Source organism: Intrasporangium sp. (assembly GCF_051961875.1).
GTDB lineage: Bacteria > Actinomycetota > Actinomycetes > Actinomycetales > Dermatophilaceae > Intrasporangium_A.
The window spans coordinates 57,672-112,492 of the sequence record NZ_JBQCCV010000125.1; the positions used below are offsets into that span (position 1 = coordinate 57,672).

Consider the following 54,821-nt stretch of genomic DNA (forward strand, 5'->3'; position numbering starts at 1 on the left):
CACCTTCGTCCGGGCCTCGCTCGGTCGGCACGGGGAGGAGGCGACGCTGCAGCGACCCGACGCCGAGCTGGCGCGCCTGGCGCTCGCCGACCTCGGCCACGTCCTCGGCGTCGCCCTGCCCGCCCCCGTCGACGTGCACGTCCAGCGCTGGGGCGGCGGCCTGCCGCAGTACGGCGTCGGGCACCGCGGGCTCGTCGGCGAGGTACGAGCGGGCCTGCCACCCACGCTGGAAGCAAGCGGGGCGGCATACGACGGGGTCGGGATCCCTGCGTGCATCGGGTCCGGGCGAGCGGCAGCCCGCCGGCTGCTCACCGGATGACCCGATTGGGAGCCGACCGACGTCGGGGGTGATGATGGGGGACATGAGTGACCGGTTGACCCCTTCCCAGATGCGCGAGATCAACGACACCATCCGCTACTCGATGTGGTCGGTGTTCGGCTCCGTTGCCCCCCTCGGCGAGGACCGCGAGACGATCGTGGCAGAGTTCCAGGCCTTCCTCGAGAAGGTCGAGGGGGAGGGCGTCACCGTCCGGGGTCTCTACGACGTCGCGGGCCTGCGTGGTGACGCCGACTTCATGGTGTGGTGGCACGCGGAGACGATCGAGCAGCTGCAGGCGGCCTACCGTGGGCTGCTGCGCACCGGCCTCGGCGAGACGCTCGAGCCGGTCTGGTCCTCGGCGGCCCTGCACCGGCCGGCCGAGTTCAACAAGAGCCACATCCCGGCGTTCATGGCCGACGAGAGGGTCCGCAAGTACGTCTGCGTCTACCCGTTCGTCCGGTCCTACGACTGGTACCTCCTGGACGACGCCGAGCGGCGTGACCTGCTCGTCGAGCACGGCCGGATGGCGCGCGAGTACCCCGACGTGCGGGCCAACACGATCGCGGCCTTCGCACTCGGCGACTACGAGTGGCTCCTCGCCTTCGAGGCGGACGAGCTGCACCGCATCGTCGACCTCATGCGTGAGCTGCGCGCGGCCCGCGCCCGCCTCCACGTCCGCGAGGAGATCCCCTTCTTCACCGGGCCCCGCGTCACGCCCGACGAGCTCGTCGCCACGCTCCGCTGAGTCCCCGGATGGCCTCTTCGCCGGCCCGCTACTTGTCGCGGCCGGTGAAGAGCGTCCAGACCATTGCGGCCAGGGGGATGAGCAGGAACCACTGCCACTGGTGGGTCACGAAGAAGAGGGCGACCGCGCCGAACGAGATCAGGCCCATGAGGGCGCCACGACGGGCCGCCCACGGGTCCTTGACCTCCTCCGAGGTCGCGGCTGGCGTCGCCGACCGGTTCTCGACGGGTAGTCGGTCGGCCGGGTGGGGCAGGTCGGTGAAGAGCCCGTCGAGGTCGGCCCTCGTGACGGCGTCACCGGCGCGGCCGCGGCGGTCCTCGTACTCGTCTGCGTCGAGCCGCCCTGCGTCGAAGTGCTCCTTGAGCAGGCGCTTGGCGGCCTCGCGCTCCTCGTGGCCGATGCGGATCTCCCCGTCACTCATGCGCGCACCCTATCCGCCCGTGCGGCGTGCCTACACGGTGTCGGGGGCGAGCCGTAGGCTGATCGAGTTGATGCAGTAGCGCTGGTCGGTCGGGGTGTCGTACCCCTCGCCCTCGAAGACGTGGCCCAGGTGGGAGCCACAGTTCGCGCATCGCACCTCGACGCGGCGCATCCCGTGCGAGATGTCCTCGAGGTACTCGACGCGGTCACCTGCCAGCGGGGAGTAGAAGGACGGCCAGCCGCAGTGCGACTCGAACTTCGTGTCGCTCCGGAACAGCTCCGACCCGCAGGCACGGCAGGAGTAGACCCCGGCCGTCTTCGTGTCCGTGTACTCGCCCCGGAACGGGGCCTCGGTCCCGGCCTGCCGGAGCACGTGGAACTCCTGCGGGGTGAGGCGCTGCCGCCACTGGTCCTCGGTGAGGTTCAGCCCATAGGTCTTCTGCGATTCGTCGCCCATGTCATGGGCAACGCCGAGCCGCTCCGATTTGTGCCCCGGCCGCGGTGGGGCGCCGGGCGGCCCGAGTCAGCCTGAGAGGCCCTGAGACGCGCTGAGACGTCCTCAGACGACCGAGAGGTCCGCGGGCCTCGTGGTCCGCGGACCTCCCACCAGTGGCGTGGTCCCTCAGGGTCCGTCGGAGGGTCCCTGCCTCCTAGCGGTCACTTCTGCTTCGGCGGCACCGTGCACGTCGTGGTGGCGGTGTTGCCGGCAGGGTCCGTGGCCGTCAGCGTGGCATCGCCCCGGAAGGTGAAGTGCCAGTCGACCGCGCCGCTGAACGGGGTCGTCGTCGAGGTCGAGGCACCGGGTGCCTGCGTCAGCTTGAAGTAGGTCCCGGCGGCGTACGGGCCGAAGGTCGTGCCCGTCCCGTTGTCGCGGATGCTGACCGTGACCTCGCCCAGGTTGTCGTCCGCGACCAGCTGGAAGAAGCCGGCCTGCTGCCAGCCCGCGGGCGTCTTGCCGGCCGGGTTGACACCGGGGCCGCAGGCCACCGTCGGCGGGGTCACGTCGTTGACTCCGATCGAGACGGTCTGCACGAAGTCGTCACCCGCGTCGGCACCGTTGATCTTGAAGCGGGTGGTGCAGGTGAGGGTGCTGCCCTGGGGAGCGTCCGCTGCCACCGAGATCGTCTCGCCGAGCACGACGTCGGCGCCGCTCGTGACCGTCTGGGGCAGAGCCGGGCTGAAGCCCAGGGTCAGTCCGGGCGAGCAGACGGTCTCGGCCGTGACCGTCGCGGGCAGGTTCGTGAGGCCCTCGAGGATGGCCGTGGAGAGACCAGTCGCAGAGACGGAGGAGAAGAACCGCCCTCCCGTGGCAGACGTGATGGCGGTCGCCTGACCGGTCCCGTTGAGACCGTCGCCGCTTCCCGAGTTGACGCTGATCGCGACGACCCTGGCGCTCACTCCCTGCAGCGACGCGATGGCGTCAGCCAGCGTGTGCCCGAGGCTCGGGTCGTGGCCGCTCGCGTCACCGAACCAGACGACGACCCGAGACGAGCCGGGCCGGAAGGTGATCGCGCCTCCGCCGCTGCCGATCTGCCACAGCGCGTTCAGCTGCGCCTCGGGCAGGTCGCCGCCGCCACCGGCGGAGATCCCGTTGACCGCCGCCTGCGCGGTGGTCGGGTTGTCCGTGAGGTCCGTCCGGACGCGGAAGACGCCCGCCCCGTCGACCACGTCCTTGTAGTCGACCACGGCGAACTGGGCGTCTGCCTGCTCTGCCTTGACCGTCGAGACGATCGTCTTCATCTCGGACTGGACGTTCGCGATGGCCGGACCCATGCTGCCCGTCGAGTCGACGACGAGGACGACGTCGGGACGGGGCGGGATCGCCGGTGTGGAGATGGTCTTCGTGACGTGGATGCTGGTGCCGGGGTCGAGGTGTTCGTCGACGGTCGACGGGCGCACACCCGCCGTGGCGATCGACGGAGCAGTCCCCAGCAGTGCTGTCGCGATGACGGCGAGGAGACTGCGGCGCAGCGTGGTTGGCATGATGCGGAACCTCCGAGTGGAGTGACGATGGACGACCGCACGCCCATGCAGGCCCACAATGGCCCGCGAGCGCGGACGGCAGGCCCGGGCCGGGTGGCCCGGAGAAGGTGCCTTCGGTGGCGGCTTCTGTCCATGAGAGCCGGCTGGGAGCGTCCTGATACGTCCGGAATGTCCCCTCGACGCGGCACGCCCTCCTGAGAGGATGAGGCGTGCCGCTGCCGAAGCTCGTCTCACGGCCCCTCCTCGTGGCGGGGGTCGCCGGCGGTAGTGCACTCGTCGGGGCCGCGGGCGGCTCGCTCGCGGCAGGTGCCTACTTCGCGCGGAAGGTCCTGACTCCGGACGAGGAGCAGCCCGACGACGTGGTCGTCCTCGCCTGTCGCGGCCGTGAGGTGACGCTCGGGTTGACCCCGGAGACGATCGTGCCCGGTCGCTACGGGCTCTGGCTCGACGGAGGTGCGGGGCATGCCCGCCTCGGGCAGATCCTCCGTCTCGACGGGGGGTCGGTGACGAGGGAGCTGCTCGGCGTCGACCGCGGACGGGTGCGCCCAGGGCCGGCCCGTTGGGACCAGTACTGGTACTGGGACCGTCCTCGCATGAGCATGGGCATCCCGGACGAGGATGCGATGATCCTCACCGAGCTCGGACCGGTGCCCGCCTGGATCGTCCGACCCGAGTCCGGGCGGGCGACCGGCACGTGGGCGGTCCTGGTGCACGGGCGCGGGGCCCGCAAGGAGGAGACGCTGCGGGCCGTCCCAGTGCTGCGCCGGCAGGGCGTGACCTCCCTCGTCGTCGGCTACCGCAACGACCGGGACGCCCCGCGGGGGCCCGACGGCCGCTATACCCTCGGGCTGTCCGAGTGGCGCGACGTCGACGCCGCGCTGCGCCACGCGGTGCGCCGGGGGGCTCGGCGTGTCGTCCTCTTCGGCTGGTCGATGGGCGGGGCGATCGCGCTGCAGGTACTCGACAACTCGGCCCTGGCGGACCGCATCGCCGGCGTCGTCCTCGACTCGGCGGTCGTGGACTGGGCCGCGGTCATGCGGCACCACGCGCACCTCCAGCGGGTGCCCGGGTGGCTCGTGGGGGTGACGACGGCCCTGATGGGGATGTCGCGGGCCGGCGGCCTCGTCGGGATCCGAGAGCCGATCGACGTGGGTAGAACGGACTGGGTGCGCCGCTCGGCGGAGCTCGACCGGCCCATGCTCGTCATGCACTCGGACGGGGACGACTTCGTGCCGATCGGACCGGCGGCGGAGCTCGCCCGGAGGCGGCCGGATATCGTCCGCTTCGAGCGCTGGGAGATCGCCCGGCACTGTCGGGAGTGGAACTACGACCCCGAACGATGGGAGCGCGTCGTGGGGGAGTTCCTCTCCGAGCTCTGAGCCGCAGCGCATCGGGGAGCCGCCGTGCCGCGTCCGCAGGACACGACGTCGACCGCACGGCAGGATGGCGAGACATGGGGAAGACCAAGGGCAAGGACCGGGCCAGGACGGGCGATCGACACGGGTCGGTTCCGGCGGATGGGCCGGGCCGGCTGGGCGGCTTCAGGGAGGCCCTCCGGGTCGGCGACGGCTTCGCGCTGGACGAGGTGGACGCCGGAGCCACGCCCAACTACGACGGTGGGAAGCGGGACGGCAAGCAGGACCTGGCCCGGGCCGAGGAAGAGCTGTCCGAGCTGCTCGAGCGGCTCTATGCGGAGTCGACGGGCGGCTCGAAGCGGGCGATCCTGCTCGTCGTGCAGGGGATGGACACGTCGGGCAAGGGGGGCGTGATGCGGCATGTCGTCGCAGTCAACCCCGAGGGCGTCGAGGCGACCGCGTTCAAGGCGCCCACCCAGGAGGAGCGCGCGCACGACTTCCTCTGGCGGATCCGCAACGCCCTGCCGGCCGCCGGCCAGCTCGGTGTCTTCGACCGCTCCCACTACGAGGACGTCCTCATCGTCCGGGTGCACGACCTCGTCCCCGAGGAGGAGTGGTCGACCCGCTACGACACCATCAACCGGTTCGAGCGCGAGGTCGTCGACGCGGGCACGACGATCGTCAAGGTCATGCTGCATCTGTCGAACGCCGAGCAGAAGGCGCGGCTCATGGAGCGGCTCGACCGCCCGGACAAGTATTACAAGTACAACCCCGGTGACGTCGACGAGCGGAAGCACTGGGACGAGTACATGGACGCATACCAGGCCGCGCTGGCGCGGTGCTCGACGGACACCGCTCCCTGGTATGTCGTCCCGGCCGACCACAAGTGGTACGCGCGGCTCGCGGTCCAGCAGCTGCTCCTCGAGACCCTCCGAGAGATGGACCCGACCTGGCCGCCCGCGGACTTCGACGTCGCCGCGGAGAAGGCGCGTCTCGCCGCCACCTGAGCGGCTGCGGTCGGGCGCGTCGGCCGGGTCGGCTCAAGCGGGTTCAGGTCGGTTCAGGCGGGGTCAGCCGGCCCGGTCGATAATCGGGCCGACGGCGCCTGCCAGGTCGACCGGCAGGGAACCGAAGGTGCCGCCGCGTCGCCCGGAGACCCGGCTCGCGAGGAACGCGTCGGCGACCGGACCGGGGGAGTGCTCGACGAGGAGGGCCGCCTGAAACGCGAGCGCCAGTCCTTCGACGACCGAACGTGCCACGAAGGCGGCCGACGGCGAGTCCGCGTCGAGCGAACGAGCCTGCAGCAGAACGGAGTCGGTGAACTCGTCGAGCTCCGCGCTGCGGCCCCGCACGACGTGCAGCTCCTTCGTCAGCGCCTCGAGGCTGGCCGGTTCGCGAGTGACGGCGCGGATGACGTCGAGGGCGTTGACGTTGCCGGACCCCTCCCAGATGGAGTTGAGCGGCGCCTCACGGTAGAGCCGGGCCAGGCCGTTCTCCTCGACGTAGCCGTTGCCGCCGAGGCACTCGAGGGCCTCGGCGACCATGGGGGCGGTCCGTTTGCAGACCCAGAACTTGCCGACCGCGACCCCGAGCCGGACCAGGTCGCTCTCGCCGTTGTCGACGGCGTGGGCGAGCCGGAGTGCGAGGACGGTCGCCGCCTCGGCCTCGAGGGCAAGGTCGGCGAGCACGTTGCGCATGAGCGGCTGGTCGACGAGGGCCCGGCCGAACGCCTGTCGGTGGCGGGCGTGGTGGAGGGCTCGGGCCAGGGCGTCGCGCATCGTGGATGTGGACCCGAGGATGCAGTCGAGCCGCGTGGCACCGACCATGTCGATGATGGTGCGCACGCCGCGCCCCTCTGGGCCCAGGCGGCTGCCCCACGTGCCGTCGAGCTCGACCTCGCTCGAGGCGTTCGAGTGGTTGCCCAGCTTGTCCTTGAGGCGTTGGATCGCGAAGGGGTTGCGCGTGCCGTCGTCGAGCGCGCGCGGCACGACGAAACAGGTGAGCCCACCGGGCGCCTGGGCGAGGACGAGGAAGACGTCACTCATCGGGGCCGAGCAGAACCACTTGTGACCGCGCAGCCGGTAGGTGTCGCCGGCGAGGGGGCCGCCCTCGATCGGCACGGCCTGCGTCGTATTGGCCCGCACGTCGCTGCCGCCCTGCTTCTCGGTCATCCCCATCCCGGAGATCGCGCCCTCCTTGTCCGCGACGGGCCGGATCCCGAAGTCGTACTCACGGCTCGCGAGCTTGGGGAGCCAGACCGAGGCGAGGCGTGCGTCATGCCGGAGGGCCGACCCAGCGGCATACGTCATCGAGATGGGGCAGCCGTGGCCCGCCTCGACGCGTGACCAGATGAGGAAGCCGGCGGAGCGCCGCGCGTGAGCCGCGGTGCCCGGGGACGCCGTCCACGGCTCTGCCGTCAGACCGGCGCCGACCGCCTGGCCCATGAGCCAGTGCCACGAGGGGTGGAACTCCACCTCGTCGATCCGGTTGCCCCTGGCGTCGTGCGTCCGCAGGATCGGCGGGTTGGCCTCCGCGAGCCGACCGTGCTCCAGCGCCTCCGCGGTGCCGCCCAGCCGGCCGAGCTTGCGCAGGCCGTCGATGTCAGAAGGTTCGACCCACCGCTCCACCGCCTCGGCGAGGGGCCGGTCCTGCTCGAGCAGGTGGTGCCCGACGAAGGGCGGGACCTGGTTGGAGACGAGATGCGTGCGCACGACCCGAGCCTAGGTCGTCGGTGTCACGTCCTGACCCGGATAGCCTCAGCGGTGATGGAGGTCAAGAGGCGGGTCCGCAGGGCCCTCGTCCACGTGCCCGGGGCGATGACCACGGCGCGCCTCACCCTGGAGACGGTCCGCGCCTGCCTGCGCTACCGCGTCACCGGCCTCGCCTCGGAAGCGGCCTTCTTCATGCTTCTGTCGCTGCCGCCCCTCGTCCTCGGGCTCTTCGGCGGGGTCGGCTACATCGGTTCCCTCCTCGGCCCGGACACCGTCGAGCGCGTCGTGGAGGCCGTCAGCACGTATGCCGCCCAGTTCCTCTCGCAGGAGACCATCGACCAGCTGCTCCTGCCGACCGTCGACGACGTGCTCCACACGGGACGGGCCGACCTCATCTCGGTCGGCTTCCTGCTCTCGCTGTGGTCAGGCTCCCGGGCGCTCAACGTCTTCGTCGACACCATCTCGATCATGTACGGCCAGAGCGGGGTCCGCGGGATCATCCGCACCAGGGCGCTGTCGCTCTCGCTCTACTCGGTCGGGGTCGTCGTGGCGGTCATCATCATGCCGCTCGCGCTCCTGGGCCCGGAGATCATCGGCGGCTGGCTACCGGAGAAGGTCCGCCTCGTCACCGTCGCCTACTGGCCGCTCGTCCTGGTCCTCACCATCGCGACCCTGACGACGATCTACCACATCGCCACACCGCGGCGGGCGCCATGGTGGCGCAACATCCCGGGAGCGGTGCTGGCCTTCGCGATCTGGATCGTCGCGTCGGTGGTGGTGCGGATCTCGATCGAGGCATCTCTCGGCGGGGCGTCGATCTATGGCCCGCTGAGCACGCCGATCGTCCTGCTCATCTGGCTCTATGTCCTCGCCATCGCCATCCTCATCGGCGCCGGCCTCAACGCCGCCACTCGGGTGCTCTGGCCGGTGACGCTGCGCGACGGGGCGGGGCGCCGGATCATGGCTTGGGCGCGGGACGGGGCGGAGAACCTCCTCGCCCGGGGCGACGAGGCCGCCGAGGGCGTCACCGAGGCTCCGGTCGAGGATGCGCGGGGCTCGACGATGGGCGAAACCGCCGCCGAGAGAGGCGAGGAGGAGGCGGATACCGAGGACGTGCAACGGGCCCGGGAGCAGCAGTTCGAGCACCGTGAGCGCTCGGCCCTGGCGGAGGCGATCGAGCGCGAACTGCGGCACGGGCTCGGCTCTGACAGGGACTGATTCGACCGTCCGAGCCGCCGTCCGAGGCCGGTTTTGTGGATCATGGAGTGATCCGCTAATGTCTACCAAGCACCGAGCGGGAAGTTACACGGTTGGTGTTCGTGCGGACGTAGCTCAGTTGGTAGAGCGCAACCTTGCCAAGGTTGAGGTCGCCGGTTCGAGCCCGGTCGTCCGCTCGGAGGGCAACTTGCCTTCAACGGTGGAGTGGCCGAGAGGCGAGGCAGCGGCCTGCAAAGCCGCGTACACGGGTTCAAATCCCGTCTCCACCTCTCGGTCACAACCCCGGGCGATTGGCGCAGTGGTAGCGCGCTTCCTTGACACGGAAGAGGTCACTGGTTCAAACCCAGTATCGCCCACGTTACGAATTGAACCGCCCCTGATCTGCGACAACGCGGCTCAGGGGCGGTTCATTTTTTTGGTCGTCTCGATTGATCCGGGCTCGTGTCGCCGCTGGCGCTGCGGTGGTTTCCGCCCGAGTGCACGGCGCGAGCGGACAACTGGATCAACCGAGTCGGCAAGAAATGAACCGATTCAAGGAAACTATGAACAAGCAGCACCACATGATCAAGCGGATCGGAGCGGCAGGCGGGGCGACGTTGCTAGCCGCCCTGGTTCTGTCTGGATGCCAGGGCGCGCCGAGAGCCGACGCCCCGTCGGCGACGTCAGTCGGCGCCGCCCTGATGGCGCAGAAGACGTGCCATCCGGCGAAGAAGTGCCCGGCGCCGACGACGACCACGACGGCGCCCGCGCCCGCGCCCACGACGACCACGACGGCGCCGGCACCCACCACGACCACGACGGCGCCCGCACCCACGACCACGACGACCACGACGGCGCCGGCACCCACGACGACCACGACGGCGCCGGTACCCACGACGAGCTCAGTCCCGGGACAGGTCTGCACCAACCCGTACTACAAGACGAGCGATGCCAACGGCGGGGTCTCCGACGGTGGCTACTACGTGCACAACAACTTGTGGAACGCCGCGAAGTACCCGGGGACCACGGGCTCCACGGAGGTCTGCTCCTACCACTCCTGGAACCACACCGCGTACGCGAGCAACGCCAGCGGCACCGGCGAGGTCAAGACCTACCCGAACGTCCACAAGGACTACTCCGGCCGGACGATCAACAGCTTCACGCAGCTCACGTCGACGTTCGCCCAGGTCTCCCCGAACAGCGGTATCTACAACGTCGCGTATGACATGTGGCTCAACGGCGTCCCCAACGACGAGGTGATGGTCTGGACCGAGAACCACAAGCAGTACCCCGCCGGCTCGAAGTTCACCACAGTGACCATCTCCGGGGTGAGCTGGGACGTCTACGCCACCTCCGGGAACGGCTACATCGCCTTCGTCCCCAGCGGAGGCAAGGTCCTCACGTCCGGAACCGTCGACCTCAAGGCGATGCTCCAGTGGCTCGTCGCACAGGGTCGCCTGCCCGCGACCTCGACGGTGGACCAGGTCGGTTACGGGGTCGAGGTCGTCGACACCGGCGGCAGCAAGGCAACCTGGAACTTCACCGACTTCTCAATCACCGATCGCTGACCCGGTCCTGACCACCCTTCCTGGGAACAGCCCCTGACCCGCGGAACTGCCGGTCAGGGGCTGTTTCCTGAAGTGCTCGCGCCGCCCGTGTCCCGAAAACGCCCCGGCTTCGACTAGGCTTCAGCCAGCGGCCCGCCAGTTCTGCCTCGGGTCGCCTCTTCGTGGCGGGACCCATCGCTCCCGTTCCAGTCGATTCGCTCTTGCGCCGCGACCCTCACAGACGAGGCCTTCGCGCCGGGCAGAACGACCCTTTTCCCTTGGAGTTCACCACCTGTGTCCACTGACACCACCTTCCCCGCCCTCGGGGTGCCCGCCGCACTCGTCACCATCCTTGCCGACAAGGGCATCACCGCCCCCACCCCCATCCAGGCGGCGACGCTGCCCGACTCGCTCGCCGGGCGCGACGTCCTGGGCCGCGGCCGGACCGGCTCCGGCAAGACCTACGCCTTCCTGCTGCCCCTGGTGACCCGGCTCTCGCAGTCGGCCCAGAAGCGTCGGCCGCAGCGGCCCCGGGCCCTCATCCTCGCGCCCACCCGTGAGCTCGTCACCCAGATCGAGACCGCGCTCGCCCCCCTTGCGAAGCCCTTCGGCCTGAAGTCGCAGACCGTCTTCGGCGGAGTCGGCCAGAACCCTCAGATCCAGGGCCTGCGCGCGGGCGTCGACATCGTCGTCGCCTGCCCCGGCCGCCTCGAGGACCTCATGGGCCAGGGGCACGTCTCGCTCGACGCCGTCGAGATCACGATCCTCGACGAGGCCGACCACATGGCCGACCTCGGCTTCCTGCCCGGGGTACGCCGGATCATGGACAAGACCCCCCGTTCCGGGCAGCGGCTCCTCTTCTCGGCCACGCTCGACGGCGCCATCAACGTCCTCGTCAAGCGTTTCCTCACGAATCCCGTGACGCATGAGGCCGATTCCGCGCAGTCACCCGTCTCCACCATGGAGCACCACGTGCTCCATGTGTCGCCCGACTCGCACCTGCCCGTCATCGTCGACCTCGCCGCCGCACCCGGCCGCAAGGTGGTCTTCACCCGGACAAAGCACCGCGCCAAGAAGCTCGCCCGGCAGCTGAACGCTTCCGGAGTGCCGGCGGTCGAGCTGCACGGCAACCTCAGCCAGGGCGCCCGAACCCGCAACATGGACGACTTCCATTCGGGCCGCGCGCAGACTCTCGTCGCGACCGACATCGCGGCTCGGGGCATCCACGTCGACGACGTCTCCCTCGTCATCCACGCCGACCCGCCGGTCGAGCACAAGGCGTACCTGCACCGGTCCGGCCGGACGGCCCGGGCCGGCGCCGAGGGAACGGTCGTCACGATGATGCTCGACGACCAGGTCCGGGACGTGCGTGACCTGACCCGCAAGGCGGGCATCAAGCCGACGACGACCCGTGTGCAGCCGGGCCACCCCATTCTGTCCGAGCTGGCACCGGGGGAGCGCAGCTATGCCGGTGGCCTCGTTCGCGAGCCGGTTCAGTCCGACGGCGGCCCCAGGCAGGGAGCCGTCGGTCGGCGGGGCACTGGACGGGGCGCCGGCGGCCGGGGTGGTGCTGGCGGCGGGCGCGGACGAGCTGCTGGCGCGGGCACGCAGTCCGACCAAGCAGCCAGGCAACGGTAACCTCGCCGCGGGCGGAGCGGCGGCGGCGACAGTCCCCGGACAGGGTCCTCGACCGTCTACTCGACCAGCTCCGGCGGGTCAGGCCGCTCCGTTGGTGCCACTGTCTCGCCGCAGGGCAACCGAGCCGGCCGCCGCGGCCGACGCTGACGTCAGGAGCACAGGTCCATCGCAGGTCTGAATGACCTCCGGCCCGAGGGGGTAAGGGGCCCGCCAAAGGAAACTGGGCACCGGAGGTGAATGATGGCGAACGACGGGCAGACGGACTCTCGGGCGCGACTCTTGGACATGCTGCTGGAGAAGGTTGCCGAGGATCTCTACCCCTCGGGCATGATGATGGACCTCATCGAGGAGCTGCTTCAGCCCGATGAGGTTGCGGCGTACGTAGCAGTGCTCATGGAGAAGATGCAGGACGACGCCTACCCGAGCGTCGGAATGATGCGGCGTGTCACAGCGCTGCTGGGACCTGCCTGAGGCGCGGCTCATGAAGACGTTGCGCTGGGCCGCGGCGAGCCTGCTCGGGCTGCTCTCCGGCCTGCTCGCACTGGTGGGGCTCCTTCTTTGCGTCACCGTCATCCTGCTGCCCTTGGGCATCCCCGTCCTCGCCCTGGCCAGACGACTGATGCAGCTTGCCGGGCGCCTTGTCGTGCCCCGTGCCGCACGGCACCCCGTGGAGGGTCTGGAGGATTCAGCCCGCCGCATCACCCGCTCGGCCCGCCGCTCGGCGGGACGGAGTGTCGACGCCACGGCGGACGCGGCGAGCGGCGCGAGCACAGCCATCTCGGAGACGCTCCGGCCCAGATGGACGACCAGGGTCCGGCGGCGGCTGCATCTGGGCTGAACCACACCCGTCCGTCGGCCGTCGCTTCGCTCGCTGACGGACGTCCGTACCCATGCCGATCCGTGCTCCGTACGGGTCCACAAGCACGTCCTGGATGACCGGGCTTTACCAACCCTTCAGGGTTTCATGACCTTGGAGAGGGGGTACCCGGGATCGCGAAGGAGGTGGCCGCGACGTGCCGCCCAGAACGGACGCATCGCGGCTTGGGCACATGGCTGCACAAACTAAGATCGTCGTCGGAGTGTTGGGTGGATACCTGCTCGGACGCACCAAGAAGTTCCGCCTCGCCCTGACCCTGGGGAGCATGCTCGCCGGCCAGCGGCTCGTGAACAACCGAGAGGACCTGCTGGCACAGGGCTCGAAGCTCCTCGAAGGCAATCCACAGCTCAAGGCGTTGCAGAGCCAGCTCACGGGCCGGCTCGTCGACGTCGCCCGCGAGGCTGCGCTCGTCGCTGTGGCGACGAGGGTCGAGGCGCTGACGAAGTCGATCCAGCCCCGGCAGAAGTCGGGGGCCGGCGAGGGCGAGGAGCAGGGTGGCGAATCGGGTTCACCGATCGACACTCTGACGAAGTCGCTCCCGGGGCGCGGGCGGGGTCCGGAAGCGGAGTCGCAGAAAGGGCAGGCCGAAGGCGACGAGGCGGAGGAGCAGCCCGAGCAACAGGCCGACGAACGGATGGGGGACGAGGAGGAGTCTGACGAGGCGGACGACCGGATGGGCGGCCGGGACGAGACCGACCAGATGGGGGACCAGGACGAGTCCGAGGAGACGGACGAAGCCGCCGGCGGTCGCGCGGACAGCGACGAGGGTGACCGTGCCGGGCAGAGCGGCTCGTCGGGATCGGGCTTCGGCGGCTCCCCTTCACAGTCGACCCCCTCGACCAAGAAGACTGCGGCGAAGGCCGCAAAGGCCGCCAAGGGCATGCCCGGCAGGTCCGGCAAGCGGTCGCCGGCACCCCGTACACGAGCAGGGAGGTCAGGGTCATGACTCCGAACCCGGGCAGTGCCCGACTGAAGTCGGCAACCGGTGACCTGATGAAGACCCTCGGCCAGCGAGCAGTGGGCTCCGTCGGTGACCGGGTCACCAGTCTGACCGACCGGCTCGAGGACGTGGCGACCGGCAACACCAGCGCGAAGTCCGCCCTCGGCGCAGGCAAGGCGGTGGCCGAGGGGAAGAGCCCGATCGGGGGCGCACTGAAGGGTGCGGCCTCGGCGATCAAGGACAAGATCTCCGGGCTGGGCGGAGGCTCCGAGTCAGGAGGCGGCTCCAGGAAGTCGCCCAAGGCCACCAAGGCGACCAACATCGTCGAGGTGATCGACGTCGGTGTGCCGGTCCGCGTCGCCTACGACCAGTGGACCGAGTTCGGCGCATTCCCCTCCTTCATGAAGAAGGTGGAGAACGTCGACGCCAAGGAGGACACCAAGCTCGACTGGAAGGCGCAGATCTTCTGGTCGCACCGGGAGTGGGAGGCCACGATCCTCGAGCAGGTGCCGGATGAGCGCATCGTCTGGCGCTCCAAGGGGCCGAAGGGCCATCCGGACGGGGCGGTGACGTTCCACGAGCTCACCCCCGACCTGACTCGGATCATCGTGGTCCTCGAGTACTACCCCCAGGGTCTCTTCGAACGGACCGGGAACCTGTGGCGGGCCCAGGGTCGGCGTACACGCGTCGAGCTGAAGCACTTCCAGAGGCACGTCATGACCCGGACCATCCTCGATCCGGAGGAGCTCGAGGGCTGGCGCGGCACCATCGAGGACGGCGAGGTCGTCACGTCCCACGAGGATGCCGTGGCCGAGGAAGAACAGCAGGAGCAGGAGCAAGAGCAGGGGGACGGCGGCGACGAGGAGTACGACGAGGAGTCGGCCGCGCCCGAGGACGAGTACGAGGACGAGGACGCCGACCAGGGCGAGGAGTACGACGAGGACTCGGGCGAGGAAGACTCGGGCGCCCCGGAGGACGAGTACGAGGACGAGGGCTCCGACCAGGATGAGGAGTACGACGAGGAGTCGGCTGCGCCCGAGGACGAGTACGAGGACGAGGACTCCGACCAGGGCGAGGCCGCCGGCGACGAGGAACCGGCCGGTTCGGAGGGGGCAAACGGACAGAACGCGGGTGGAAGCCGTCAGGAAGGCTCCACCACCCAGGACGAGGGCTCGCAGCAGCGGCGCCCACGGCGGCGACAGCCTGCCAGATGAGAAAGGTCGTGATCATGACGCGCGCAGGCAACGGGGAGGCTGAGCTATGACGGTCCAGGCACAACGACGCGGCGGCGGATATCTGACTCGCCCGGCTCCAAGCGGGCTCGCGGACGTCATCGACATCATCCTCGACAAGGGCATCGTCATCGACGCCTACGTCCGGGTCTCGTTGGTCGGCATCGAACTGCTCACCATTGACGCTCGGATCGTCATCGCAAGCGTCGACACCTACCTTCGGTTCGCCGAGGCGACCAACCGGCTCGACCTGTATGAGAAGGGTGGCAAGGACCTCGGCGAGATGGTCCAGGACCTGCAGCGCGGCGGGGCTTCGGGCAAGACACAAGGTGCCGTGGAAGGGGTCAAGCGGGCCCTTCGCGGGCACGGCGACGATGAGGGTAGGCGGACGTCCAAGAAGCAAGCAGAGGAATCACACTGAGGCCGCACATGTCGAGCGAACCGGTTGTCCTCGGGGGATCACCTCTTCGCGCGGACCAAGACGGAGAGCTGTTCGTCTATGCGGTCCTGTGCGCTGCAGACGCCTCTGGGACCAGCGGCCCCCCTGCTCCCGACCTCATCGGAGTCGCCGACCAGCCGGTGCAGTTCGTGCTGTTCGGTGACCTGGCAACGGCGGTCTCGGTGGTCGATCCAGATCGACCGCCGAGCCGCCGCGCCGACCTTCTGGCCTACGAGTCCGTCCTCCGTGACCTGGCCGAGGAGTGGCCGGTTGTGCCCGTGCGTTTCGGCACGGTCATGCCTGACCTGGAGCGACTGGTGGCGGAGTTGGTGCTGCCGCGGCGCGAGCAGTTCACCGCGCTGCTCGCCAGCCTGCGTGGACATCAGCAGTTCAACCTGCGGGCCGTCCCCGTCGAAGACGCAGTGCTGGCCGACGTCGTCGCCGGCAGCCCTGAGATCCGCGAGCTCAGGGAGCGGACCAAGGACGTGCCCGAAGAGGTGTCGTACCGGGAACGGGTCCGTCTCGGTGAGCTGGTCTCCCGCGCTCTGGAGGAGCGCAGCACCCATGACGCGAACCTGTTGATGGACGTCGTGGTCCCGCTCGCCGCTGCCCACCGAGTACGGGCCCTCCCGTCCGCGACCCAGGTCCTGGATGTGGCACTGCTCGTGGACAGGGACCGGTCCGATGAGTTCGTGGGCGGCCTCGAGGAGCTTGCGGAGGCAGTGCACGAGACGATCGAGATGACACTGCTCGGGCCACTCGCGCCGTTCGACTTCGTGGGAGACGCCTCATGGGACTGATCACCGGGATCCTGACACTGCCGCTCGCCCCACTGCGGGGAGTCGTCGCTGTGGCCGAGCAGATCCGTAGGCAGGCAGAGGACGTCTACTACGACCCTGCCGCGATCAGGCGCGAGCTCGAGGACGTGAACCACTTGCGACAGACGGGCGAGCTGGACGACGCGACCGCAACCGCGATGGAGGAGCACCTCATCGAGCGGCTGATGGCGGCACAGGAGAGGACGGGCCATGGCTGAGGCTGACCCGAGCGGCGCCCACGACGAGGCGGCCCCGAGCGAGGAAGACCACGAGCGGTCCCGCACGTCATCGGCACCACGCGCCAAGAAGGCAGTTCGCCCGAAGTCAGGCAGCAAGGCCGCGGGCAGGCCCGGCAGGCACGGCGTGGCAGACCACGACAGAGGGTCGGAGCGGGATGCAGAGGCGAGCCGGAACGCGGACGGTCGAAGCGCCCGACCTTCCCATGACCACGAGAGACGTGCTCTGACCGGCGCGCAGGCCGCACGGCGAGCAGCGCAGGAGTTGGTGGAGCTGACCAGCAAGGACCTCGAGGGCGTCATCGGCATCCGCAGGGACGGCGACTCGTGGAAGGTCGAGATCGAGGCCCTCGAGATGCGGCGGATACCCAGCACGACAGACGTGCTCGCCGTCTACGAGGTGTCCCTCGACGCGGAGGGTGAGCTGGTCGGCTACCAGCGCGTCGCGCGGTACGTGCGCGGGAACGCCGGAGAGGAACGCAGTTGACGGACGCCCCGACGGAGAGCACGCAGCGGGTTCCGCAAGGGACAGACCCGGCACGGGGCTACTTCCCCACGGCTCCGAGCCGGTTGGAAGGACCGCAGCCTGCGACGCTCGCCGACATCCTCGAGCGCGTGCTCGACAAGGGCATCATCATCGCCGGAGACATCCGTGTGAACCTGCTCGACATCGAGCTGCTCACCATCAAGCTGCGCCTCCTGGTCGTCTCGGTCGACAAGGCAGAGGAGATGGGTATCGACTGGTGGCGGCACGACCCGATGTTGACCGTTCGCGAGCGTGGTCTCGACGAGGAGAACCGTCAGCTGCGCGAGCGCATAGCGGAGCTGGAGGGGCGTGCGGACGACGGTGAGGACTCGGGGGAGGACGAGGAGGGCCAGACCGTCCCGCAGCCCGAGAGTTCCGGAGAATCCGAGGACGCCGAATGACTGGGCCGACGGCACTTCCCGACGCCCCGGGTCCCGTTGGTGAGTCCGACGACCTGCCGGCCACGGCCACCTACATGTACGCCGTCTCACGAGGTCTGCGCGCCGCTGACCTCGAGGAGGTGCGTGGCTTCGACGACCAGCCGCTCCGGCTGGTGCCGCACGAGGGCCTCGTCGCCGTCGTCAGCACAGTGCCGTTGAGCTCGTTCGGGGAGGACGCGCTGCGTCGGAACCTCGAGGATTTCGACTGGCTCGCCAGGACCGCGCGGTTGCACGACTCGGGGGTCCAGGCGGCATCGGTCAGCGCGCCCACCGCACCGATGCGGCTGGCCACCGTCTTCCACAGCGATGACGCGATCCGGCGCCGCCTCGGGGAGTGGTCCACCGATCTCGGTCGCGTGCTGGACCGGGTGGCCGGATGTGGGGAATGGAGCGTCAAGGTCCTCGCGCGCCCGAGCAGCGACGAGCGGCTTGCTGGGTCGCCCGATCGGCCCGCGAGCGGTGCCGAGTACCTCCGGCGCAAGAAGGCCCAGAATCTCCAGCGGCTTGAGGTCGACGCGCGGGCGACGGAGGTCGCGCACCTCGTGCACGAGCAGCTCAAGGGTGGATCCAGGGCAAGTCGGCAGCTGCCTGCGCAGGACCCCCGGCTGTCGGGCCACCAAGGTGCCATGGTCCTCAACGCCGCATACCTGGTCCCCGACGACGCCGCCGCTGACTTCGCAGCCCTGGTCGCGAGCCTCGCCGAGCAGCACCCCGAGGTGTCCATCGACTCGCGGGGCCCATGGCCTCCCTACTCCTTCGCCACGTTGGAGGAGCAATGACGCTCCACGCCGGCACGTCAGCGAGCGCAGAGCTGGGCGGCGGCCACGACCGCCCCAGGCCGGCCCGAGACCTGGCCCCCATCGGCCTCGTCGATCTCCTGGACCGGTTGCTCGGGGCGGGAGTCGTGGTGGCCGGCGATGTGGTGGTCTCGCTCGCGGGTGTGGACCTCGTGGAGATCCGGCTGCAGCTCCTGATCAGCTCGGTGCGCCCCGAGATGGCAGAGAGCAGGAAGGGGTCAGGGGGATGAACAAGTGGCCATGGGACGAGCCACCCACCAGCGACAGCGACACGGGCTCAGGTGCCCTCGGCGCCGGAGCACTGGGACGGATGATCCTGCCGCAGCGCCTGGACACCGATGCTGCAGGAGTCGAACGCGACTTGCTCAAGCTCGTCCTGACCATCATCGAGCTCATCCGGCAGCTGATGGAGAAGCAGGCGCTGCGCCGGATCGATGAGGACGACCTGACCGAGGAGCAGATCGAGGGCCTGGGCAACGGCCTGATGCATCTGGAGGAGGCCATGGAGGCCCTCAAGGCCCAGTACGGGCTCACTACAGAGGATCTGAACATCGACCTCGGCCCGCTGGGCACGCTGCTCTGACCGGCCCCGTCCCGGCCCGTGGTCCACGTGCGGCAGACACCGGAGCCTCCTGTCGAGGTCCTTCGACCGGCGCCAGGTGCCGTCCAACACTTACATCGTGTTGATGATCAGGCCGATGTGGGTGAAGTAGTTGAGCGCCCCGAAGATCGCGAAGACGACACCCGCGATGCCCCAGCACCAACCGATGACGGTGAACAGCGAGGTCGGCGTGCCCTTGCGGAGCAGCGCGGTGAGGGCGAACGGGAAGAGGAGGGCGCCGACGCCGACGAGAGCCAGCAGGGCGGAGATGAAGATCGCCTCGATGAGGGGATAGGAGGCGAAGAGGCCAGAGATCGGCTCCTGTGGTGGGGCGGCGAACAGTTGGTACTTGATGCCGGCGATCGCGATCGCGATGAGTGCCAGGCCCATGAAGCCGACGAAGGCGCTGACGGGCCGCGCCACCCGCGCCCAGCCCAGGACGAGCTGACGCGGTTCCGAGAGCAGCGCCGCGCGCCACCAGAGATAGACAGCCGCGGCGAGCAGCAGCACGCCGAAGGCCAGGCTCGTCTCACCGAAGATGATGTTGTCGAACGGGAAGCCGCCGGCCGCAAGCGGCCACGTCAAGGTCATGTGCAGCCCGGTCATCGTCAGGATGAGCCCGAGCACACCGAAATTGAGCGCCCACCCGTCGGTGCTGACCCTGTCCGGGGCCCCCACCAGCTCCCGGCCGAACTGGACGAGGCTGAAGAGCCCGACGCCGGCCGCGACCGCCATGACGGTGTTGTAGGTGGGCATCTTCGCCCAGTCGATCTTGAGTGCCGGCAGGGCTGTCACGGCTGCGAGGGCCACCACATTGATCGCCTCTTTCCGTCGAGTGCTCCCAGGGATGCATCTGCCCACTGGTGGCCGGTCCTCACGGGCCGCCACGTTCCGTCCCTCGACATGTGGCGCACCGGCACGCGAGGCTGAACACATGTCACCGGCGGGTCTGCCCGAGTCGATGAGCGCCTGGGAGGCGGTGGGCGGCGAGGACCACGGCCGCGTCCGTGGTGTCCAGCGGCCCGTCCCGTCGCCCGCCCCGGGAGAAGTGCTCGTCGCGGTCGAGGCCTGCGGGGTCTGTCGCACCGACCTCCATGTGACCGACGGCGACCTGCCGGAACACCGGCCGCACGTGGTGCCAGGTCACGAGGTCGTCGGCAGGGTGGCGGCGCTGGGGCCGAGCACATCACGCTTCACGCCCGGCGACCGGGTCGGCGTCCCCTGGCTGCGCAGCACGTGCGGTGCCTGCCGATGGTGCCGCTCGGGCCGCGAGAACCTCTGTCCCCGAGCACGATTCACCGGCTGGGACGAGGACGGCGGCTACGCCGACTACACCACCGTGCCGGAGGCCTACGCCTACCGGATCCCGGACGACCTTCCGGCCGAGCAGGCGGCCCCGCTGCTCTGCGCCGGCATCATCGGCTACCGCGCGCTTCGCCGCGCCAGTCTGCCGCCCGGTGGCCGCCTGGGGCTCTACGGGTTCGGGGCGAGCGCCCACCTCACCGCCCAGCTCGCCCTCGCGCAGGGCGCCGAGGTGCACGTCCTGACCCGCGGCGAGGAGGCCCAGCGGCTCGCGCTCGAGCTCGGAGCCACATCCGCCGGCCCCGCCGACGGCATGCCGCCGGTCCCACTCGACGCGTCCATCCTCTTCGCGCCCGCGGGGGACCTCGTGCCCACCGCCCTCGCCGGCCTCGAGCAGGGCGGCACGCTGGCGCTTGCCGGCATCCACGTGAGCGACATCCCGACCCTCGACTACCAGGCGCACCTGTTCCGGGAGCGGACCGTGACGTCGGTGACGGCGAACACGAGGCGCGACGGCGAGGAGTTCCTCGCCCTCGCCGCGCGGCTGGGCCTCCGCTGCACCGTCACGACCTACCCCTTCGCGGCGGCCCCCGCCGCGCTCGACGACCTGTCGAACGGACGGTTCGCCGGGGTCGCCGTCCTCAGCCACGCGACCTCCGACTGATCGCGGAGCGGCTCCGCGGCATACCCCCCGATCAGGGGTATGCCGCCCAGCCCCCGAGCCCTGGCCCGCGCTATCGCTTGTGCGCCGTGACGAGCAGGTACTCCCACCGCATCGTGCCGTCCGGTGCCAGCCCGCGGTCGCCGAGGTCGGCCAGCTCGGCATCGAGCGAGGCCGCGCGGTCGGGGGAGTCGACGAGGCCGCGGTAGGCCGCGATGGTCGGCCCGTAGTTCGCCTTGAAGTAGTCCCGGAACTCCGCGCCGCTCGCGAACTGGTCGACGATGCACTCCCTGCGCTCGAGGCTGAGGTCGCCGACCCTGTCGCGGAACAGCTCTCGCACGTGCTCCTCGCTGCCCCAGAGCGGTGGCGGCTGTGCACCGGGGGGTGGGGGAGCGACATACGGCTTCATCGTCGCGAACATCTGGCCGATGAACCCCTGCGGGGTCCAGCTGGCGATCGCGATCGTGCCGCCGGGACGGCACACGCGCAGGACCTCCTCTGCGGCCCGCTGATGGTGCGGGGCGAACATGATGCCGACGCAGGAGACCACCGCGTCGAACCGGCCGTCCTCGAAGGGCAGCGCCTCGACGTCGGCCTCCTGCCAGGTGAGCGAGGCGCCCTGCTCGTCGGCGACGCGGCGCCCGGCGTCGAACAGCTCTGGCGTCAGGTCGCTTGCGGTGACGGTGGCCCCTGTGAGCGCCGCGGGGATCGCGACGTTGCCGGAGCCGGCGGCGACATCGAGGACCTGCTGGCCGGGCCCGATCCCGGCCGCCCCGACGACGACTGGCCCGAGGCTCGGAATGAGCTCGCTCGCGACCGCCGGATAGTCGCCGAGCGCCCACATGCTGCGGTGCCGGGACTTGAGCTCCCGGTCCGCTCGCGCGAGCTCCTCGGGGTCTGTGCTGGTCTGCTGGGTCATGGTGGTCCTCCTCCGACCGGTTCATGCGTGCTGACGGCTCCATGGTCGAGGCGGCCCGCGCGGCCCATCCAGTGCCGGTTCTGAAGCACCGGCGGTATCAGTTCTGTACCACCGGCGCACTTTCTGAGGCAGCATCGACAGCGGGAGCCCGATCAGGGGAGGTGGGAGACATGACCTTCTACGGCCAGTTCTGCCCCGTCGCGAAGGCGATGGAGGTTCTCGACGAGCGGTGGACGCTGCTCATCGTGCGCGAGCTCCTGCTCGGCAGCACCCACTTCAACGAGCTGCGGCGCGGGGTGCCGAAGATGTCGCCCGCGTTGCTGTCCAAGCGACTCCGCTCCCTCGAGCGTGCCGGCATCGTGAACCGGACGGTCGACGAGTCGCGCACGGCCTACACGCTGACCCAGTCCGGCAAGGAGCTGTTCGACGTCGTCAACGCCCTCGGCGTGTGGGGTCTGCGCTGGATCCCGGAGCTGGGCGACGAGGACCTCGACCCGCACCTGCTGCTGTGGGACATCCGCCGGACGATTCCGGTCGACCGGTGGCCCCGCGGTCGGACCGTCGTCGCGTTCGAGTTCGGCGACGTGCCGGTCGGCCGCTCCCGCTGGTGGCTCGTCGTGACCGGCGACGACGTGGACGTGTGTGACGCGGACCCCGGCTACGAGGTCACCGCCACGGCGCGGCTGCCGCTGCGCGTGCTCACCCGGATCTGGCGCGGTGAGGAGCGCTGGACCCGGGCGGAGCGGCAGGGCGAGCTTGTGGTCCACGGCTCGGCTCCCGCGCGCCGTGAGCTGGGGAGCTGGATAGGGCAGTCGAGTCTCGCCACGCTGGCCGCGAGTCGCTGAGTCGCGGGCCGGCGGTGCGCTCTGTGGTCCAATCGACCCATGGCTGCCACGAGCAGGACCCCCGCGATCGAGCTCGACGTCGACGGTTATGACGTACGGCTGACGAACCCGGACCGTGTCTACTTCTCAGAGCGCGGGGAGACGAAGCTCGACCTGGCCAACTACTACCTGTCCGTCGGCCCGGGCATCGTGGGCGCCCTGCGCGACCGGCCGTGCATGCTGCACCGCTTCCCCAAGGGCGTCGACGGGGACAAGGTCCATCAGAAGCGCCTGCCGGCCGGGGCGCCGCCGTGGGTCGAGACGGTCCGGCTCCACTTCCCGCGGTACGGGCTGCACGCCGACGAGCTTTGTGTCACCAAGCTCGCCGATGTCGCCTGGGCGGTGCAGATGTCGACGGTCGAGTTCCACCCCTGGAACTCTCGGCGCCCGGAGACCGAGGAGCCCGATGAGTGGCGCATCGACCTCGACCCGATGCCGAAGTGCCCCTTCACGACGGTGCAGCGGGCGGCCCACGCGGCCCACGAGGTGCTCGAGGAGCTGGGCGCGGTCGGCTGGCCCAAGACGTCCGGCGGCCGGGGAATGCACATCTACGTCCGGATCAAGCAGGAGCACGGGTTCAAGACGGTGCGGCGGGCCGCGCTGGCGTTCGCCCGAGAGGTGGAGCGGCGCCTACCGGACGACGTCACGACCGCGTGGTGGCGCAAGGACCGGGCTCCGACCGACCTCTTCGTCGACTACAACCAGAACGCCCGCGACCACACGATGGCCGCGGCCTACAGTGTGCGCGGCAACCGTCGCGGCACGGTGTCCGCTCCGGTCTCGTGGGACGAGGTCGACGACATCGAGCCGGACGACTTCACGATCGCGACGATGCCCGACCGCTTCGCGCGCCTCGGCGACCTCCACGCCGGCATCGACGAGGCCGTCTTCGACATCGCGCCGCTCCTCGAGTGGGCCGACCGCGACGAGCGCGAGGGCCAGCCCGTGCCCGACGACGAATGACGGGTATGCCGCTCACCCACCTCCCGGAGACCCGCGGCCTCCCGCACCATGGCCCCCACGAGGTGGTCGACCATGCCCGGTTCCGGGACCGCTCGGCGCGGGACGTGCTCGAGGTCCGCCGGGGAGCGGACGCGCTCGAGTCCATGGGCCGCGAGGGTTTCTGGGCGGTTGTCGCGACCTTCGAAGGGCAGCTTTCTGCCGTGCGGTTCGCGACGGTCGAGCCCAGCGGGCCGAATGACGGCGCACCCAGCGGCGTCGGCAACCGGTCGCCGCAGTGGACTGCGCTGAGAGGGCGGTGGCGGACGAGCCTGGGGCGAGCGGCATACCGCGAGGCGGTGCGGGAGGTCCGTGAACGGATCGCGGCGGGCACGGTCTACCAGGTCAACATCTGCCGGGTCCTGTCTCACGAGATCGCCCGCGACGCAGACCTCGACGGACTCGATCTGCTCGTGCGCCGGGGCAACCCGTCACCCTACGGATCGCGGATTCGCTGCGCCGAGGCCGGGCTCGATGTCGTCAGCGCCTCGCCGGAGCTGTTCCTCTCGCGACGCGGCGAGCGCGTCGAGACGAGACCGATCAAAGGGACAGCGCCGAGCGCCGCCGAGATGCTCGACAAGGACCACGCCGAGAACGTGATGATCGTCGACCTCATGCGCAACGACCTCTCCCATGTCTGCCGGCCCGGCAGCGTGACGGTCGATGCCCTCTGCGCGCTCGAACCGCACCCGGGCCTGGTCCACCTCGTCTCGACGGTAAGCGGGAGGCTGCGGCCCGACGCTACGTGGCCGGACGTCATGGCGGCGGCCTTCCCGCCCGGCTCGGTCTCCGGCGCGCCGAAGTCCAGCGCACTCCGGACCATCCACGAGCTCGAGACGGCACCGCGCGGACCGTACTGCGGCGCCATCGGGTGGGTCGACGCCGACCGGGGCGAGGCGGAACTGGCGGTCGGCATCCGGACGTTCTGGGCAGAGGACGACCGCGATGGTCGACGCTGGCTCCGCTTCGGCACCGGCGCCGGCATCACCTGGCACTCCGAGCCCGAGCGGGAGTGGCGCGAGACGGAGCTGAAGGCGGCTCGACTCATCGGCCTCGCGTCCGGCAGGGTAGGCGAGTGACCGCGCTGACAGGAGGGACGCAGGGATGACCGGCGAGGAGATCCGCGTCTGGGTGAACGGCAGCCTCGTCGATGCCGAGGCACCAGCACTGCCGGCGCTCGACCACGGGATCACCGTCGGCGACGGCGTCTTCGAGACGGCGAAGATCGACGGCGGGGCGCCGTTCGCGCTCCGGAGGCATCACGCCCGGCTGCTGCGATCGGCGGCCGGCCTCGGCCTGCCGCCGATCGACCTCGACCTGCTGGACGAGGGCATCAAGGCGGTCCTGGCCGGCGGCGACATCGAGTTCGGGCGGCTGCGCTACAGCGTCACCGGCGGGACGGGACCGCTCGGGTCGGACCGGGATTCGGCCATGCCCACCTACATCGTCCTCGCCGGCCCCCAGCCGCGTCCGCCCCAGTCGGGGGCCCTCGTCGTCGTGCCGTGGACACGCAACGAGCGGTCCGCCGTCGCCGGCCTGAAGACGACGTCGTACGCCGAGAACGTCGTCGCGCTCGCCTACGCCAAGGAGCGTGGCGGCATCGAGGCGGTCTTCGGCAACACACGCGGCGAGCTCTGTGAGTGCACCGGCAGCAACATCTTCGTCGTGCGCGACGGCCAGGTCTCCACGCCTCCAGTCGAGTCCGGGCTGCTACCCGGCATCACCCGAGAGCTCACCATCGAGTGGGCGGAGGAGAGCGGCATACCGGTGCGCGAGAGCGCCCTCCCGCTCGGTGTGCTCGGCGAGGCGGACGAGGTCTTCATCACGAGCTCCACCAAGGACATCCTCCCCGTGCACGCGGTCGACGGCCGTGCGCTGCCCACGGAGCGGCCGGTCACCACCCGCTTGCAGGAGGTGTTTCGCAGCGGGACCCAGCGGACCGTCGACCCGTGAGCGACGAGGTCACCGCAGAGGGGCGCGAGCGCGTCGTCGACTACTCCGATGCCAACATCACGCTCGACGCGTACGAGGACCGTTGGGCGTGGCGAGCGAGGCTGCGATGGAACCGCGCGACCCACCTCGCATGGCGCACCCTGGTCGGCGTCATCGGCGGCATCGTCACCGTCGCCGAGCTCATCATGGTGCCGGCTCCCGGGCCCGGCTGGCTGGTCGTCTTCCTGGGCCTCATGATCTTCGCGAGCGAGTTCGAGTTCGCCCAGCGGCTGCTCGACTTCGCCCGTCGCCAGGTGGGCAGGTGGAACGACTGGGTCATGGCGCAACCCGTCTGGCTCCGCGGTCTCGTCGCGCTCGCCACGCTGCTGCTCGTCTGGACGATCCTCTGGGCGGCGTTCGTCGTCATGGGCTTGCCGGGCTTCCTGCCGGGCTGGGCCACGGACTCGCTGCGGCAGGTGCCGGGGATCGACTGAGCGCGTTCCGGGCGGGGTGGCGGGCCGATTACCGGAACGCGCGGTGGATTGGATAGTGTTTCCCTCCGTCGCCCCACAAGGGCGACGTCCTGGACGTGTAGCTCAGTTGGTTAGAGCGTTCGCTTCACACGCGAGAGGTCAGGGGTTCGAGTCCCTTCACGTCCACTCTCCGGCGGTGGGAGTGCGCCCGAGGCGCCGGCCGGTATCCCGCGAGGACCCGGACCGCCCGCCCGGAGGTTGCGCCGCTGCCAGCGAGGGATGGCTTTCGGGCCCGTCGTTCATACCGCTCGCGGCCGCGCTGCCCGGCGAGCACCGCGTCGTACTTCGCCCCGCCAGAGGGTTGTCGCCGCAATGCGCCAGTCCGAACACCCGCACCAGGTGTGCCGGTTCCGGGAACCGAGAGCTGGGCACCGTGGTGGCCCTCCGGAGTGCGGGTCGCCGCCTAAACTGCCTCGCAGGAGGCGATCCCATGGACGACACCACCCTGACGGCACTCATGGAGCGCGAACACCACGACGTCGACGAAGCCATCGAGGACTTCGTGCAGGGACTGCGTGAGCGGCACGTCCGCCACCAGGACCTGCGCCGCGCGACCGACCTGCTCCAACGACACATCTACATCGAGGAGGCCCTCATCTTCCCGCCGCTGCGCGCCAAGGGGATGCTTGCGCCGATCCTCGTCATGGAGCGCGAGCACGGGGAGATCTGGCGGACACTCGATGCACTCAATCTCGAGGTGGGCAGCGGGACGGTCGCCGACTCGGTGCCGGACAGGTGTCGTCAGCTGCTGCACGAGCTCGAGGTGCACAACGGCAAGGAGGAGCCGATCATCTACCCGCAGGCCGACGCCGCGCTCACCGACTCCCAAAAGGACGCGGTGCGCGACTTCATGCGCTCGGGCACCATGCCGACCGACTGGGTGTGCGCCCAGGTCGGCAACGGCTGAGCGCCGCCGATGACCATCCACTCCGACCACCCCTTCCTGCCGCCAGAGACCGACCGCGACCCGGTCCGTCGACTGCGCGGACGGGTCGGCGGGACGGTGTCGCTCTGGACCTCGGGTGCGGGGGCCGGGCGCGCCGGCCTCACCGTGTCGTCCTACCTCGTCTCGCCCGGGGAGCCGGCCCACGTCGTCGGGCTGCTGCACCCGGAGTCGGAGCTGCTCGAGCGGCTCCTCGAGACCGGCACGGCGGTGGTCCAGCTGCTCGAGTGGCGGGACCGGGAGCTCGCGGACGTCTTCGCCGGCCTCTTCCCCGCTCCAGGTGGCGCCTTCCGGCGGGGGAGCTGGGAGCAGACCGACTGGGGACCGGTGCTCACCACCGCCTCCGCGTGGGCGGGGGTGCGCCTCGCCGGTGACGACTACGCACCACGCCCGGCCGGCTGGTCCGATCTGGTCGACACGGTCATCGAGACCGTGGCCGTCGGCGAGGAGGACCGGCCGCTCGTGCACCGCCGCGGGCGCTACCTCAGGCCCTCCGACTGAGCGCTGGCCGCGCCATACAACGCGGGGTCCTGCGGTGCGGGGTCATCCGATGCGGGTTGGCGACCGGTCCCGTCACCAGTAGCCCTCCTCGTGGTCGGCCATCATCTCGGTGGCCAGCCACGCCTCGGGGATGCCGAAGGCGTCGACGAGCCGGCGCGCGTCGGGCCGCAGCCGCTCGCAGAGGTCGTTGACCGTCGCCGTCAGAGCCTTGGTGCGGGCCGGGCTCAGCCGGTCGTGCTCGAGGTACCAGTCCTTGTGCCGCTCGATGGTCGAGAGGGCGTGCAGGTCGCACAGCCGGTCGAGCAGGCTCCGAGCCTCGCCCGGCGGGCACGTCTCCACGGCGGCCGCAAACGCCTCGAGGACGACTCGCTCGACGTGCGCCCGGGCCGTCTCGACGAGGTGGTCCTGGCACCGGTTGAAGGCGTTGAAGGCGTCGGCGTGGGAGTCGCTGACCCGGCGCAGCCGGATGGCTAGGGTCTCGACGAGGTGCTCCTCGCGGTCCCGGACGAGGCGCAGCTGGGAGCCTCGGGTGGTGAACGGCGTCTCGTCCGGGCGCCCGGGCGCCGCGTCGATGATCTTCTGGACCAGCCCACGGACCGCCGAGCGCTCGAGGACGGTGCCCGTGGTGAGCCGGGCACCGAAGCGGATGATGCCGAGGGTGTCGAGGTCGCCGAACGTCTCCTGGTAGTCGCCGAGCAGGCCCTTGGCCACGAGCTGGAGCAGGACGGTGTTGTCCCCCTCGAACGTCGTGAAGATGTCGGTGTCCGCCTTGAGGGATGCGAACCGGTTGGCCCACATGTAGCCGGCGCCACCGCACGCCTCCCGGCACTCCTGGATCGTCTCGGCGGCGTGCCACGTCATGAGGGCCTTGATGCCGGCCGCCCGTGCCTCGAGCTGGCGCTGGTCCTGCTCGGTCGTCGCCCGACCGCTGAGGACGTCGTCCATGGCGGACACGAGCTCGCTCTGGGCGAAGCCGAGGGCATAGCTCTGGGCGAGGCGCGGCAGCAGCCGTCGCTGGTAGGTGCGGTAGTCGAGCAGGCGGACCTCCTCGGAGCTGTTCGGCTTGGCGAACTGGGTGCGCTCGTCGCCGTACCGGATCGCCAAGGTAAGGGCACTCCGGGCGGCGGCGCCGGCGGCGCCGCCGACGCTGATCCGGCCCCGGATGAGTGCGCCCAGCATCGTGAAGAACCGTCGACCCGAGCTGGCGATCGGGCTGCGGTAGCGGCCCTCCTCGTCGATGTCGCCGTAGCGGCCCAGCAGGTTGGTGCGCGGGACGCGCACGTGGTCGAAGAGAATCCGGCCGTTGTCGACTCCGTTGAGCCCGAGCTTGGGACCGCAGTCGGACAGGGTGACTCCGGGCCGGGGCGCGCCGCTGTCGTCCCGTATGGGTACGAGAACGCAGTGCACGCCGTGGTTCTCGTCGCCCACGAGGAGCTGGGCGAAGACGGCGGCTACCGTCGCGTCCCGGGCCGCGCCGCCGATGTAGTCCTTGCGGGCCCCGAGGGCGGGGGAGTGCACGACGATCTCGTCGCTCTCCGGGTCGTAGGTGGCGGTGGTGAGCAGGCCCTGCACGTCGCTGCCGTGGGCCGTCTCGGTCATCGCGAAGCAGCCGAGGAGCCGTCCGGAGATGATGTCGGGCAGCATCGCCCAGTGGCGCTCGGTCCCGAGGAGAGAGACCGCCCCACCGAAGAGCCCCCACTGGACTCCGGCCTTGACGAGGAGCGAGAGGTCCGCATGCCCCAGCATCTCAAGGGCGGTCACCGAGTCGGCGTAGCGTGCCGTGCCGCCCTGCTCGACGGGGAATCCGCCAGCTGGCCAAGGGGTTTCGGCGAGTCGCGCGAGCTGCTGCCGCACCCGTGCCCGGTGGGACTCCATGTCGAGAGGCTGCCCGGGCGGGGCGAACAGCTCCGGCTCCAGCTGTCGGCACTGGTCGCGGACGTCGCGGCGGGTGCCGTCGAGGAGTGCCTGGAGCGCGTCGACGACAGCATCGGCGAGGGGCTCGGTGTGTCGGGGGGCCTGCGCCGAGGTGGCGGGTGCGGTCATCGGATCCTCCACGGATGCTGTCAGGTCGGTCGGGTGTCTGGTTCGGGAGCTGCGGGCGGCTCGGCCAGCATCGGTCCGAGCCCGTGCCAGGCGAGGTCGGTCAGCACGTCGACGACATCGGCCCGGGGCAGCCGGTCCGGGGACGAGAGCCAGTCGTCGGCGACGGCCTGGACCGAGCCGACCAACGCGAGGGCCCGGACACGGGCACGCCGGGCATCGGCGGCGAAGGGCACGGCCGACAGGAGCAGGTCGACGACTCGGTTCGTCGTCGCCTCCACGGGGTCGTCTGCGAGGGGGCGGTCCACCAGCGGCCTGTTGACGACGAAGCGGTAGACCTCCGGATCCGACTCCACGAGCGACAGGTAGGCCTCGACCGTCGAGGCGACGACCAGGCGCAGGTCCTCGGAGTGGCCCATCGAGGACAGCGCGGCGGCGACGTGCCGGTAGACGCGCTGGTCGATCCGGTCGGCCACAGCCTGGTAGAGGCCGGCCTTGTCTCCGAAGTGGCGGTACACCACGGTCTTGCTCGTCGCGGCCTGGCTGGCGATGTCGTCCATGCCGACGCCGGCCCCATGGGTCCGGATCGCGCGGATCGTGGCGTCGACGAGCTCGGACCGGCGTTGCTCCCGGTGCTGCTCCCATCGGGTGTCCCGCCCGTCGCGGGACGGGCCGGACCGGGGCTCACCGGGCGTGGGCAGGCTCATAGCACCGAACGTAGCAGGGACTCGGTGTATCGGCTACCGTGAGTACCGGTTACCCATTCTCCCGCCCGCAGTCAGGAGTGCCCCATGCCGCAGACCAGCCCGCGCCCGCCCCGGCGCGCCGCCATCCTCGGTGGCAACCGGATCCCCTTCGCCCGCGCCCAGGGCGCCTACGCGCGGGCCTCCAACCAGGACATGCTCACGGCCACCCTCGACGGGCTGGTCGCCCGGTTCGGCCTCGCCGGCGAGCGGATGGGCGAGGTCGTCGCCGGGGCGGTCCTCAAGCACAGCCGGGACTTCAACCTCACTCGGGAGAGCGTCCTCGGCAGCCAGCTCGACCCGCACACCCCGGCCTACGACATCCAGCAGGCCTGCGGCACCGGTCTCGAGGCGGCGATCCTCGTCGCCAACAAGATCGCGCTCGGACAGATCGAGGCGGGCATCGCCGGGGGGACCGACACGGCGAGCGACGCGCCCATCGCTGTCTCCGAGGGGCTGCGTGAGACGCTCCTCGCCGTGAACCGCGCCAAGTCGGTGCCCACCCGGCTCAAGGCGCTTGCCGGACTGCGTCCCACCGACCTCGTCCCGTCCATCCCGCAGAACGTCGAGCCTCGGACCGGGCTGTCGATGGGGGAGCACATGGCGCTCACGGCGAAGGAGTGGGGGATCTCGCGAGAGGCGCAGGACGAGCTGGCCGCAGCCAGCCACCAGCACCTCGCTGCCGCCTACGAGCGCGGGTTCTTCGACGACCTGGTCACGCCCTACCTCGGGCTGACTCGGGACAACAACCTCCGCCCCGACTCGAGCGTCGAGCAGCTCGCCAGGCTGAAGCCCGTCTTCGGCAGGGGCGCGGACGCCACGATGACGGCGGGCAACTCGACCCCGCTCACCGACGGCGCATCGGCGGTCCTCCTCGCGAGCGAGGAGTGGGCGAGCGAGCACCGCCTCAGCCCCCTCGCCTGGTTCGTCGACGCCGAGACCGCCGCGGTCGACTACGTCCACGGCCACGAGGGGATGCTGATGGCCCCGGCCTACGCCGTGCCCCGGCTCCTGGCACGAAACGGCCTGAGCCTGCAGGACTTCGACTTCTACGAGATCCACGAGGCCTTCGCGTCCACGGTGCTCGCGGTGCTCAGCGCGTGGGAGGACCCCCGGTTCTGCAAGGAGCGCCTGGGGCTCGACGCGCCGCTCGGCTCGATCGACCGCGAGCGGCTCAACGTCACCGGCTCGTCCCTCGCGACGGGCCACCCCTTCGCCGCGACCGGCGGACGCATCGTCGCCACCCTCGCCAAGCTGCTGCACGAGAAGAAGCAGCAGGAACCGGACCGCACGGTTCGGGGCCTGATCTCCATCTGCGCTGCCGGCGGGCAGGGCGTCACCGCGATCCTGGAGGCCTGACCCATGACAGACCTGTTCACGACGATCATCACCTCGCCCGTCGCCAAGATGGCCGGAGTGCCGCAGCCCACGCGCCTGCGCCGGTACGAGCCCGGTGGACCCCTCTGTGACGGCCCCGTTCTCGTGGCCGGAAGCGGCCCGTATGTCGCTGAGCTCCGTCAGTGGGTCGGTGCCGCCGGCATTGCGCTGGCCGAGGCGAACGACGCCGCGACCGACAAGATCGGTGCCATAGTCGTCGACCTCAGCGACGCGACCGACCCCGGTCAGCTCGAGCTGCTGAGGACGCTCGGGCCTGCGGTCAAGCGGCTGCGGACGAACGGCCGCGTCGTGGTGGTGGGAACCGACCCGACGACGCTGACCGACCCGGCCCACGTAGCGACCCAACGTGCGCTGGAGGGCTTTGTCCGCTCCCTCGGCAAGGAGCTGCGCGCCGGAGCCACGGCCAACCACGTGCTCGCACGCGGCACGGCCAGCGACGGGCTGCGTTCCGCGGTCGAGTTCTTCCTATCCGGCCGCTCCGCCTACGTCGACGGCCAGGTCGTCCGCATCGACGAGACCAGGGGCAGCAACCCGACCGGCGAGCAGCCCCTCGCGGGCAAGGTCGCCGTCGTCACGGGCGCCGCACGCGGCATCGGTGCGGAGATCGCCAAGGTCCTGGCGCGCGACGGGGCGACGGTCGTGGCGGTCGATGTGCCCGCCGCGGGCGAGGCCCTCGCCGCCGTCGCCAACCAGGTCCGCGGCACGACGCTCCCGCTCGACGTCACCTCGCCCGAGGCCGGTGCGACGATCGTGGAGCACGCCCGGTCCAGGCACGGCGGCCTCGACATCGTCGTGCACAACGCCGGGATCACTCGCGACAAGCTGTTCGTCAACATGGACGAGTCGAGGTGGCAGAGCGTCATGGACGTCAACCTGCGCTCCATCCTCCGGATGAACGAGGCGATCCTCGGGGAGGGCGGCCTCGGCGACGGCGGCCGAGTGGTGTGCCTGTCCTCGATGGCCGGCATCGCGGGCAACCGTGGACAGAGCAACTACGCGGCGAGCAAGGCCGGCGTCATCGGCCTCGTGACCGCCACCGCGGCGGCGGTCGCCGACCGGGCGATCACGGTCAACGGGGTCGCTCCCGGCTTCATCGAGACCGAGATGACGGCACGGATCCCATTTGCCACGAGGGAGATCGGCCGCCGGATGAACTCGCTTCAGCAGGGCGGCCAGCCCCGGGACGTCGCGGAGACGATCGCCTGGCTCGTCCAGCCAGGAGCGGCGGCGGTCAACGGCCAGGTGATCCGCGTCTGCGGCCAGAGCATGCTCGGAGCGTGACCGGATGACGCGCGAAATCGTCCTCGAGGGGCCACCGGACCTGCGGCGGATCTATGCCACGGCGGCGCTGAAGCGGGGGGCTGACCGCGACCGGTTGCCGGAGCTGCGCGTTGTGCGGCCCGGCGTCAGCGTGGACTCGGACAACCTCGTCAGGTACGCCCGGGCCTGCGGCTTCACCCTCACCGAGCGGTTGCCGCTGCCCTATCCGCACCTGCTCGGCTTCCCGCTCCAGATGGTCGTGATGAGCCAGCGCGACTTCCCGCTCCCGCTCGTGGGGTCCGTGCACGTCGAGAACGTCATCACGGTCAACACGTCCCTCACGCTGGCGGATTCGCTCGAGGTGGCGGTTCACGCGGAGAACCTGCGCGCGCACCCGAAGGGCCGCCAGGTCGACCTCGTGACAGAGGTGAGCACCCACGGCGACGTCGCGTGGCGAGGCGTGAGCACCTACCTCGCCCGGGGTGCGGAGCACCCGGACGCCGAGGCATCCGAGCCACCTTCGCTCGACGGGCTAGAGGGCGTCCGGTCGGGACCGACGTGGCGCTTCTCGGCCGGGACGGGCCGGATGTTCGCCGGTATCGGCGGCGACTGGAACCCCATCCACGTCCACCCGATCCTGGCCAAGCCGCTGGGATTCCCGACCGCGATCGCCCACGGCATGTACTCCTACTCGCGCTGCGTCGGGGCTCTCGCGCCGCGCCTGCCCGGGTCGGGGATCACGAGTCACGTCTGGTTCCGCAAGCCGATCCGGCTGCCGTCGACGGTCCGGCTCCGGACCGCCTTCGAGGACCACCGCACGCTCTCCCTCCTCGAGGGCGTCAAGGGCGAACTGGACCACGCCGTCCTCGAGCACACCTGGGCCGGCGCCGGACCCGGACGCTAGCCCTTCCCTACCCAGTCGAGTGAGCGGTCCGCCTCAGGCGCAACACCGTCCGGTGTGACTGGAGGGACTGGGCGCTCACTCGACGGGGAAGTGCTGGGGCTGGTGGGAGCGGGTGCTCACTCGACGGGGAAGTGCTGTGGCTGGTGGGAGCGGGTGCTCACTCGACGGGGGAGTGCTGGGGCTGGTGGGACTGGGCGCTCGCTCGACGACGGAGGTTCACTCGTAGAGGATGTACTCGGGCTCCGGCTGGAGCGCGAGGACCTGCTTCGGGGTCATCAACGTGCCCTGGCGGCGGTCCTCCTCGTAGAAGAGCTTGAAGCCGGCGTGGACGGCCTTGGGCAGGTTCCGGACCAGCTTCCGGTAGGTCTGCTCCTTCATGCCCCGGGTGCCGATCCCGTCGACGGACTTGACGACGACGACGCCGGGGTGGCTCCCGATGGCGGACTCGCCCCGGACCACCGAAGGTGCGAGCTGGTGGAAGACGAGGACCTTCTCCGGCAGGTCGTGCTGCTGCACGACTGAGGAGAGGTAGCGCGCGACCGAGTCGATCTCCTTGCCGGTCGTGTGCCCGAAGACCTTCATCGGCACCTCTCGGGGACCCATCTCCCACTCCGGATCGAGCGCCACGCCGACGTCGGGCTCCTTCAGCCACTTCGCGTAGGCCTTGACCTCGGTGAGGAAGTCGGCGCGGCCGGGCTGGATGTTGAGCAACAGGATGCCCTTGACCTTCCGTGCCGCGGCGAGGTGCCGGGCGATGACCGAGTCCGAGCTCCTCATGCGGTACATCCCGTCGGAACCGGGGCTGCCCTGGACGACGGTCGCAATGAGCTCGAGGACGGGCAGGGCGGCCCGGCCACCCGCATACGGCCGCCCCACCTGCTCGAGCTCCCGGGCGCGGTCGTCGAGGTTCCCGATGCCGAGCCGTCCGAGAGCCGCGGACCCCGGCCGGCCGGCGAAGCCGACGAGCCGGTAGTGCGGGAAGACGGCGCGGCCGCCCCGGGGCAGCTGCACCGCGGTCGCCGGTGCAGGGGCCGCAGTCCCCGAGTTGGCAGGCAGAGGGGAAGCGGGTGGCGGCGTGGAACTCGACTGCGCGCCGGTCGTCGACCGGCCGGACGGATGCGCCCCCGGCGACGCGCCCGGCCCATCGCCGCATCCAGCTGCGACCAGGACAGAGAGAAGTGCTGTAGCGAGGACGACCGTACGGCGTCCCATGCAGGACCTCCACAAACCGACAACAGAGCGACCCGCACGAGCGGGTCACCCAGCAGGGTACGTCCTCGCCGGAACGGTTTCACGGGCCGCCACGCCCAGTGGATACGCTTGGGCGGTGCCGCCGTGGGCGGCATACCCCATCCTCATCACGCAAGGAGCCACACCCGTGTCTGCAGAGATCACCGTCACCGTCGCCGGAAGCGAGCGATCGGTGGCGGAGCAGACGACGGCGGCCGAGCTGTTCAAGCAGATCGGACGTGACGACCGCGACATCGTCGTGGCGCGCGTCAACGGGGCGCTGCGCGACCTCTTCCACGTCTTGGGCGAGGGCGACGTCGTCGAGCCGGTCACGGTCGACAGCGAGGACGGCCTCGCCGTCCTGCGGCACTCCACCGCCCACGTCCTCGCCCAGGCGGTCCAGCAGGTCAACCCGGACGCCAAGCTCGGCATCGGCCCTCCGATCCGCGATGGCTTCTACTACGACTTCGACGTCGACGAGCCGTTCCAGCCCGAGGACCTCAAGGCCCTCGAGAAGGCCATGCAGAAGATCGTCAACGAGGGGCAGACCTTCCAACGGCGTGTCGTCACCGATGACGAGGCCCTGCGTGAGCTCGCCGACGAGCCGTACAAATGCGAGCTCGTGGGCCTCAAGGGCGGCGCCGGCGATGCGGCCGAGGGCGCCAGCGTGGAGGTCGGGGCCGGTGAGCTGACCATCTACGACAACATCCGCCGCGACGGCACCCGCGCGTGGGGCGACCTGTGCCGTGGGCCGCACATCCCGAGCACCAAGCTCATCGGCAACGCCTTCAAGCTGATGCGATCCGGAGGCGCCTACTGGCGTGGGTCGGAGAAGAACCCCCAGCTGCAGCGCATCTACGGCACCGCCTGGCCCACCAAGGACGAGCTCAAGGCCTACCTCGACCGGCTCGCGGAGGCCGAGCGGCGCGACCACCGCAAGCTTGGCGCGGAGCTCGACCTCTACTCCTTCCCCGACGAGCTCGGGTCGGGCCTGGCCGTCTTCCACCCCAAGGGCGGGGTCATCAAGCGCGAGATGGAGGACTACGTCCGCCGGCGGCACATCGAGGAGGGCTTCCAGTACGTCGGAACCCCGCACATCAGCAAGGACGGCCTGTTCCACACCTCCGGCCACCTGCCGTACTACGCCGAGACGATGTTCCCGCCCATGGAGATGGAGGGCGCGGAGTACCGCCTCAAGGCGATGAACTGCCCGATGCACAACCTCATCTACAAGTCGCGCCAGCGCTCCTACCGTGAGCTGCCGCTGCGCTTCTTCGAGTTCGGCTCGGTCTACCGCTACGAGAAGTCGGGCGTCGTCCATGGCCTGACCCGGGTGCGGGGCATGACGCAGGACGACTCGCACTCCTACGTCACCCGTGAGCAGGCGCCGGGGGAGGTCCGCCACCTGCTCGACTTCGTCCTGTCGCTGCTGCGCGACTTCGGCCTCAACGACTTCTACCTCGAGCTGTCCACCCGCGACACCGAGGGCGACAAGAAGGACAAGTTCATCGGCTCCGACGAGCAGTGGGAGGACGCCACCAGGATCCTCGAGCAGGTCGCCACCGAGACCGGGCTCGAGCTCGTGCCGGACCCGGGCGGCGCCGCCTACTACGGTCCCAAGATCTCCGTCCAGGCGCGTGACGCCATCGGGCGGACCTGGCAGATGTCGACGATCCAGTACGACTTCAACCAGCCGGAGCGCTTCGGCCTCGAGTACCAGGCCGCGGACGGGTCACGGCAGGAGCCGGTCATGATCCACTCGGCCAAGTTCGGCTCGATCGAGCGGTTCCTCGGTGTCCTCGTCGAGCACTATGCCGGCGCCTTCCCGGTCTGGCTCTCGCCGGTCCAGGTGCTCGGCCTGCCGGTCGCCGAGGAGTACGCCGACTACCTGGGCGAGGTGCTCGCGCAGCTGCGCCGCAAGGGCGTGCGGGTCGAGCTCGACGCGAGCGACGACCGCTTCCCGAAGAAGATCCGCAACGCCTCGAAGTCCTAGGTGCCCTAGGTCCTCATCGCCGGTGAGGTGGACCGGGCCGCGGGTGCCGTCTCGTTCCGGTTCCGGGACGGGTCCCAGAAGAACGGGGTCCCCGTCGACGACGCGATCGCCGAGATCCTCCAGGCGATCGAGTCCCGCGCCCAGGTGTGAACCGGCCCCCCGGCGACGACTTTCCGCGAAAACCTTGCGCGGGGACGAGAACGGGGGTTCAATCAGACCTACCGAACCGCTTCGGCGGATCGGATTCCTCAATCGCTGTAGCGAATGAGGAACAGAAGGCCCGGGAACTCATACTTCCCGGGCCTTCACCTTCCGTCTTGCACCGGCCCTGCGGCTCTCACACCCGCAGGGCCGTCTGCTTTCTCCGCCGCCCTGCCGCAGCGCCGGTGCACAGGGCCGGGCCAGATCGCGCAGGAGCGGGCAGGATCGGGTAACGGGAACCTGATCGGGTACGGGCCGGCGACCAGGAGGTGCCGCGTGTACGTCTACCGGGACCGGGTCGATGCCGGCCGCAGGTTGGGGGAGTCGCTCGCGGACCTGTCGCTCCGGGACCCCGTCGTCCTCGGCCTGCCGCGCGGTGGCGTGCCAGTCGCGGCCCAGGTCGCACGCCGCCTCGGTGCCCCCCTCGACGTCGTCGTCGTGCGCAAGCTCGGCGTGCCGAGCCAGCCGGAGCTGGCCATGGGCGCCATCGGTGAGGAAGGGGGGCGGGTCGTCGACGCGCGGATCATGCGGGCGGCCCGGGTCGACGAGCGGCGCCTCGCCGAGGTCGAGGACCAGGAGCGTGAAGTCCTGCAGGATCGGGTTGCCCGCCTCCGGCGGGGCCGGCCCCGCGCCGAGCTCTCCGGCCGGACGGCGGTCATCGTCGACGACGGCATCGCGACCGGCGCGACGGCCCGGGTCGCCTGCCTCGTCGTCCGGGCGCTCGGGGCGCGGCAGGTCGTCGTGGCCGTTCCGGTCGGCCCACCGGACATCGACGACCGGATGCCCGAGGCCGACGCGGTCGTCTGCCTCGAGAAGCCGTGGGGCTTCCGGGCCGTCGGTGGCGCCTACGACGACTTCGACGCGACCACGGACGATGAGGTGGAGCGGCTGCTCGAGGCGGCCCATCCCGGCTCAGGCGGTCCCGCTGCCGACCCGGAGAATGGTGAGGCCCTGCGATCTCACACATCGCAGGGCCGGGACCATTGAACACGCCCTACCCGGCGATCTCCGAATCGACACGCTGCCCGGCAAGGGAGGAGCACCCCATAGGATCGCGGGCATGACCGACCAGAACGGGGAGACGCCGTCCTCGGTGCGCATCGAGGACGTGGACGACCTCGTCCACGTGGACGACGGCTTCGAGCGACTCTGGACGCCCCATCGGATGGCGTACATCGCGGGGGAGAAGCCCACGGATGAGGCCGGCCACGGCTGCCCGTTCTGCACGGCCTCGGGCAAGGACGACGCCGAGGGGCTCATCGTCCACCGCGGTGAGCACTGCTACGTGGTGATGAACCTCTTCCCCTACAACCCCGGACACGTCCTCGTCTGCCCGTACCGCCACGTGTCGCTCTACGTCGACCTGACCGACCAGGAGACGGCGGAGTTCACCCTCCTGACGAAGCAGGCCATCCGGGCCCTGCAGTCGGCCTCCGAGCCGCACGGGTTCAACATCGGCATGAACCAGGGCGCGGTGGCCGGGGCCGGCGTCGCGGCACACCTGCACCAGCACGTCGTCCCGCGTTGGGCGGGCGACATGAACTTCCTGCCGATCGTCGGGCAGACCAAGGCGCTGCCCGTGCTCCTCGAGGACACGCGCGAGCAGATCGTCTCCAACTGGCCCGGCGCCGGTCAGTAGGCTGACGACACCATGCTCAACCGTCTGCTGCGGGCAACGTTCACCAAGTTGCTCAGCCCGATCGCGCACGTGCTCCTGAGGCTCGGCGTCAGCCCTGACGTCGTCACGATCGTCGGCACCCTGGGCGTCTGCGCCGGCGCTCTCGTCTTCTTCCCCCGCGGGCAGCTCTGGATCGGCGTGCTCGTCATCACCGCTTTCGTCTTCTCCGACACCGTCGATGGCATCATGGCCCGGGCGTCCGGGCGGTCGAGCAAGTGGGGCGCCTACCTCGACTCCACGCTGGACCGGGTCGGCGACGCGGCCGTCTTCGGCGGCCTCGTCCTCTACTTCACCCGCGACGGGGACAGCTCGCTCATGGCCGGCCTCGCCCTCGCCTGCCTCATCCTCGGCAGCGTCGTCTCCTACGCCAAGGCACGGGCCGAAGGACTCGACTTCACCGCCAACGTCGGCATCGCGGAGCGGGCCGACCGCCTCGTCGCTGTCCTGGTCGCGGCCTTCTTCGCCGACGTCTTCGACGTCCCGGTCCTGCTCGGTGCCGTCCTCGGCCTGCTCGCCGTCGCCAGCCTTGTCACGGTCGTCCAGCGGATGCTGACGGTGCGCCGTCAGGCGCTGGCCGCGGGGGAGGTCTCGCGGTGAGACGTGCCCCCCTCGGCGGTCGGCTCACGGGTGCTGCGAGCGTGCTCGGGTTCCGCCTCGGCTGGTCGGCCGTGCGCGCGATGCCCGAGCGAGCGGCATACGGGCTGTTCGCGCGGATCGCCGACGTGGCCGTCTGGCGGGGTGGGAAGGGCATCGAGCGGCTCCGGAGCAACTACGCCAGGGTGCGCCCAGAGCTGACGCCCGCCGAGCTCGACGAGCTCGTCCACGACGGCATGCGCTCGTACATGCGCTACTACTGCGAGGCCTTCCGGCTGCCGTCCCTGCGTCCGGAGCAGATCGACCGTGCGGCGAGGGTCACCGGCTTCGAGGAGATGCGCGATACGTGTCGGGCCGGCGGCACGGCGATCGTCTTTGTCGGGCACCTCGGCAACTTCGACATGGCGGCGGCCTGGTCGGCCCGCAACCTTGCCCCGGTGACCACCGTCGCGGAGCGCCTCAAGCCGGAGGAGGTCTTCCAGGACTTCGTCGCCTTCCGCAACAGCATCCAGATGGACATCATCCCCCTCGAGGGCGGGGACAACCCGTTCCACGAGCTGCTCCGGGCGGCCAAGAAGGGCGGCCGGCTCATCGCCCTCGCGAGCGACCGCGACCTGACCGCCAACGGCGTGGAGGTCGACTTGCTCGGGCACCGGGCACGGATGGCGAAGGGCCCTGCCCTCCTCTCGCTGATGACCGGTTCCCCCCTGTATGCCGCGCGCGTCCACTACGAGAAGGCTCCGCACGGCGAGGGGTTGGGTGGCTACCGCACGCTCGTCGAGGTGAGCCCGCGCCTCACCCCGCGCGTCAGCGGCGGCACCGCCGAGCTCGCCCAGGACCTCGTGCAGCAGTGTGCGGACCACCTCGCGGAGACCATCCGCTCGCACACGAGCAGCTGGCACATGCTGCAGCGGGTGTTCGTCGACGACCTCGACCCCGTCCGCGCGCCGGCACGAGGGGCTGTCACGTGAGGATCGGGATCGTCTGCCCCTACTCGTTCGACCTGCCCGGCGGGGTGCAGTTCCACGTCCGGGACCTCGCGGAGTACTTCCTCGGCGACGGCCACGACGTCTCGGTCCTCGCGCCAGCCGACAGCGACACGGAGCTGCCCGAGTACGTCGTCTCGGCGGGTCGGGCGACCCCGGTCCGCTACAACGGGTCGGTGGCGCGGCTGAACTTCGGACCGGTCACGGCGGGCAAGGTGAGCCGGTGGCTCGACCACGGGGAGTTCGACGTCCTCCACCTGCACGAACCGGTCACCCCGAGCGTCAGTGTCCTTGCGCTGCTCGCGGCCGACGGCCCCATCGTCGCGACCTTCCACACCTCGATGGTCCGGTCGCGCACCATGCAGACCGCCTACCCGCTCGTGCGCCCCAGCCTCGAGAAGATCGCCGGCCGGATCGCGGTCAGCGAGGACGCCCGCCGGACCGTGACGACCCACATCGGGGGCGACGCCGTCGTCATCCCGAACGGCGTCTACGTCGACCGCTTCGCCCGCGCCCCGAAGCGAGCCGAGTGGGTCGGCACGGCGGAGCGGCCGACGATCGCCTTCCTCGGCCGGATGGCGGAGCCGCGCAAGGGCCTGCCCGTCCTCGCCGCCGCCCTGCCCGAGGTGCTGCGCGAGCTCCCGGGCCTGCGTGTCCTGGTCGCCGGCCCCGGAGACGTCGAGCATGTCACCGACGGGATGCCCCCCGGTGTCGCCGACGCCTGCGAGTTCCTCGGCGCCGTCTCCGATGAGGACAAGGCCTCCCTGCTCGCCTCCGTCGACGTCTACGTCGCCCCGAACACCGGCGGCGAGAGCTTCGGCATCATCCTCATCGAGGCCATGTCCGCCGGGTCGTGCGTGCTCGCGAGCGACCTGCCCGCCTTTTCCCGGGTGCTCGACGGCGGACGGGCCGGGGCACTGTTCCGCAACGAGGAGCCGGCCCACCTGGCCCACGCGCTCCTCGCCCTGCTCGGCGACCCTGAGCGGCGCGCGGTGCTGGCCGAGGCCGGCCGGCAGCGGGCCCGACAGTTCGACTGGTCGGTCGTCGCGGCCAAGATCATGGCGGTCTACGAGACCGTCATCGAGGGACGCAGCGCTGCGCTCACCCCGCCCGCCGGCCGGTGGAGCCGGTTCCTGCGCGGAGGACTGGGCCGATGACCGAGACACTCACCTGGGTCTTCGCGGCGCTCTTCGTCCTCGTCATGATCGCCTGGTACCTCACCTACACCGCTGCCCGCCTCGACCGGCTCCACGTCCGGCTCACCGGCACGGTCGCGGCCCTCGACGCGCAGCTGGTGCGGCGGGCGGAGGCCTCGGTCGAGCTCGCCAACAGTGGGCTGGTCGACGGTGCCACGGCCCTCATCCTGGCCGGCGCGGCGGCCCAGTCGCTCGAGACCCCGGACGTGGACGGCGAGATCCGGGAGGCGGTCGAGAGCGACCTCACCGAGGTCCTGAGCCTCACCCTCACGCCCGAGCTCGTCGACCACCTCCGGCTGTCCGGGCCGCTGGGGGAGGACCACCTCGACCGGCTCTCCTCGGCCTGTACCCGGGTCCAGCTCGCGCGGCGCTTCCACAACGACGCGGTGACCGATGTCCGAAGGGTCCGGCGCCAGCTCGTCGTCCGGCTCTTCCACCTCGCCGGTCACACCCCGATGCCGGTCACCGTCGAGTTCAACGACGAGGTCCCACCCGGCCTGGAGCGGTGACGGCCGCAGCCATGGACGGGCGGTCGGGGCGCGCAGGTTCCGGCCGTACCCTTTTCTGCATCCGCAGACGAACGCCTCATCGAGAAAGCAGGAGACCGTGAGCAGCACTGGCACGACGGGCACGACGCCCACGTCCGAGACGGGCACCGGCACGACCCGCGTCAAGCGCGGGATGGCCGAGATGCTCAAGGGCGGCGTCATCATGGACGTCGTCACCCCCGACCAGGCGAAGATCGCCGAGGACGCCGGGGCCGTCGCCGTCATGGCGCTCGAGCGCGTCCCGGCCGACATCCGGGCCCAGGGTGGCGTCTCCCGGATGAGCGACCCGGACATGATCGACGGCATCATCAGCGCGGTCTCGATCCCGGTCATGGCCAAGGCGCGGATCGGCCACTTCGTGGAGGCCCAGGTGCTGCAGAGCCTCGGCGTCGACTACATCGACGAGTCCGAGGTGCTGACGCCGGCCGACTACGCCAACCACATCGACAAGTGGGCCTTCACGGTTCCCTTCGTCTGCGGCGCGACCAACCTGGGCGAGGCCCTCCGCCGGATCACCGAGGGCGCGGCGATGATCCGCTCCAAGGGCGAGGCCGGCACCGGCGACGTCTCCAACGCGACGACCCACATGCGCTCGATCCGCGCCGAGATCCGGCGCCTGCAGAACCTCCCCGAGGACGAGCTCTACGTCGCCGCCAAGGAGCTGCAGGCGCCCCACGACCTCGTCGTCGAGGTCGCCCGTGCGGGCAAGCTGCCCGTCGTGCTCTTCACGGCCGGCGGCATCGCCACCCCCGCGGACGCCGCGATGATGATGCAGCTCGGTGCCGAGGGCGTCTTCGTCGGCTCGGGCATCTTCAAGTCCGGCGACCCCGCCAAGCGGGCCGAGGCGATCGTCAAGGCGACGACCTTCTACGACGACCCGGACGTCATCGCGAAGGTCTCCCGCGGCCTGGGTGAGGCGATGGTCGGCATCAACGTCGACGAGATCCCGCAGCCGCACCGGCTCGCCGAGCGCGGCTGGTGACGGCCCGCGTCGGCTGACGTCAGCACGCACCCGGTATGCCGCCGAGCGGACCCCGCGCGGCGGCATACTGTGTGGGTGGCTGGGCGGCGCGAGGACATGGGCGGCGTCGCGCGCACTCCAGCCTACGGAGCTCAGGTGACCGCGCCCCGCTGGGCGAACTCGGGACGCTGGAACTCGCCACCGTCGAGGACCTCGCCGAGGTGGCGGGCGGCCTCGACGACCTCGACATGGGTCACGTAGAGCGGCGCGAAGCCGAGGCGGATGATGTCCGGCTCCCGGAAGTCGCCGATCACGCCACGCGCGATGAGGGCCTGGACGATGGCGAAGGCGTCGGGGTGACGCAGCGAGACCTGGGAGCCCCGGCGGTCCGGATCCCGGGGCGTGACCACCTCCAGGCTCTGTCCGAGCGCGTCCACCGCCTGGATGAAAAGGCTTGTCAACGAGAGGGACTGGCGCCGGAGCGCCTCGGGGAGACGTCGTCGAAAGCCCCCAGCGCCGCCTCGAGTGCCAGCATCGAGAGCAGCGGTGGGGTGCCGCTGCACAGGCGGGCGATCCCGGGGGCGGGGGTGTAGCCGGGCGTCATGGCGAACGGGCGGGCGTGCCCGGTCCATCCCGGGAGCGGCTGGTCGAAGAGGGCCTGGTGGCGCTCCGCGACATAGGCGAACGCCGGCGCGCCCGGGCCGCCGTTGAGGTACTTGTAGCCGCAGCCGACCGCGAGGTCGACCCCGGACTCGTCGAGCCCGACCGCCATGGCACCCGCCGAGTGGCACAGGTCCCAGCAGGCGAGTGCGCCCACCTCGTGCGCGGCAGCGGTGATGCCCGGCAGGTCCCAGCGCTCCCCGGTCCGGTAGTCGACGTGCGAGTATGCGACGACGGCGAGCGACTCTCCGGCCTCCGCGATCGCGGAGATCGCATCCTGCGGCGGGACGCGACGGATCTGCAGGCCGACGAGACCGGCCGCGGAGTGGGCCATGTAGAGATCCGTGGGGAACGAGTCCGGGTCCGTCAGCATGACGGTGCGGCCGGGCCGCAGCCGCGCGGCGCCGACGATCAGCTTGAAGAGGTTGACCGACGTGGAGTCCGTTACGACCACCTGTCCGGGCGCTGCGCCGACGAGCCGGCCCACCCGGTCACCGACCCGTAGCGGCGCGTGCCACCAGTCGGCCTCGTTCCACGACCGGATCAGACGGTCACCCCACTCACGGGTCATCACCTGACCCACGGCGTCGGGCACCGAATCTGGAAGCGCGCCAAGGGAGTTGCCGTCCAGGTAGATCACGCCATCAGGCAGCCGGAACCGGGCGCGGGCCGAGTGCAGCTCCGCTTGGGCGTCGAGTTCCGTGGCGCGGGCAACCAAGCCCTCGAGCGGGTCAGAAGCACGGAGGTTGGCGGGCACCGGGCTGTCACGTGGCTCTACGGGCATACCGAGAACGTATCGCCTCGCACGACGAAGGACGGATGAGACATGGACGGCACGCCCTCAGGGCGGTCTGCTCCGCACACAGCCGCGCAGGCAGGGCCGGACACGGCGGAACCTTGCGGGCTCAGGCGCCGTCGGCCAGGAGCTGGGCCAGCTTGCGTTTGGGCACGCCGCCGAACTTCTGGCGGACGTTGAGGACGTGGTTGCGCGCGGTGCCGATGGAGATGTGGAGGTGGTCGGCGATCTCTTGCGCGGTGTAGCCCTTGGCGGCGAGCGTGGCCACCTCTCGCTCCCTCGCCGTGAGCCCGGCCGTCGACACGAGGCGCTGGCTCGCCGGCACCGCAGGCAGCCGCTGGCCCCGGTGCAGGCTGCGGTCGCGCAGCACAGCGGCCAACGAGCGCTCGGCACCATGCTGCTGGAAGAGGTCGATCGCACGCCACCGGAGGTTGTTGCCCGTGGCTGTGTCGGGGGCGACCCGGGCCGCGGCGTGGAACAGCTGTCCGGCCGTCATGGGTTCAGGCAGGGCTGCGAAGCGCTCGGCCGCCGCCACCACGAGGTTGTAGCCGTCGCGACCCGACACGAGACCGTCCACCGCGGTGCGGACCGCGGCGCCCCGGGCGTTCTGCGGCCAGAGTGGACCCATTGTCGCCACCCACGGCCGTGCCGCCGAGACGTCGGTCAGGGCCATGGTCAGCAGGAGGTCCTCCCAGCCGAACCGCACCTGCATACGTGCGGCGAGCTCGAGCGCCTGCGGCACCTCTCGCAGCGGCGCCGGCTCCTGCCTCGCCACGCGCAAGGACGCACGGACGGACTGCGCAAGCCAGAGCATCTGCTCGTCGAACGCGATGTGACCGAGGGTGTCGTCGATGACCTTCGGGTCGGGCCGGCCTTCGCGCTCGAGGGCGACCGCTCCCAGGGCGATCCCGGCCATGCCGGTGGCCATCTGGGGGCGGCCCTGCCGGGCCGCGCGGGCCGCGGCCTGCGCGGCGGCGAGGTCGCCGGTGCGCCAGTGCACCAGGGCCTCCACGGCGGCGAACTTGCGAGCCCAGGTCGCCCCGTGCGCCAGCAGCTTGCCCTCCGCGGCGACGCGCCGGGCCAGCGCGTAGTCACCATGGCCATAGGCGGTATGGGCCCAGTTGAACTGGTTGAGGCTTGCGATCTCGGCCGTGATGGCGTCAGGGCTGGACGGCAGCACCTCCGACGCCTCCCGCCAGTGCTCCAGTGCTTCCGGACGGTCGAGGTAGGTCTCGCACCCCGCGAGGCGGCCCGCGCAGAAGGCGATCGCCCAGGGGTCACGAGTGCGCCGCGCGAGGGCCAGCCCCTCACGGCCCACTCTGATCCGGTAGTCGCCGCTCAACCCGTCCTCGCGCGGCCAGCAGAGCTCGCCGAGTGTGACCGCCTGACCGCGCAGGTCGCCAGCGAGCCGGAACTCTGCCAGGGCACGGCTGAGGATCTCGGGCGTCTCGGCGGCGGTGCCGGCCCGGCCGCGGGTGAACAGGAGAGCCCCGCGGGCCCCGGGAGACCCGACCTCCTCGGCCAGCCGCTCGAGGAACGGGTGCGCCTCGAGCAGCTCGGTGCCCCAAGCGCAGACGACGACGGCCAGTTCGCCGATGGCGACCCGGTCATCATCGGGTGCCCCTCGCGACAGCGCGGCCGCGGTGGACATGAGGAGGTCGAGGGCCGCGCGGGTCTCGCCTCGCAGTCCCAACCCTTCGGCCTCGCGCAAGGTGGCGCGCAGGCCAGGGGAGACGACAGTCGCGAACGACGCCAGGGCCGACTGCGACGAGACCCGCCGGCGCACCCTGACCCTGGCGGGACGGCCGCTCGAACGGGTGAGGGCTGTCGTCACGTGACGAAGATATAGGTAGTTCTTGCAGATTCCACGGAATAGCAACACGTCGTTTGCTTGGGTCGGACGCGCTCACCCGCGCATCGACCCGACTGGAGGATCTGAATGCGTTCCATCACACCCCGCGTGGTCGCTGCATCGTCCTTGGCGACGGTGCTCGCCACGATCGTCCTCGCAGGCGGCGCCGGAGCGTCCAGTCCTGCGGCATCGACTCTGTCACCGGCGGCCAGCGGCGACACGAGCACCGTTCAGTGGACGGGCGGACCCTACAACGGCGCGGTCCTCGCACCGGAGAGCTGCACCTCCACGACGTGCGACACACACACGCTCAACCTGTCCATCCCGCAGGACTACTGGCAGGGCCACTCCGGCACCGTCAAGGTCGAGATCTCCTGGACCTCCACCGCGGACGACTACGACCTTTACGTGAGCGACTCCACGGGCCGCAAGATCGCGCAGAGCGCGTCGGGCGGAACGACTCGCGAGGCTGTCGACCTCGGCGCGCTTGCGCCCGGTGCCTACAGCGTCAAGGTCGTGCCGTACACGAGCGTCGCGTCGAGCTACACGGGCACGGCCACCCTGACGAGCTCGGCGGTCCCGATCGGCATGAAGTACCCCGAGACCCGCAAGGCGGTCGAGGACGAGCTCGTCGTGGACTACCCGCTCAACGTGGTGTTCGTCGGTCGCAAGCCCAGCCCGGCCGAGGTCGCCGAGCTCAAGGCCTGGACGCCGGACCACTACAAGCCGACGGTCGCGACCAAGACGACAGCGGGCGGCGAGCTGACGGGGGTCGGCGCGGGGCTGCTCAACTGGAACAAGGACCACGTCTCGGGCGATCCCTACTTCGAGGGGATCCGTTTCAACTACAAGGTCAACGTCCTCGCGGCCTCCGACGCCTACGCGAAGGCGCTCTTCCAGGTGGCCAAAGACGCCACCGCGCGCGGTCAGTCGTACCACGGCGGCGTGACGAGCACGCGGACCGTGAACCAGGTCAAGTACGACACGGTGTTCGGCAACCTTCGGGTCGTCGCCAAGGGCGGTGACCTCTCCTACAAGGTCGCCGACCCGACGAAGACGGACCTCGTCGACGCCTATGCGGTCGAGGACTGGATGTTCAGCTCGCGGTACGACGCCAAGTGGGAGTGCGCGTTCACGAACGTCGAGACCGGTGCCTGTGCCGACCCGTCGGTCATCAACCCCGACGCGGGTGCCTACCACGACCCGTACTACGACAAGCAGGGCCTCAACCTCGACCGGATGCCGCAAGGCCCGAGCCAGGGAGCGTCGTTCTTCTTCCTCGACACCTTCACCCCTGACTACGCCAAGGACTACTTCCGCCCCAACGCGTACCACACGTACGGCACCGACAAGGTGATCAACGGCGCCATCGGCCCCAAGGCCACCGAGGCCGGGGGATCCTGGCGGATCACCGACCCTGACACCGGTGGCTGGGACGGCGTCGACTTCGCCCGCACGTGGGGCGGCCGCTACCGGTTCCACTTCGTCGACCTCGGCGCGGCACCCAACGACTACGAGTCCGCGACCTGGGCCGGCAAGGGCCTGGGCATGTCGAGCGACTACCCCCACGGCGACCCGCCGGTGTGGCAGTACGCAGCCGACCCGCTGTGGCAGCAGCAAGGTGACACGTGCAAGACCGACGGCACCCCGATCGCCGGCTTGAACCTCCCGTACAACAACAACACGCCATGCCGGATGATGCCGCGTCTCGCACGCGACGTCGCCTACGGCCTGTTCTTCCGCTCGACCGCCGGGTACCTCTACCGACCGATCCCACGGGGCGACACCTACTGGCTGGCGGTGTCGAACTGGACCGACTTCTACTCGCGTCCGCAGTGGGTGCAGGGCCAGCTCACCAACGCTCCGTGGTACGGCACGTGGTGGACCGACATGGACAAGCTGTACAAGATCGGCAGCGTCGCCGGTGGCACGAGGCAGGACGACACGTTGCGTTGGCTGTCCTCCGCAACTCCGTACGCCCGGTGGGTGGGCCGCAAGGGCGAGACGATCCCGCTCTACGACCCGACGAACAACCAGCCGAGCGGCAAGGTGCTCGACACGTCCCCGAAGTACGCCGACCTGCCGGCCCCGGCCACGCATGTCGAGACCAAGAGCGGCGCCAAGCTCGCCCCCGAACCGCTCTACGACGGCACGCACAGCGTTGTCACCTACGGCGACAAGACGGTTGACCTCACAGCGGTCCAGGAGGCCCTCGAGAAGGCCAAGGCCGCCGGCAGCGGCCTCGGCCCCGGCTACGACGGCGCGGTCTCGCACGAGTCCTTCCGCGACTTCATCGACGCGCACCCTGACGGCATCGCCGACCACGTCGAAGGCGTCAACACCATCCCGGCGATCAACGTGGTCTTCGAGAAGACGCTCACGTGGGCCCTTCCGGCCATCGTCGGGGGCATCGCGGTCGGCACGAACGACGGCGAGGCGTGGGGTGTCATGAACAACGTCAACGACCGGTTCAAGTCGAGCGCCTCGCACTACCCGGGTGTCCAGCCCGGTGACGCGCCCGGGTCGAAGCGGTCCGTGACGAGCACCTCCCTGCCGACGCAGGACAGTGGCGGCGGCTTCAGCTACACCATCGAGCATGAGGCCGCGCACAACCTCGGCCTCTCGCACCCGCACGACGGCTCCTACGGGGTCGACCGCTGCCCGGTGGGCCACCCGCAGGCCGGCCAGTGGGAGTGCTACTGGAACGGGCTCGGCTGGATGTACGACATCTCCGCCGCTCCCACCACGTACGCCATGTCCTACCGCCCCTACGAGGTCGAGGACCAGGACAACCTCCAGCGCGGCCACACGGCTGAGTACCTCATCGGTGCGCAGGAGTCCCTGACCCAGCGTCTCGTCGAGGAGGCCACGGCCGGCCGAACGGCTCCGTCCGCGAAGTGGGGCTCGGACTTCGGCCGGATGAAGCAGTGGCGCACCCAGGTCGGCGAACTCTTCCGCAAGGGCGACTACCTCCACGCGGAGTACGCCGCGCGCAACGCGGCCCTCGCCGCCCGGGGAGTGCCGCAGACCGCGGCCAACACGTCCGACCCGAGGCTCCTCGAGGCGGGCCAGGTGTTCTACTTCAATGTCCACCCCCAGGGCGACGGCCGACGCGCCGCGAAGCCCAACCTCCAGCCGACCGCTATCGAGGCGGCACAGCCGGAGCGCAAGCAGACCAACCTCACGGTGACCGTCAGGAACACCGGCACCGCCCCCGCGACCGGCGTCGTCGTCGAGCTCTTCGACGGCACGACGTCGCTCGGCACCACGGCCCCGGTCGACCTCGCCGCCGGCGCCACCGCGGCCGTGACGAAGGTGTGGGACACCCGAGGCATCAATGGTGAGCGGATGATCAAGGCGGTCGTCGACCCGGCCAACCTCATCGCCGAGACGGTCGAGACGGACAACACGCTGACGCGCACCATCACGATCCGCGGCAACAAGGTGACGAACGGCTCCTACGAGTCGTCCGCCACCGGCACCGCCCCGGACGGGTGGACCGCCTCCGGCAGCACGGCCTACGACCGGTCGAGCACGAAGTCCACGGACGGCGTGGCTGCAGTCGGGCTCACCGGCGGCAGCTGGGCCTCGGACCCGATCGACGTCACCGCGGGCGGCACCTACGACCTGGCGATGACGGCCGTCGACGGCACGCCCGGCGTCTCGGTGACGTTCCTGGACCAGACAGGCAAGGTCGTCAGCAAGATCGCGTCGGTGGACGTCGTGGTGAGCAAGATCGACTCCGTCGTGAGCAAGATCGACCCAGCCGTGAGCAAGATCGACTCGGCCGTGAGCAAGATCAGCGGCTCGGTGGGCAAGATCGCCGGCTCGGTGACGGTACCCGCCGGCGCGACTCGCATGGTTGTCACGGCGAGATCCCCTGCGGCGCTTCCCCTCGGCAGCACCGTGTGGCTGGACGACGTCTGGGTCTGGTGACGCCACCCGACCGGACAGGTCCGGCAGTCCCCTCGGGTGCGGTTCCCTCCCGCGCCCGAGGGGCCCGCCTTGTCATCAGGCTGCCGGGCAATGCTCGGGCCGGTTTCGGCGCGAGCCGCCGAGCGGCATACGCTCCGCCTCATGGCCGCTCCAACGATCGGGATCCTCGCCGTGCAGGGTGACGTGCGCGAGCACGTCGCCGCGCTCCACGAACTGGGCACCGGGACAGTGCTCGTCCGGCGACCGGAGGAGGTCGAGCGGATCGACGCCCTCGTCATCCCGGGTGGAGAGTCGACGGTCATCGACAAGCTGGTCCGCACCTTCGAGCTGCAGGAACCACTGCGCAAGCGGATCGAGCAGGGGATGCCCGTCTACGGGTCCTGTGCCGGGATGATCCTGCTCGCGGACCGGATCACCGACGGAGCCCCGGGCCAGCAGACGCTCGGCGGCCTGGACATCACGGTGCGCCGCAACGCCTTCGGGCGCCAGGTCGACTCGTTCGAGACCGAGCTCGACTTCGCCGGACTCGACCGCCCTGTCCACGCGGTCTTCATCCGTGCGCCGTGGGTCGAGGAGGTCGGCGAGGACGTCGTGGTGCTCGCGCGCGTGGGGGAGGGGCCCGCCGCCGGTAAGATCGTGGCGGTTCGGCAGGGAGGCCTCCTTGCGACGTCGTTCCACCCCGAGGTGGGCACAGACCGGAGGATCCACGCCGAGTTCGTCAAGATCGGCAGTTCGCGAGGGTGAGGACACTGCATGAGCGGCCACTCCAAATGGGCCACCACGAAGCACAAGAAGGCTGCCATCGACGCCAAGCGCGGCAAGCTCTTCGCGAAGCTCATCAAGAACATCGAGGTCGCGGCCAAGCAGGGCGGCGGTGACCCGACCGGAAACCCGACGCTGTACGACGCGATCCAGAAGGCGAAGAAGTCGTCGGTTCCCAACGACAACATCGATCGCGCGGTCAAGCGCGGCTCGGGCGCCGAGGCGGGTGCGGCCGACTACCAGACGATCACGTACGAGGGGTACGCCCCGGGCGGCGTCGCCCTGCTCATCGAGTGCCTCACCGACAACCGCAACCGCGCTGCCGCCGAGGTGCGTACCGCCCTGACCCGCAACGGCGGGCAGCTCGCCGACCCGGGCTCGGTCGCCTACGTCTTCAACCGCAAGGGTGTCGTGATCCTCCCCAAGGACGGCAAGTCGGAGGACGACATCCTCGAGGTGGTCCTCGACGCGGGCGCCGAGGAGGTCAACGACAACGGCGAGACCTGGGAGGTCGTCTCCGAGGCAAGCGACTTCGTGGCCGTCCGCGAGGCGGTCCAGCAGGCCGGCATCGACTACGAGTCGGCCGAGGCGTCCTGGGTGCCGAACCTCCAGGTGCCCCTCGACCTCGACGGCGCCCGCAAGATGATCCGGGTCATCGAGGCCCTCGAGGACAGCGACGACGTCCAGAACGTGTTCGCCAACGGCGAGATCCCCGACGACGTCCTGGCGGAGCTCGACGACGAGGACTGACCCCAGCCGACGGCGGCGCGCCTCCGTGGAGCGACCCCGGCTCGCAGCTACGGTTGGGCCGAACACATGTTCGGTCGTCAACGGATTCGGAGGCAGTCTCGTGCGCGTCCTCGCCGTGGACCCCGGCCTGACCCGCTGCGGGATCGGCGTCGTCGACGGCGTGCCGGGCCGGCGGCTTTCGCTCGTCGAGGTCGGCGTCATCCGGACGCCGTCCAGCGACCCCACACCGAAGCGGCTCGTCGCGATCGAGGACGAGATGCGGCTGTGGTTCGAGCGGCACCGACCCGAGGCGGTGGCGATCGAGCGGGTCTTCGCCGACTCGAACGTCTCCACCGTGGTCGGCACGGCCCAGGTCACCGGCATCGTCATGCTGCTCGCCGAACGGCGTGGCCTGCCGGTCACCATGCACACCCCGACCGAGGTCAAGGCGGCCGTGAGCGGCAGCGGCCGGGCCGGCAAGGCGCAGGTGACGGCCATGGTCACCCGTCTGCTGGGTCTCACCACCGCGCCGCGTCCCGCGGACGCCGCCGACGCCCTGGCGCTCGCCATCTGCCACGTGTGGCGGGGGAGCGTGCAGGAGCGCCTCACGGAGGCTGCCGCCCGTCGCGGCGGCAAGCCCAGCGGCATACCGACCCGAGCACCGCGGCGGACAGCGGGCACCAGCGTGCGCGCGGTGTCCGTCGGCAGCCGCCCCGCCACTGTCCGACCCAACCCCGGAGCCACCCGCCCATGATCGCCTCGCTGTCCGGCACCGTCCTCACCGTCGGGCTCGACTCGCTCGTCCTCGCCGTCGGCGGGGTCGGCATGCTCGTCCACACCACGCCGGGCACCGCCGCGTCCCTGCGCACCGGCCAGGCCGCCGACCTCGCCACCACACTCGTCGTGCGCGAGGACTCGCTCACGCTCTACGGCTTCGCCAGCGCCGACGAGAAGACCGTCTTCGAGACCGTTCAGACCGTGTCGGGAGTCGGTCCGCGCCTCGCCCTCGCGATGCTCGCGGTCCACACCCCGGATGCCCTGCGCGGGGCGATCGCCCGCGAGGACCTGGCAGCGCTGACCAAGGTGCCGGGCATCGGCAAGAAGGGCGCGGAGCGGCTCGTCCTCGAGCTGCGCGACAAGCTCGGTGTCGTCGCCGGCGGGGCCGAGCACCCCGCCGAGCCGGCTGGCGCCGACGAGGCGTGGAAGGGCCAGGTCCGTGAGGCGCTCGTCGGGCTCGGCTGGAACGTCAAGCAGGCCGACGCCGCGCTCGACAAGGTCGCCCCGCAGGCGGCCGACGGCCCCGGCGTCTCGGCCCTGCTGCGCGCGGCCCTGCAGGAGCTCGGCCGATGACGGCCGACTGGGGGCAAGGCGCGGACCCCGAGTGGGACGGGTCCTTCGACGCGACGGCACGTCTCGTCGACGGCGCGGGCGACGCAGACGAGCGGCAGGTGGAGGCGGCGCTCCGCCCGAAGCGGCTCGACGACTTCCCTGGGCAGGTGCGGGTCCGCGACCAGCTCGGCCTGGTCCTGCAGGCGGCGAAGCGGCGCGGCAGCCCGCCCGACCACGTCCTGCTCTCCGGGCCGCCCGGCCTGGGCAAGACGACCCTCGCGATGATCGTCGCGAGCGAGCTCGAGCAGCCGATCCGCATCACCTCCGGGCCGGCTATCCAGCACGCGGGCGACCTCGCCTCGGTCCTGTCCTCGCTGGCCGAAGGTGAGGTCCTCTTCCTCGACGAGATCCACCGCATGTCGCGCTCCGCGGAGGAGATGCTCTACCTCGCGATGGAGGACTTCCGGGTCGACATCATCGTCGGCAAGGGTCCCGGAGCGACCGCGATCCCGCTCGAGCTGCCGCCGTTCACCGTCGTGGGCGCCACCACGCGAGCCGGGCTGCTGCCCGCGCCACTGCGCGACCGGTTCGGCTTCACGGGGCATCTGGACTACTACGAGGCGAGCGACCTCGTCACGATCCTGCACCGCTCGGCCCGGCTGCTCGGTCTCGAGGCGGATGAGGAGGGCATCGCCGAGATCGCGACCCGCTCGCGGGGCACACCGCGCATCGCCAACCGGCTGCTGCGCCGGGTCCGGGACTGGGCGCAGGTGCACGGCGAGGACCGGGTCACGCGGGAGGCGGCCAGGCAGGCGCTCGAGCTGTTCGACGTGGACGCCCGGGGCCTCGACCGGCTCGACCGGGCCGTGCTCGACGCCCTCTGCCGACGGTTCGGCGGCGGACCGGTGGGCCTGTCCACGCTCGCGGTCGCGGTCGGGGAGGAACCGGACACCGTCGAGACGGTCGCCGAGCCCTATCTCGTGCGCGAAGGCTTCATGGTGCGGACTCCGCGTGGACGTGCCGCCTCCGCCCTCGCCTGGGACCACCTGGGGCTCGCTGCGCCTCTCGACGCCCAGGGCCTGTGGTCCGCGACGCTGCCCCTCGACGAGCCGACAGGTGGCCGTTTCGAGACCTGACCGTTGTGTGGCGCGTCTGACAAATCGGGCCAGCCGCCATAGACTCCTGCGGGCACCGCGCCGCAGTGCGGCACTTTACGGTGCCTCCGGTCGTTGACGCGACGTCCCCACAGCCCGTGAGGTGCCGCTCGCTGCCCGGACCAAGACCTGAAGGAACGAGAGCTGATGCTGAACTACGGCAACGAGGTCACCTCGTTGATCCCGACCGCCCCCGCGCAGAACGCGTCGAGCGGCGGCATGTCGTCCCTGCTGATCCTGGCCCTGCCCATCCTGCTCCTCGTGTGGATGTTCTGGTCGACCTCGCGGCGGCAGAAGTCGATGCGCAACTTCAGCTCGTCCCTCACCATCGGCGAGCAGATCATCACCTCCGCCGGCATCTACGGCACGATCCGCC

Annotated in this window: 56 protein-coding genes, 4 tRNA genes and 1 pseudogene (2 of these 61 cut by a window edge); 49 read left to right on the forward strand and 12 right to left on the reverse strand. The window is 70.6% G+C overall.

From position 1 onward, the window contains the following. Both hemG and hemQ read left to right on the forward strand, forming a co-directional pair. Positions 1-319: the 3' portion of a protoporphyrinogen oxidase gene (gene hemG, locus ACTHJJ_RS07375; protein ID WP_440302289.1), read on the forward strand. It extends 1,067 nt beyond the left edge of the window; only the last 319 of its 1,386 coding nucleotides appear in the window; the start codon falls outside the window, past its left edge; its stop codon occupies positions 317-319. A 43-nt stretch (positions 320-362) separates the two neighbouring features. Beyond that, positions 363-1,064, forward strand: a complete 702-nt coding sequence (gene hemQ / locus ACTHJJ_RS07380; RefSeq protein WP_440302290.1) for a hydrogen peroxide-dependent heme synthase — start codon at positions 363-365, stop codon at positions 1,062-1,064. A 28-nt stretch (positions 1,065-1,092) separates the two neighbouring features. Here the strand turns inward: hemQ and ACTHJJ_RS07385 are convergent, their stop codons facing one another. The 3 genes from ACTHJJ_RS07385 to ACTHJJ_RS07395 form a co-directional block, all read right to left on the reverse strand. After that, positions 1,093-1,485: a DUF1707 SHOCT-like domain-containing protein gene (locus ACTHJJ_RS07385; protein ID WP_440302291.1), complete on the reverse strand. Its 393-nt coding sequence runs from the start codon at positions 1,483-1,485 to the stop codon at positions 1,093-1,095. Positions 1,486-1,515: 30 nt separating this feature from the next. Further along, positions 1,516-1,941, reverse strand: coding sequence for a peptide-methionine (R)-S-oxide reductase MsrB (msrB, locus tag ACTHJJ_RS07390; protein WP_440302292.1), 426 nt, complete (start codon positions 1,939-1,941; stop codon positions 1,516-1,518). Between the two features lie 200 nt (positions 1,942-2,141). After that, the gene (locus ACTHJJ_RS07395; RefSeq protein ID WP_440302293.1) at positions 2,142-3,467 is read right to left on the reverse strand and encodes a vWA domain-containing protein; all 1,326 of its coding nucleotides are present in this window, start codon (positions 3,465-3,467) and stop codon (positions 2,142-2,144) included. Positions 3,468-3,676: 209 nt separating this feature from the next. Between ACTHJJ_RS07395 and ACTHJJ_RS07400 the strand changes: the two genes are divergently transcribed. Further along, the gene (locus tag ACTHJJ_RS07400) at positions 3,677-4,846 is read left to right on the forward strand and encodes an alpha/beta hydrolase family protein (RefSeq protein WP_440302294.1); all 1,170 of its coding nucleotides are present in this window, start codon (positions 3,677-3,679) and stop codon (positions 4,844-4,846) included. Positions 4,847-4,920: 74 nt separating this feature from the next. After that, entirely contained in the window at positions 4,921-5,829 is a 909-nt protein-coding gene (locus tag ACTHJJ_RS07405) for a PPK2 family polyphosphate kinase (RefSeq protein ID WP_440302295.1), read from the forward strand. 63 nt (positions 5,830-5,892) lie between these two features. Here ACTHJJ_RS07405 and ACTHJJ_RS07410 read toward each other — a convergent pair whose 3' ends face one another. After that, positions 5,893-7,533, reverse strand: a complete 1,641-nt coding sequence (locus ACTHJJ_RS07410; RefSeq protein ID WP_440302296.1) for an acyl-CoA dehydrogenase family protein — start codon at positions 7,531-7,533, stop codon at positions 5,893-5,895. 54 nt (positions 7,534-7,587) lie between these two features. Between ACTHJJ_RS07410 and ACTHJJ_RS07415 the strand changes: the two genes are divergently transcribed. From ACTHJJ_RS07415 to ACTHJJ_RS07500, 18 genes are all read left to right on the forward strand, one after another. Continuing rightward, entirely contained in the window at positions 7,588-8,751 is a 1,164-nt protein-coding gene (locus ACTHJJ_RS07415; RefSeq protein ID WP_440302297.1) for a YihY/virulence factor BrkB family protein, read from the forward strand. 103 nt (positions 8,752-8,854) lie between these two features. Further along, positions 8,855-8,927: transfer RNA gene (locus ACTHJJ_RS07420), tRNA-Gly, on the forward strand. Between the two features lie 22 nt (positions 8,928-8,949). Then, positions 8,950-9,020, forward strand: a tRNA-Cys gene (locus tag ACTHJJ_RS07425). A 15-nt stretch (positions 9,021-9,035) separates the two neighbouring features. Then, a tRNA-Val gene (locus ACTHJJ_RS07430) sits at positions 9,036-9,107 on the forward strand. A gap of 186 nt (positions 9,108-9,293) precedes the next feature. Continuing rightward, on the forward strand, positions 9,294-10,298 hold the full coding sequence (locus ACTHJJ_RS07435; RefSeq protein ID WP_440302298.1) for a GH12 family glycosyl hydrolase domain-containing protein: 1,005 nt from the start codon (positions 9,294-9,296) through the stop codon (positions 10,296-10,298). Between the two features lie 273 nt (positions 10,299-10,571). Further along, positions 10,572-11,915 (forward strand): DEAD/DEAH box helicase, encoded by a 1,344-nt coding sequence (locus ACTHJJ_RS07440; RefSeq protein ID WP_440302299.1) that lies wholly within the window; start codon positions 10,572-10,574, stop codon positions 11,913-11,915. Positions 11,916-12,200: 285 nt separating this feature from the next. Beyond that, positions 12,201-12,386, forward strand: a complete 186-nt coding sequence (locus tag ACTHJJ_RS07445) for a hypothetical protein (RefSeq protein ID WP_440302300.1) — start codon at positions 12,201-12,203, stop codon at positions 12,384-12,386. After that, complete coding sequence (locus ACTHJJ_RS07450) at positions 12,358-12,753, forward strand: hypothetical protein (protein ID WP_440302301.1); 396 nt, start codon at positions 12,358-12,360, stop codon at positions 12,751-12,753. Before ACTHJJ_RS07445 ends, ACTHJJ_RS07450 begins: the two co-directional genes overlap by 29 nt. 211 nt (positions 12,754-12,964) lie before the next feature. Then, on the forward strand, positions 12,965-13,738 hold the full coding sequence (locus tag ACTHJJ_RS07455) for a hypothetical protein (RefSeq protein ID WP_440302302.1): 774 nt from the start codon (positions 12,965-12,967) through the stop codon (positions 13,736-13,738). Next, the gene (locus ACTHJJ_RS07460) at positions 13,735-14,946 is read left to right on the forward strand and encodes an SRPBCC family protein (protein WP_440302303.1); all 1,212 of its coding nucleotides are present in this window, start codon (positions 13,735-13,737) and stop codon (positions 14,944-14,946) included. The genes ACTHJJ_RS07455 and ACTHJJ_RS07460 overlap by 4 nt, the downstream gene beginning before the upstream one ends. Before the next feature lie 46 nt (positions 14,947-14,992). Beyond that, positions 14,993-15,385 (forward strand): gas vesicle protein GvpJ, encoded by a 393-nt coding sequence (gene gvpJ / locus ACTHJJ_RS07465; RefSeq protein ID WP_440302304.1) that lies wholly within the window; start codon positions 14,993-14,995, stop codon positions 15,383-15,385. 8 nt (positions 15,386-15,393) lie between these two features. After that, a complete protein-coding gene (locus tag ACTHJJ_RS07470) occupies positions 15,394-16,203 on the forward strand; it encodes a GvpL/GvpF family gas vesicle protein (protein WP_440302305.1) in 810 nt (269 codons plus the stop codon). Next, positions 16,194-16,439, forward strand: a complete 246-nt coding sequence (locus tag ACTHJJ_RS07475; protein WP_440302306.1) for a gas vesicle protein GvpG — start codon at positions 16,194-16,196, stop codon at positions 16,437-16,439. The genes ACTHJJ_RS07470 and ACTHJJ_RS07475 overlap by 10 nt, the downstream gene beginning before the upstream one ends. Beyond that, a complete protein-coding gene (gene gvpO / locus ACTHJJ_RS07480) occupies positions 16,432-16,944 on the forward strand; it encodes a gas vesicle protein GvpO (protein ID WP_440302307.1) in 513 nt (170 codons plus the stop codon). The genes ACTHJJ_RS07475 and gvpO overlap by 8 nt, the downstream gene beginning before the upstream one ends. Beyond that, a complete protein-coding gene (locus ACTHJJ_RS07485) occupies positions 16,941-17,384 on the forward strand; it encodes a gas vesicle protein (protein WP_440302308.1) in 444 nt (147 codons plus the stop codon). The genes gvpO and ACTHJJ_RS07485 overlap by 4 nt, the downstream gene beginning before the upstream one ends. Beyond that, entirely contained in the window at positions 17,381-18,202 is an 822-nt protein-coding gene (locus ACTHJJ_RS07490; RefSeq protein ID WP_440302309.1) for a GvpL/GvpF family gas vesicle protein, read from the forward strand. Before ACTHJJ_RS07485 ends, ACTHJJ_RS07490 begins: the two co-directional genes overlap by 4 nt. Then, a complete protein-coding gene (gene gvpJ, locus ACTHJJ_RS07495) occupies positions 18,199-18,450 on the forward strand; it encodes a gas vesicle protein GvpJ (protein ID WP_440302310.1) in 252 nt (83 codons plus the stop codon). The genes ACTHJJ_RS07490 and gvpJ (ACTHJJ_RS07495) overlap by 4 nt, the downstream gene beginning before the upstream one ends. Continuing rightward, positions 18,447-18,803, forward strand: a complete 357-nt coding sequence (locus ACTHJJ_RS07500; RefSeq protein WP_440302311.1) for a gas vesicle protein K — start codon at positions 18,447-18,449, stop codon at positions 18,801-18,803. Before gvpJ (ACTHJJ_RS07495) ends, ACTHJJ_RS07500 begins: the two co-directional genes overlap by 4 nt. Positions 18,804-18,893: 90 nt before the next feature. Here ACTHJJ_RS07500 and ACTHJJ_RS07505 read toward each other — a convergent pair whose 3' ends face one another. Further along, a complete protein-coding gene (locus ACTHJJ_RS07505; protein ID WP_440302312.1) occupies positions 18,894-19,634 on the reverse strand; it encodes a DUF981 family protein in 741 nt (246 codons plus the stop codon). Positions 19,635-19,755: 121 nt separating this feature from the next. On the opposite strand from ACTHJJ_RS07505, the gene ACTHJJ_RS07510 reads away from it, so the two are divergent. Further along, positions 19,756-20,787, forward strand: coding sequence for a zinc-dependent alcohol dehydrogenase family protein (locus ACTHJJ_RS07510; RefSeq protein WP_440302313.1), 1,032 nt, complete (start codon positions 19,756-19,758; stop codon positions 20,785-20,787). Positions 20,788-20,857: 70 nt separating this feature from the next. Here ACTHJJ_RS07510 and ACTHJJ_RS07515 read toward each other — a convergent pair whose 3' ends face one another. After that, on the reverse strand, positions 20,858-21,703 hold the full coding sequence (locus ACTHJJ_RS07515) for a class I SAM-dependent methyltransferase (RefSeq protein ID WP_440302314.1): 846 nt from the start codon (positions 21,701-21,703) through the stop codon (positions 20,858-20,860). A gap of 170 nt (positions 21,704-21,873) precedes the next feature. On the opposite strand from ACTHJJ_RS07515, the gene ACTHJJ_RS07520 reads away from it, so the two are divergent. The 8 genes from ACTHJJ_RS07520 (at position 21,874) to ACTHJJ_RS07555 (ending at position 27,495) form a co-directional block, all read left to right on the forward strand. Continuing rightward, positions 21,874-22,548: a winged helix-turn-helix transcriptional regulator gene (locus ACTHJJ_RS07520; RefSeq protein WP_440302315.1), complete on the forward strand. Its 675-nt coding sequence runs from the start codon at positions 21,874-21,876 to the stop codon at positions 22,546-22,548. A gap of 39 nt (positions 22,549-22,587) precedes the next feature. Beyond that, positions 22,588-23,550 (forward strand): non-homologous end-joining DNA ligase, encoded by a 963-nt coding sequence (ligD, locus tag ACTHJJ_RS07525; RefSeq protein ID WP_440302316.1) that lies wholly within the window; start codon positions 22,588-22,590, stop codon positions 23,548-23,550. Between the two features lie 5 nt (positions 23,551-23,555). After that, positions 23,556-24,665, forward strand: a complete 1,110-nt coding sequence (locus tag ACTHJJ_RS07530; protein ID WP_440302317.1) for a chorismate-binding protein — start codon at positions 23,556-23,558, stop codon at positions 24,663-24,665. Positions 24,666-24,690: 25 nt separating this feature from the next. Next, on the forward strand, positions 24,691-25,539 hold the full coding sequence (locus tag ACTHJJ_RS07535; RefSeq protein WP_440302318.1) for an aminotransferase class IV: 849 nt from the start codon (positions 24,691-24,693) through the stop codon (positions 25,537-25,539). Further along, on the forward strand, positions 25,536-26,012 hold the full coding sequence (locus tag ACTHJJ_RS07540; protein ID WP_440302319.1) for a TIGR02611 family protein: 477 nt from the start codon (positions 25,536-25,538) through the stop codon (positions 26,010-26,012). Before ACTHJJ_RS07535 ends, ACTHJJ_RS07540 begins: the two co-directional genes overlap by 4 nt. A gap of 91 nt (positions 26,013-26,103) precedes the next feature. Further along, a tRNA-Val gene (locus ACTHJJ_RS07545) sits at positions 26,104-26,177 on the forward strand. 304 nt (positions 26,178-26,481) lie between these two features. Then, a complete protein-coding gene (locus tag ACTHJJ_RS07550) occupies positions 26,482-26,958 on the forward strand; it encodes a hemerythrin domain-containing protein (RefSeq protein WP_440302320.1) in 477 nt (158 codons plus the stop codon). A gap of 9 nt (positions 26,959-26,967) precedes the next feature. Beyond that, positions 26,968-27,495: a flavin reductase gene (locus tag ACTHJJ_RS07555; RefSeq protein WP_440302321.1), complete on the forward strand. Its 528-nt coding sequence runs from the start codon at positions 26,968-26,970 to the stop codon at positions 27,493-27,495. A gap of 72 nt (positions 27,496-27,567) precedes the next feature. On the opposite strand, the gene ACTHJJ_RS07560 is transcribed toward ACTHJJ_RS07555, so the two are convergent. Then, the gene (locus ACTHJJ_RS07560; protein ID WP_440302322.1) at positions 27,568-29,538 is read right to left on the reverse strand and encodes an acyl-CoA dehydrogenase family protein; all 1,971 of its coding nucleotides are present in this window, start codon (positions 29,536-29,538) and stop codon (positions 27,568-27,570) included. Positions 29,539-29,558: 20 nt separating this feature from the next. Next, entirely contained in the window at positions 29,559-30,242 is a 684-nt protein-coding gene (locus ACTHJJ_RS07565) for a TetR/AcrR family transcriptional regulator (protein WP_440302323.1), read from the reverse strand. 84 nt (positions 30,243-30,326) lie between these two features. Here ACTHJJ_RS07565 and ACTHJJ_RS07570 point away from each other — a divergent pair, with 84 nt between their 5' ends. The 3 genes from ACTHJJ_RS07570 to ACTHJJ_RS07580 are packed head-to-tail and all read left to right on the forward strand — an operon-like array spanning position 30,327 to position 33,840. Beyond that, complete coding sequence (locus ACTHJJ_RS07570) at positions 30,327-31,637, forward strand: acetyl-CoA C-acetyltransferase (RefSeq protein ID WP_440302324.1); 1,311 nt, start codon at positions 30,327-30,329, stop codon at positions 31,635-31,637. Between the two features lie 3 nt (positions 31,638-31,640). Next, a complete protein-coding gene (locus tag ACTHJJ_RS07575; RefSeq protein WP_440302325.1) occupies positions 31,641-32,957 on the forward strand; it encodes a 3-oxoacyl-ACP reductase in 1,317 nt (438 codons plus the stop codon). 4 nt (positions 32,958-32,961) lie between these two features. Continuing rightward, positions 32,962-33,840 carry a MaoC family dehydratase gene (locus ACTHJJ_RS07580; RefSeq protein WP_440302326.1) on the forward strand — a complete coding sequence of 293 codons (879 nt, stop codon included), beginning with the start codon at positions 32,962-32,964 and terminating at the stop codon, positions 33,838-33,840. A 216-nt stretch (positions 33,841-34,056) separates the two neighbouring features. Here the strand turns inward: ACTHJJ_RS07580 and ACTHJJ_RS07585 are convergent, their stop codons facing one another. Further along, on the reverse strand, positions 34,057-34,851 hold the full coding sequence (locus ACTHJJ_RS07585) for a hypothetical protein (RefSeq protein ID WP_440302327.1): 795 nt from the start codon (positions 34,849-34,851) through the stop codon (positions 34,057-34,059). Positions 34,852-35,218: 367 nt separating this feature from the next. Between ACTHJJ_RS07585 and thrS the strand changes: the two are divergent. The 8 genes and pseudogenes from thrS to pdxS all read left to right on the forward strand — a co-directional run bounded on the left by thrS (position 35,219) and on the right by pdxS (position 43,248). Next, a pseudogene (thrS, locus tag ACTHJJ_RS07590) lies at positions 35,219-37,213 on the forward strand (threonine--tRNA ligase). 327 nt (positions 37,214-37,540) lie between these two features. Then, positions 37,541-38,251, forward strand: coding sequence for a phosphoribosyltransferase (locus ACTHJJ_RS07595; protein ID WP_440302328.1), 711 nt, complete (start codon positions 37,541-37,543; stop codon positions 38,249-38,251). Between the two features lie 73 nt (positions 38,252-38,324). Continuing rightward, positions 38,325-38,903, forward strand: coding sequence for an HIT family protein (locus ACTHJJ_RS07600; RefSeq protein ID WP_440302329.1), 579 nt, complete (start codon positions 38,325-38,327; stop codon positions 38,901-38,903). Positions 38,904-38,915: 12 nt separating this feature from the next. Beyond that, positions 38,916-39,539: a phosphatidylinositol phosphate synthase gene (gene pgsA / locus ACTHJJ_RS07605; protein WP_440302330.1), complete on the forward strand. Its 624-nt coding sequence runs from the start codon at positions 38,916-38,918 to the stop codon at positions 39,537-39,539. Next, positions 39,536-40,507 (forward strand): phosphatidylinositol mannoside acyltransferase, encoded by a 972-nt coding sequence (locus ACTHJJ_RS07610; RefSeq protein WP_440302331.1) that lies wholly within the window; start codon positions 39,536-39,538, stop codon positions 40,505-40,507. The genes pgsA and ACTHJJ_RS07610 overlap by 4 nt, the downstream gene beginning before the upstream one ends. Continuing rightward, positions 40,504-41,679, forward strand: coding sequence for a glycosyltransferase family 4 protein (locus tag ACTHJJ_RS07615; protein ID WP_440302332.1), 1,176 nt, complete (start codon positions 40,504-40,506; stop codon positions 41,677-41,679). Before ACTHJJ_RS07610 ends, ACTHJJ_RS07615 begins: the two co-directional genes overlap by 4 nt. Continuing rightward, a complete protein-coding gene (locus ACTHJJ_RS07620) occupies positions 41,676-42,227 on the forward strand; it encodes a hypothetical protein (RefSeq protein WP_440302333.1) in 552 nt (183 codons plus the stop codon). The genes ACTHJJ_RS07615 and ACTHJJ_RS07620 overlap by 4 nt, the downstream gene beginning before the upstream one ends. 97 nt (positions 42,228-42,324) lie before the next feature. Then, positions 42,325-43,248, forward strand: coding sequence for a pyridoxal 5'-phosphate synthase lyase subunit PdxS (gene pdxS, locus ACTHJJ_RS07625; RefSeq protein ID WP_440302334.1), 924 nt, complete (start codon positions 42,325-42,327; stop codon positions 43,246-43,248). Between the two features lie 131 nt (positions 43,249-43,379). Here the strand turns inward: pdxS and ACTHJJ_RS07630 are convergent, their stop codons facing one another. The 3 genes from ACTHJJ_RS07630 to ACTHJJ_RS07640 all read right to left on the reverse strand — a co-directional run bounded on the left by ACTHJJ_RS07630 (position 43,380) and on the right by ACTHJJ_RS07640 (position 46,517). Next, positions 43,380-43,664, reverse strand: coding sequence for a kynureninase/PvdN C-terminal domain-containing protein (locus ACTHJJ_RS07630; protein WP_440302335.1), 285 nt, complete (start codon positions 43,662-43,664; stop codon positions 43,380-43,382). Positions 43,665-43,684: 20 nt separating this feature from the next. Continuing rightward, a complete protein-coding gene (locus ACTHJJ_RS07635) occupies positions 43,685-44,671 on the reverse strand; it encodes an aminotransferase class V-fold PLP-dependent enzyme (protein ID WP_440302336.1) in 987 nt (328 codons plus the stop codon). Between the two features lie 121 nt (positions 44,672-44,792). Further along, complete coding sequence (locus ACTHJJ_RS07640) at positions 44,793-46,517, reverse strand: LuxR C-terminal-related transcriptional regulator (RefSeq protein ID WP_440302337.1); 1,725 nt, start codon at positions 46,515-46,517, stop codon at positions 44,793-44,795. 105 nt (positions 46,518-46,622) lie between these two features. On the opposite strand from ACTHJJ_RS07640, the gene ACTHJJ_RS07645 reads away from it, so the two are divergent. The 7 genes from ACTHJJ_RS07645 to yajC all read left to right on the forward strand — a co-directional run. Further along, positions 46,623-50,471: a CARDB domain-containing protein gene (locus ACTHJJ_RS07645; RefSeq protein WP_440302338.1), complete on the forward strand. Its 3,849-nt coding sequence runs from the start codon at positions 46,623-46,625 to the stop codon at positions 50,469-50,471. 90 nt (positions 50,472-50,561) lie between these two features. Beyond that, positions 50,562-51,215: a pyridoxal 5'-phosphate synthase glutaminase subunit PdxT gene (pdxT, locus tag ACTHJJ_RS07650; RefSeq protein ID WP_440302339.1), complete on the forward strand. Its 654-nt coding sequence runs from the start codon at positions 50,562-50,564 to the stop codon at positions 51,213-51,215. A 9-nt stretch (positions 51,216-51,224) separates the two neighbouring features. Beyond that, complete coding sequence (locus ACTHJJ_RS07655; RefSeq protein ID WP_440302340.1) at positions 51,225-51,983, forward strand: YebC/PmpR family DNA-binding transcriptional regulator; 759 nt, start codon at positions 51,225-51,227, stop codon at positions 51,981-51,983. 100 nt (positions 51,984-52,083) lie between these two features. After that, complete coding sequence (gene ruvC / locus ACTHJJ_RS07660; RefSeq protein WP_440302341.1) at positions 52,084-52,716, forward strand: crossover junction endodeoxyribonuclease RuvC; 633 nt, start codon at positions 52,084-52,086, stop codon at positions 52,714-52,716. Continuing rightward, complete coding sequence (ruvA, locus tag ACTHJJ_RS07665) at positions 52,713-53,312, forward strand: Holliday junction branch migration protein RuvA (protein ID WP_440302342.1); 600 nt, start codon at positions 52,713-52,715, stop codon at positions 53,310-53,312. Before ruvC ends, ruvA begins: the two co-directional genes overlap by 4 nt. Next, positions 53,309-54,427, forward strand: a complete 1,119-nt coding sequence (gene ruvB / locus ACTHJJ_RS07670) for a Holliday junction branch migration DNA helicase RuvB (RefSeq protein WP_440302343.1) — start codon at positions 53,309-53,311, stop codon at positions 54,425-54,427. Before ruvA ends, ruvB begins: the two co-directional genes overlap by 4 nt. A 165-nt stretch (positions 54,428-54,592) precedes the next feature. Further along, positions 54,593-54,821 carry the 5' portion of a preprotein translocase subunit YajC gene (gene yajC, locus ACTHJJ_RS07675; protein WP_440302344.1) on the forward strand. It continues 161 nt past the right edge of the window, so only the first 229 of its 390 coding nucleotides appear in the window; the start codon lies at positions 54,593-54,595; its stop codon lies beyond the right edge, outside the window.

What these genes read in the sequence shown, in the direction of transcription:
- hemQ (WP_440302290.1), top strand. Translation starts at nt 363, where the DNA reads ATGAGTGACCGGTTGACCCCTTCCCAGATGCGCGAGATCAACGACACC.
- ACTHJJ_RS07385 (WP_440302291.1), bottom strand. Translation starts at nt 1,485, where the DNA reads ATGAGTGACGGGGAGATCCGCATCGGCCACGAGGAGCGCGAGGCCGCC.
- msrB (WP_440302292.1), bottom strand. Translation starts at nt 1,941, where the DNA reads ATGGGCGACGAATCGCAGAAGACCTATGGGCTGAACCTCACCGAGGAC.
- ACTHJJ_RS07395 (WP_440302293.1), bottom strand. Translation starts at nt 3,467, where the DNA reads ATGCCAACCACGCTGCGCCGCAGTCTCCTCGCCGTCATCGCGACAGCA.
- ACTHJJ_RS07405 (WP_440302295.1), top strand. Translation starts at nt 4,921, where the DNA reads ATGGGGAAGACCAAGGGCAAGGACCGGGCCAGGACGGGCGATCGACAC.
- ACTHJJ_RS07415 (WP_440302297.1), top strand. Translation starts at nt 7,588, where the DNA reads ATGGAGGTCAAGAGGCGGGTCCGCAGGGCCCTCGTCCACGTGCCCGGG.
- ACTHJJ_RS07435 (WP_440302298.1), top strand. Translation starts at nt 9,294, where the DNA reads ATGAACAAGCAGCACCACATGATCAAGCGGATCGGAGCGGCAGGCGGG.
- ACTHJJ_RS07445 (WP_440302300.1), top strand. Translation starts at nt 12,201, where the DNA reads ATGCTGCTGGAGAAGGTTGCCGAGGATCTCTACCCCTCGGGCATGATG.
- ACTHJJ_RS07455 (WP_440302302.1), top strand. Translation starts at nt 12,965, where the DNA reads ATGGCTGCACAAACTAAGATCGTCGTCGGAGTGTTGGGTGGATACCTG.
- ACTHJJ_RS07460 (WP_440302303.1), top strand. Translation starts at nt 13,735, where the DNA reads ATGACTCCGAACCCGGGCAGTGCCCGACTGAAGTCGGCAACCGGTGAC.
- gvpJ (WP_440302304.1), top strand. Translation starts at nt 14,993, where the DNA reads ATGACGGTCCAGGCACAACGACGCGGCGGCGGATATCTGACTCGCCCG.
- ACTHJJ_RS07470 (WP_440302305.1), top strand. Translation starts at nt 15,394, where the DNA reads ATGTCGAGCGAACCGGTTGTCCTCGGGGGATCACCTCTTCGCGCGGAC.
- ACTHJJ_RS07475 (WP_440302306.1), top strand. Translation starts at nt 16,194, where the DNA reads ATGGGACTGATCACCGGGATCCTGACACTGCCGCTCGCCCCACTGCGG.
- gvpO (WP_440302307.1), top strand. Translation starts at nt 16,432, where the DNA reads ATGGCTGAGGCTGACCCGAGCGGCGCCCACGACGAGGCGGCCCCGAGC.
- ACTHJJ_RS07490 (WP_440302309.1), top strand. Translation starts at nt 17,381, where the DNA reads ATGACTGGGCCGACGGCACTTCCCGACGCCCCGGGTCCCGTTGGTGAG.
- gvpJ (WP_440302310.1), top strand. Translation starts at nt 18,199, where the DNA reads ATGACGCTCCACGCCGGCACGTCAGCGAGCGCAGAGCTGGGCGGCGGC.
- ACTHJJ_RS07500 (WP_440302311.1), top strand. Translation starts at nt 18,447, where the DNA reads ATGAACAAGTGGCCATGGGACGAGCCACCCACCAGCGACAGCGACACG.
- ACTHJJ_RS07510 (WP_440302313.1), top strand. Translation starts at nt 19,756, where the DNA reads ATGTCACCGGCGGGTCTGCCCGAGTCGATGAGCGCCTGGGAGGCGGTG.
- ACTHJJ_RS07515 (WP_440302314.1), bottom strand. Translation starts at nt 21,703, where the DNA reads ATGACCCAGCAGACCAGCACAGACCCCGAGGAGCTCGCGCGAGCGGAC.
- ACTHJJ_RS07520 (WP_440302315.1), top strand. Translation starts at nt 21,874, where the DNA reads ATGACCTTCTACGGCCAGTTCTGCCCCGTCGCGAAGGCGATGGAGGTT.
- ligD (WP_440302316.1), top strand. Translation starts at nt 22,588, where the DNA reads ATGGCTGCCACGAGCAGGACCCCCGCGATCGAGCTCGACGTCGACGGT.
- ACTHJJ_RS07530 (WP_440302317.1), top strand. Translation starts at nt 23,556, where the DNA reads ATGCCGCTCACCCACCTCCCGGAGACCCGCGGCCTCCCGCACCATGGC.
- ACTHJJ_RS07535 (WP_440302318.1), top strand. Translation starts at nt 24,691, where the DNA reads ATGACCGGCGAGGAGATCCGCGTCTGGGTGAACGGCAGCCTCGTCGAT.
- ACTHJJ_RS07550 (WP_440302320.1), top strand. Translation starts at nt 26,482, where the DNA reads ATGGACGACACCACCCTGACGGCACTCATGGAGCGCGAACACCACGAC.
- ACTHJJ_RS07555 (WP_440302321.1), top strand. Translation starts at nt 26,968, where the DNA reads ATGACCATCCACTCCGACCACCCCTTCCTGCCGCCAGAGACCGACCGC.
- ACTHJJ_RS07560 (WP_440302322.1), bottom strand. Translation starts at nt 29,538, where the DNA reads ATGACCGCACCCGCCACCTCGGCGCAGGCCCCCCGACACACCGAGCCC.
- ACTHJJ_RS07565 (WP_440302323.1), bottom strand. Translation starts at nt 30,242, where the DNA reads ATGAGCCTGCCCACGCCCGGTGAGCCCCGGTCCGGCCCGTCCCGCGAC.
- ACTHJJ_RS07570 (WP_440302324.1), top strand. Translation starts at nt 30,327, where the DNA reads ATGCCGCAGACCAGCCCGCGCCCGCCCCGGCGCGCCGCCATCCTCGGT.
- ACTHJJ_RS07575 (WP_440302325.1), top strand. Translation starts at nt 31,641, where the DNA reads ATGACAGACCTGTTCACGACGATCATCACCTCGCCCGTCGCCAAGATG.
- ACTHJJ_RS07580 (WP_440302326.1), top strand. Translation starts at nt 32,962, where the DNA reads ATGACGCGCGAAATCGTCCTCGAGGGGCCACCGGACCTGCGGCGGATC.
- ACTHJJ_RS07600 (WP_440302329.1), top strand. Translation starts at nt 38,325, where the DNA reads ATGACCGACCAGAACGGGGAGACGCCGTCCTCGGTGCGCATCGAGGAC.
- pgsA (WP_440302330.1), top strand. Translation starts at nt 38,916, where the DNA reads ATGCTCAACCGTCTGCTGCGGGCAACGTTCACCAAGTTGCTCAGCCCG.
- ACTHJJ_RS07620 (WP_440302333.1), top strand. Translation starts at nt 41,676, where the DNA reads ATGACCGAGACACTCACCTGGGTCTTCGCGGCGCTCTTCGTCCTCGTC.
- ACTHJJ_RS07635 (WP_440302336.1), bottom strand. Translation starts at nt 44,671, where the DNA reads ATGCCCGTAGAGCCACGTGACAGCCCGGTGCCCGCCAACCTCCGTGCT.
- ACTHJJ_RS07645 (WP_440302338.1), top strand. Translation starts at nt 46,623, where the DNA reads ATGCGTTCCATCACACCCCGCGTGGTCGCTGCATCGTCCTTGGCGACG.
- pdxT (WP_440302339.1), top strand. Translation starts at nt 50,562, where the DNA reads ATGCTCGGGCCGGTTTCGGCGCGAGCCGCCGAGCGGCATACGCTCCGC.
- ACTHJJ_RS07655 (WP_440302340.1), top strand. Translation starts at nt 51,225, where the DNA reads ATGAGCGGCCACTCCAAATGGGCCACCACGAAGCACAAGAAGGCTGCC.
- ruvA (WP_440302342.1), top strand. Translation starts at nt 52,713, where the DNA reads ATGATCGCCTCGCTGTCCGGCACCGTCCTCACCGTCGGGCTCGACTCG.
- ruvB (WP_440302343.1), top strand. Translation starts at nt 53,309, where the DNA reads ATGACGGCCGACTGGGGGCAAGGCGCGGACCCCGAGTGGGACGGGTCC.